We start from the raw sequence: 54,930 nt of genomic DNA, 5'->3' as shown, positions 1-54,930 counted from the left end.
TTCATGCCGTACCGCGCCGCCATGCCGGGCAGTCCGTCGGTGCGGGCGGCGAACTCGCTGTCCACGCAGAGGGTGACCGCGCGCGGGTTCCTCTTGAGCAGCGCCGCCATGTCGGAGAGCGTCCGGACGCCGTATTTGCGGGCGTTGGCGCGGTTGAGGGTGAAGGCGTAGGTGTTGTTGAGGCGGGCGGGCGGCAGCCAGACGAGATCGTTGGCGCGGTCGGCGTCGCGGACCGCGACCCACTGCCGGTGCGGGTCGGTGATCGGCTTCTCGTGGCCGAGGTAGGTGATCCAGCCGGTGCCGGTGTACTCGTACATGCCGTCGGCGGTGCCGGAGTGGACCGCCTCGCGGGCGCCGATGCTGCCCTGGATGTTGGTCTTGTCGATGACGGTGGCACCGGCCGCCTCGAAGACCAGACCCATGATCTGGCCCAGGATGATGTTCTCGGTGAACTCCTTGGAGGTCACGGTCAGCTGGGCGCCCTTGAGGGGCTGACCGCGGCCGAGGGTGCCGGGGCGGACGTTGTCGGTCATCGGGCTGCCGCTGACCAGCCCGCACCCCGCGAGGAGGACGGCGACGGCGGCCAGGGCGGCGGCGCGGACGGTACGGCGCGGGCGGCGGCGGGCGCGGCGGCCGGGGCTCGGGGCCATCAGTGCGATACCTCCAGACCGTGCGGCCGCAGCAGCACTTCGGCGAGCGAGGCCAGCCAGTCGACCAGCAGCGCGAGCGCCACGGTGAGGACGGAGCCGAGGATCAGCACCGGCATCCGCTGGGTGATGATGCCCGCCGCGATGAGGTCGCCCAGACCACCGCCGCCGCCGAACGTGGCGAGCGTGGCGGTGCCGACGTTCAGTACCAGCGCGGTCCGTACCCCGGCGAGGATCAGCGGGACGGCCAGCGGCAGCTCGACGCGGGTGAGGACGCCCGCCGGGGACATGCCGATGCCGCGGGCCGCCTCCGTCAGCGTCGGGTCGATGGCGCGCAGCCCGGCGATGGTGTTGGCGAGCACCGGCAGCACCGCGTAGATCACCATGCCGATGACCGCCGCCTTCGCGCCGATGCCCAGCCAGATGACGAGCAGCACCAGCAGGCCCAGGGCGGGCACCGCCTGGCCGAGGTTGGCGACGGCGACCGCGAACGGCGTCGCCCGGCGGAGCCTGGCGCGGGTCAGCGCGACGCCCAGCGGGATCGCGATGATCAGGACGAAGAAGGTGGAGACGGCGGTCAGTTGGATGTGCTGGCGCACCGCGAGGCCGACCTTGCCGTTGTCGACCGCCTGGTGGGCGATGGAGTCGAGGCGGGCGCCGCGGAACCACAGCCAGGTGCCGAGCAGCGCGGCGGCCAGGAAGAGCGGCATGGTCAGCGCCCGCTGCCAGCTGATCCGGCGCAGCCCCCGGGGCGGCGCGGCGGCTCCGGGCGGTGCCGCCGCGCCGTGCTCCCGCTCGTGGACCTCGTCCCGGAACGCCAGACCGTGCACCTCGTGTTCGCCCGGCGGCCGCTCGTCCCGGGGGGCGCGGCGCTCCTCGCGGGGGCTCATGCCGGGGCCCCGGCGCCGCCTTCGCCCAGCCCCTCCTGGGCCGCGCGGGTGCGGCGGGCCCGTGCCTCCTCCAGCTGGTGGCGGTGTTCGACGGCCTCCAGGCGGTCGGCCTCCAGCAGTTCGTGGACGTTGTTCATCAGCGTCTCCATGTCGACGACGCCGATGTACTCGCCGCGCCGCCCGGTGACCGCGACCCGCCCGGCGTTGTCGGTGAGGACCGCCTCCAGCGCGTCGCGCAGTGTCGCGTCGCGGGTGACGGTGTCGTGCACCAGCGTCCCGGCGCGCGCCAGGGTGCCCTTCGCGCGCATCAGGTCGCCGCGGCGCAGCCATTTGTACGGGCGGCGGTGGCGGTCGAGGAGCAGCACCTCGTTGGTGTCGCCGTCGCGCAGCAGGTCGAAGATGGACTGGAGCGGGTCGTCGACGCCCGCGGTGGCGAAGTCGACGACGCCGACGTCGCGTACCCGGGTGAGGTTGAGGCGTTTGAGGGCGGCACCGGCGCCGACGAAGCCGGAGACGAAGTCGTCGGTGGGGTTGGTGAGGATCGCCTCGGGGGTGTCGAACTGCGCGATGTGCGAGCGCTCGCGGAGCACCGCGATCCGGTCGCCGAGCTTGATCGCCTCGTCGAAGTCGTGGGTGACGAAGACGATCGTCTTGTGCAGCTCGTGCTGGAGCCGGATCAGCTCGTCCTGGAGGTGGTCGCGGGTGATCGGGTCGACGGCGCCGAACGGCTCGTCCATCAGCAGCACCGGCGGATCGGCGGCGAGCGCCCGGGCGACGCCGACGCGCTGCTGCTGCCCGCCGGAGAGCTGGCGCGGATACCGCCCGTGGAACTCCCCGGGATCGAGCCCGACCAGATCCAGCATCTCCTCGACCCGGTGTGTGATCCTCGCCTTGGACCAGCCGGTCATCTTCGGTACGAGGGCGATGTTCTGGGCGACGGTCATGTGCGGGAAGAGGCCCGAGGACTGGATGGCGTAGCCGACGGTGCGGCGCAGCTTGACCGGGTCCATGCCGGTGACATCGCGGTCGCCGATGCGTATCCGGCCGGACGTCGGCTCGATCAGCCGGTTGATCATCTTCAGCGTGGTGGACTTCCCGCAGCCCGACGGGCCGACGAAGACGACCAGTTCACCGGCGTTGATCTCCATCGTGACGTCGTCCACCGCGGGCGCCGGACTGCCCGGGTAGTGCTTGGTCAGCTTCTCCAGCCGGATCCCGGCGCCGGAGGTGGCGGTGCGCGCGGCGGTTCCCGCGGCGGTGGGCACGGACGTCTCAGGCACGGATCCCCCTGGGAATGGTCAGCCGTCCGATGAGGACGTACGCGGCGTCGAAGAGGAGGGCGAGGACGACGATCCCGAGCGTGCCGGAGAGCACCTGGTTGAGGGCGTTGGCGCTGCCCAGCGAGGCGATGCCGCGGAAGATCTCGTTGCCGAGCCCCGGACCGGACGCGAAGGCGGCGATGGCGGCGATGCCCATCAGCATCTGGGTGGCGACGCGGATGCCGGTGAGGATCGGCGGCCAGGCCAGCGGCAGTTCGACGCGGAGCAGCTGGGCGGTGCGGGACATCCCGATGCCGCGCGCCGCGTCCACCAGCGTGGCGTCCACCCCGCGCAGCCCGACGATGGCGTTGCGGACGACGGGCAGCAGCCCGTACAGCGTCAGGGCGATGACGGTCGGGGCGACGCCGAGGCCGACGACCGGGATGAGCAGGCCGATCAGGGCCAGCGAGGGGACCGTGAGGATCGTCGAGGTGGCGGTGGTCGCGAGGTTGCCCGCCCACTCGGTGCGGTAGGTCGCGACGCCCAGCGCGACGCCCAGGACGGTGGCGGCGACCATGCACTGGAAGACCGCGCTGGCGTGCTGTGCCGCATCGGTCAGCAGCTGGGCGTGGCGGCTGCCGACGTACTCCCAGAAGCTCACTGGCACCCTCCTCCGTCAGTCCTCCGATGCCTGTTGCACCAGAGGGATGATGCGCAGCGGAACCGGATTTTCCATCACGATTGCCGTAGAGGCCCGCACGATGCCATCAAAACCGACCACTCGGTCGATCACACGTTGGAGATCGGCGTTGGAGCGCGCGACGAGCCTGCAGAGCATGTCCCCATGTCCGGTCGTTGTATGCAGCTCCAACACTTCAGGAACGGTCGTCAAGTGAGCACGTACGACCGCGCCTTGACCTTGTTTGATCTCCAATGTGGCAAATGCGGTCACCGGATAGCCGAGCGCCGCCGGATCCACCTCCGGGCCGAAACCCCTGATCACTCCATTCGACTGAAGCCGGTCCAGCCGCGCCTGCACGGTGCCGCGGGCCACGCCGAGCCGCCGCGACGCCTCCAGCACCCCGATCCGCGGCTCCCGCGCCAACAGCGTGATCAGCCGCCCGTCCAAATGATCGATCGCCACTGCGGATCCCTCCGGAAACGATGGTCATCCTGTACAGATAGCCCGGCTTCACCACCCGACCGCTAGGCATAGTGCCCAGCAGATGCGCGAACTATTGCGCACCTTGTGGATCGGGGGGAATCTGCGGCCATGGCAGACACGATGCACACTCAGCCCACCCCCGGCACGGCCCGACAGGCGGACCCCTTCCCGGTCAAGGGGATGGACGCGGTCGTCTTCGCCGTCGGCAACGCCAAGCAGGCCGCGCACTACTACGCCACCGCCTTCGGCATGACCCGCGTCGCCTACTCCGGACCGGAGAACGGCAGCCGCGAGACCGCCAGCTACGTGCTCGAATCCGGCGGCGCCCGGTTCGTCTTCACCTCCGTGATCAAGCCGGTCTCCGACTGGGGCCGCTTCCTCGCCGACCATGTCGCCGCCCACGGCGACGGCGTCGTCGACCTCGCCGTCGAGGTCCCCGACGCCCGCGCCGCCTACGCCTACGCCACCGCCCACGGCGCCACCGGCATCGAGGAGCCCTACGAGACCCGGGACGAGCACGGCACCGTCGTCCGCGCCGCCATCGCCACCTACGGCGAGACCCGGCACACCCTCGTCGAGCGCCGCGACTACACCGGCCCGTACCTGCCGGGCTATGTCGCCGCCGAGCCGCTCGTCGCCACCGGACCGCGCCGCTTCCAGGCCATCGACCACTGCGTCGGCAACGTCGAACTCGGCAAAATGAACGAGTGGGTGGCGTTCTACAACAACGTCATGGGCTTCACCAACATGAAGGAGTTCGTCGGCGACGACATCGCCACCGAGTACTCCGCGCTGATGTCGAAGGTCGTCGCGGACGGCACCCGCAAGGTGAAGTTCCCGCTCAACGAGCCCGCCATCGCCAAGAAGAAGTCCCAGATCGACGAGTACCTGGAGTTCTACGGCGGCCCCGGCGTGCAGCACATCGCGCTCGCCACCAACGACATCGTCGCCACCGTCCGCGCCATGCGCGAGGCCGGGGTGGAGTTCCTGGACACCCCCGACTCGTACTACGACACCCTCGGCGAGTGGGCCGGTGAGACCCGGGTGCCCGTCGAGACGCTGCGCGAGCTGAAGATCCTCGTCGACCGGGACGAGGACGGCTATCTGCTCCAGATCTTCACCAAGCCGGTCCAGGACAAGCCGACCGTCTTCTTCGAGATGATCGAACGGCACGGCTCGATGGGCTTCGGCAAGGGCAACTTCAAGGCCCTCTTCGAGGCGATCGAGCGCGAGCAGGAGCGCCGCGGCAACCTCTGACCGGCAGCCGGTGGCACCACCCGCCACCGGCCCGCCCACCGCGGCGCCGACCGGAGCTTCCCCGCGCCGTACCGGCCCGCGCCCGGCCCGCCGCCCCGCCCCGCCCGCCCGGCGGGAGCGGGGCGCCGGGCCGCCGCCGCATGCCCGCGGCGGCCCGTCACAGCCGCCCCACGGATGGCCGGGTTCCGCCCCCGTCACGATCTTCCGTACGGGCGCCACGGATGCGACGCTGACGCCATGGACCTTCTCGCACAGCTGCGCGCCGGGCTTCCCGACGAAGCGATCCTCACCGACCCGGACGTCACCGGTGCCTACGCCCGTGACATGGCGGGCTTCTGCGACGCCGGGAGCCCCGCGGCGGTCGTCCTGCCGCGCACCGTCGAAGAGGTCCAGCACGTCATGCGCACCGCCACCGCGCTGCGCGTCCCGGTCGTCCCGCAGGGCGCCCGCACCGGTCTGTCCGGCGCGGCCAACGCCACCGACGGCTGCCTCGTGCTCTCGCTGGTCAAGATGGACCGCATCCTGGAGATCAACCCCGTCGACCGCACCGCCGTCGTCGAGCCGGGCGTCGTCAACGCCACCCTCTCCCGCGCGGTCAACGAGCACGGGCTGTACTACCCGCCGGACCCCTCCAGCTGGGAGGAGTGCTCCATCGGCGGCAACATCGGCACCGCCTCCGGCGGTCTGTGCTGCGTGAAGTACGGCGTCACCGCCGAGTACGTCCTCGGCCTCGACGTCGTCCTCGCCGACGGCCGCCTGCTGTCCACCGGCCGCCGCACCGCCAAGGGCGTCGCCGGGTACGACCTCACCCGCCTGATCGTCGGCTCCGAGGGCACCCTCGGCATCGTCGTCCGCGCCGTCCTCGCCCTGAAGCCGCAGCCGCCCCGGCAGCTCGCGCTCGCCGCGGAGTTCCCGTCCACCGCCGCCGCCTGCGAGGCGGTCTGCGCGATCATGGCCCAGGGGCACACCCCGTCGCTGCTGGAGCTGATGGACCGCACCTGCGTCCGCGCCGTCAACGACTACGCGCGGATGGGCCTGCCCGACACCACCGAGGCGCTGCTGCTCGCCGCCTTCGACACCCCCGACCCGGCCGCCGACCTCGCCGCCCTCGGCGCGCTGTGCACCGCCGCGGGCGCCACCGAGGTCGTGCCCGCCGACACCGAGGCCGAGTCCGAGATGCTGCTCCAGGCCCGCCGGGTCACCCTGCACGCCCTGGAACGCGTCCGCTCGTCCACCATGATCGACGACGTCTGTGTGCCCCGCTCCCAACTGGCCGCGATGCTCGACGGCACCGCCGCCATCGCCGAGAAGTACGACCTGACCATCGGCGTCTGCGCGCACGCCGGGGACGGCAACACCCACCCCACCGTCTGCTTCGACCCCGCCGACGCCGACGAGTCCCGCCGGGCCCGCGCCTCCTTCGACGAGATCATGGCCCTCGGCCTGGAGCTGGGCGGCACGATCACCGGCGAACACGGCGTCGGCGTCCTGAAGAAGGAGTGGCTCGCCCGCGAACTGGGCCCCGTCGGCCTGGAGTTGCAGCGCTCCATCAAGCAGGTCTTCGACCCGCTGGGCCTCCTCAACCCCGGCAAGCTCTTCTGACCGTACCGACCACCGCCCCGCCGCGCCGGATGCGGGCCCGCCCCGCCGGACGCACGATGGGGGGTGTCCGCCGCCCACCGGGCGGAGGTGACCGCACCGGCCGGGAAGCGCCCGGCCGCCGCGCCACTCAGGGAGCGAGCAGCCGATGTCAGCGAGCGGAGCGACCCGGACCGACGAGACGTACGACGTGATCGTGGTGGGCGCCGGGCCCACCGGCGAGAACGTCGCCGACCGGGCGCACGCCGCCGGGCTGAGCGCCGTCATCGTCGAGAGCGAACGCGTCGGCGGCGAATGTTCCTACTGGGCCTGTATGCCGAGCAAGGCGCTGCTGCGCCCGGTCACCGCCCGCTCCGAGGCCCGCCGGGTCCCCGGCATCGAGGACGCGGTCGCGGGCCCCCTCGACACCGCCGCCGTCCTCGCCCACCGCGACGCCTTCGCCTCCCACTGGAAGGACGACGGCCAGGTGCGGTGGCTGGAGTCGGTCGGCGTCCCGCTCGTGCGCGGCCAGGGCCGTCTGGCCGGGCCGCGGACGGTCGTCGTGGACGGCGGACGGACGCTGCACGCCCGGCACGCCGTCGCCCTCTGCACCGGCAGCCGCGCCGTGCTGCCGCCGATCCCCGGGCTCGCCGACGCCGCGCCCTGGACCAGCCGCGAGGCCACCAGCGCCGCGTCCGTACCGGGCAGGCTGGTCATCGTCGGCGGGGGCGTCGTCGGCGTCGAGATGGCCACCGCCTGGCGGGCCCTGGGCGCCTCGGTCACCCTGCTCGTCCGCGGCGAGGGGCTGCTGCCCCGGATGGAGCCGTTCGCCGGGCAACTGGTCGCCGAATCGCTCGCCGAGGCGGGCGTGCTGCTGCGCACCGGCACCGGAGTCACCCGGGTACGCCGGGAGGCGCCGGGCGGACCGGTCACCGTGGAGCTGGACACCGGCGGCGAGATCGTCGCCGACGAGCTGCTGATCGCCACCGGCCGCGCCCCGCGCACCGACGACCTCGGCCTGGAGACCGTCGGCCTCACCCCGGGCGACTGGCTGACCGTCGACGACACCTGCCGCGTCACCGACCTCCCCGACAACGACTGGCTCTACGGCGTCGGCGACGTCAACCACCGCGCCCTCCTCACCCACCAGGGCAAGTACCAGGCCCGGATCGCCGGTGCCGCGCTCGTCGCCCGGGCGCAGGGGGTGCCGCTCCTGGAGACCGACCGCTGGGGCGCGCACGCCGCCACCGCCGACCACGCCGCCGTCCCGCAGGTCGTCTTCAGCGACCCCGAGGCCGCGGCCGTCGGCCTCTCCCTGGCCGAGGCGGAGCGCGCCGGGCACCGGGTCCGCGCCGTCGACGCGGACCTCGGCGCCGTCGCGGGCGCCGCCCTCTACGCCGACGGCTACCGCGGGCACGCCCGGATGGTCGTCGACCTGGACCGCGAAACCGTCCTCGGGGTCACCTTCGTCGGCCCCGGGGTCGGGGAACTGCTGCACTCGGCGACCCTCGCGGTGGCCGCCGAGATCCCCCTCGAACGCCTCTGGCACGCCGTCCCCGCCTACCCGACGATCAGCGAGGTCTGGCTGCGGCTGCTGGAGGCGTACCGCGGCTGACCCGGCGGGCCGGGGGAGCGGTGTGCGGGGTGCCGGGCGGGGGACCCACGGTCCGGCGCCCGGCACGGGGTCGGGCACGGCTCACGCACCCGCGTCCGGGGTCTCGTCCGACGGCCACGGCTCCCCGGCCCACGGCGCGTCGCCGGTCGCCATCGCCAGCAGCTCGCTCAGTCCTTTGTCCATGCCCAGGTGCTCCTGCTCCGAGCCCGGGGGGACGACGCGCAGGGTGCGCTCCAGCCACGCCGACACGGCGGCTGCGGGCGCCTCCAGGAGCGCGTCCCCGTCCGGCGAGCTGAGCGCCATGCAGACCAGGCTGCGGCCGTCCACCTTCGTCGGCCAGACCCGTACGTCACCGTGACCGCAGGGCCGGAACACGCCCTCGACCAGCAGCTCGCGCGCGAACGTCCAGTTGACGGGCGCGTCCGAGCCGATGTGGAAGGTGATGTGGACCGCGTACGGGTCGTCGGTGCGGTAGGCCAGCCGGGCCGGCACCGGAACGCTCTGCTCCGGCGAGATGACCAGACCCAGTTCCAACTCTCGCTCCACCACGCTGTGCATGGGATTTTCCACCTCTCCGCTTCGCTGTACGGGCCCCGTTGTGTTCCGCCCGCACTGGGATAGAGAGCGGGGGGCCACGGATCCTTACGCGACTTCGAGAATTTTTTTCGCGGACTTTTCCGCGGACTCCTTCCAGGTGGTTCCGGACGGGTGAACGGGAGGTGCGGAACGGGGCGGACGGGACCCCCGCAGACTCCGCCGGACGCCGGGGCGCACGGGTTCGTCCGTGATTGTCCGGGGCGGAACGTCCCGGGCCCGAGTACGAGGGAGCGGTTTCCCGGACGACGCGCGCTCTGCCGCCCCGTGGTTCTTCGTTAACCTCCTCCGTGGACGATCGACGCCGGGCACGGTGCCCCCGCGGCAACCGGGGCGCGGCGGACGGTCGGGCCGAGGACCCCGGTGCGGCGTCCGGCGCGCGCGGCGCGGCCGGGACCGACCGGCGGGCGACGGCACACAGAGCACAGGCGTGGGACGCGAGGGGAGTTGGGGACAGTGGCGGAATCCCCCGGTAGTGGTGGCAACGTACCCGTTGGGGGGTATTACCCGGACCCGTCCATCCCCGGCTACATCCGGTACTGGGACGGAACCGCGTGGGTGCCGGGCACCAGCCGCCCGGCCCCGGCCGAGGGCGAGGCGATGCCCGCACCGCCGCCGGGCGCCGCACCCGCCCCCGCGCCCGCCCCGGCGTCCGCGCCACCCGCCGCCCCGGCGGAGGAGACCGGCCCGGTCTTCCTCGACGAGGGCACCGGCGGCGCCGCGCCCGCCTCCGCCTGGCGCGCCGACGCGGCCCGGCAGGGCGGCACCGGCGCCGCCGGACCCGTCTCGTGGGGCTCGCCCGACGCGGCGTCCGGCCGTCCGTCCGGTACGGCGGAGACCGGGGGAGCCGTCCCGGCGCCCCGGACGCAGGACGGCGACGGGGCCGGGCCGCAGCCGGAGCCGGAGCCGGAGGAGCCGTCGCGCCCCGACGGCACGGTCACCATGCGTGCGGTCCGCCCGCCCGCCCGCGACCGGGGCACCACCACGATCCGCGCGGTCCGCCCGGGCGACGGCCCGGCGCCCAAGGACGGCGGCACGATGGCGATCCGGCTGCCGCAGCGGCCCGGCCCCGCGGCGGGCCCGGGCGCTCCGGCCGGTCAGGGCGGTCAGGCCGGTCAGGGCGGGGCCCCCGCTCCCGCCGCCGGTCCGGCTCCGGCCGCTCCCGTCGTGGGTCAGGGCGGCCCCGCCGGGGCGGCGCCGAGCGGGCCGCAGTCGATGCCCGGGGCAGGCGCGAGCGGTCCGGCGTACCCGCCGCATCCGCAGCACCCGCACCCCCGGCAGGCCCCGTTCAACCCGCCGCAGGTGCCGACCGCGCCCGGCCCGGTGCCGCCGCAGGGCGGCCCGCAGCCGCAGCCCGGTCCGGGCGCCGGTGGCGGCTTCCCGTTCCCGGGTGGTGCGGGTCCGGCGGGCGGACCGGGCGAGGACGACGGTGTCCTCCCGTGGAAGCCGCCGACCGCCGATCCGTTCGCCGTGGAGCAGGCCCACCCGGCGGCGCTCGGCCGCAGGCTCGCCGCCCGGCTGATCGATCTGGCCCTCCTCGCGGTGCTGACGGTCCTCGTCGCGCTGCCGCTGTGGGGCGGCGCCGTGGACCACATCGACGCGAAGATCGCGGCGGCCAAGGAGTCCGGCCGCCAGGTGACGGTCTATCTGCTCGACGGCGGCACCGCCCCGCTCTTCCTCGCGGTGCTGGCGGCGGTGGTGGTCGGCGGCGGGCTGATCGAGCTGCTGCCGACCCTCAAGTGGGGCCGCAGCCTGGGCAAGAAGGTGTGCGGGGTGCGGGTCGTGGACATCGAGAGCCATGACACCCCCGAGCTGATGTCCCTGGTCAAGCGCTGGCTGGTCTTCGGCGTCCTCGGCTTCCTGGTCGTCGGCGTGCTCGACGCGGCCTGGTGCCTCTTCGACAAGCCGTGGCGCCAGTGCTGGCACGACAAGGTGGCCCGGACGTTCGTCGCCGCCGACTGACCCGCCGCGCGGCGCCCGGCCCGGGCGCGCGTCCCTTCGGCCCCCGGCCTCCCGCCGGGGGCCGTCGCCGTCCCCGGGCCGGGCGCGCCCGGCGCGTGTCCCCCGAACGGACCTCGCCGGATGCGGCCGTGGCCCGTAGGGGGTCGACTCGGGCCATGAGCAGTGAGCAGCCCGGGCCCGGATCCGGTGAACCGCCGGAGGACGACCCGTTCCTGAAGAAGCCGCAGGAGCCGCCGTCGGGCGGTGGCCCCGGTCCGGGCTGGGGCGGCCCGGAATCCGGCGGCTCCGCGGGCGGCCCGCCCCCGGGAGGCCCCCCGCCCGGCGGCCCGCCCCCGGGCGGTCCGTACGGCCACGACCCTTACGGGGGCGCCCCGCACGGCGGTGACCCCTACGGGGGCGGTGGCCGGTACGCCGACAACCCGTACGGCGGCGGGTACGGTGCCGCCGATCCGCTGGCCGGGATGCCGCCGCTCGCCGGGCGCGGGCGGCGGCTGGTGGCGCGGATCATCGACGCGATCATCATCGGCGTACCGATGTCGCTGATCATGGGCAGCATCGTCGGCTGGGTCGACTACACCAGCACCAGCAACGCCGAGACCAGCAAGCAGGCGACGGTCTCGGGCGTGACGATGCTGGTGTACCTGGTCTACGAGGGGCTGATGCTGACGCACCGGGGGCAGACCGTCGGCAAGATGGCGATGAAGATCCGGGTCGCGATGTTGTCCAACGGTTCGGTGCCGACGACCCAGGCGGGGTGGCTGCGGGCGGCGGTCTACACGCTGCCGGAGATCGTGCCGTGCTGCGGCTTCGTCTTCTGGCTGATCAACGTCCTGTGGTGTACGTGGGACAAGCCGTACCAGCAGTGTCTGCACGACAAGGCGGCCAAGACGGTGGTGGTGTCGGCCGCCTGACGAAGCATCAGCTACGCGCGCCCCGGTGGCGGCCGACGGCCCGCCGGGGCGCCGTCGCGTCCGGTGACCGCCGCACGCCGACCGGATAACGTACGTCGCTGTCGTGTTCAAGTCAAGATCTGTCTTTTCCGGCGCCGCTCCGGTCAAATTCCCTTCAAGATGCCCGCGCGAAGGGGAGGAAAGCGCCAAGTGAGAGAGCGAAGAAGGGTGTTCGGACCGGCCGTCCTGGCCACGGCGATTGCCGCGATCGGGGCGGCCTCGTTGTCGTCGGGGGCGGCCGTCGCCGCCCCCGACCCCCACCCGGCCGTCGCCCAACGGCACGACCCCGCCCCCGAGCGGAGCACCGACCACGACCTCAAGGGCCCCTTCAGCGAGCGCCAGTCCGCGCGCCGCCAGGAGGCCGTCAAGCAGGTCCTCGACGGCGACGCCAAGCCGACCCGTAAGGGCGCATCCCAGGTCGTCAAGCTCGGGAAGAGCAAGTACGTCGAGCTGGCCCGCGAGAAGACCGACAAGATCTTCACGATCCTGGTGGACTTCGGCGACAAGGTCGACGACACCACGATGTACGACCCGGACGGCGACGGCCCCCTGCCGCCCGTGAAGAAGTACGGCGGCACCGCGGGCCCCGCGCACAACACCATCGCGCGGCCGGACCGCAAGGACGACAACAGCACCGCCTGGCAGCCGGACTTCAACCGCCAGCACTTCCAGGACCTCTACTTCTCGCACGACAAGAAGAAGCAGTCGCTGGCCAAGTACTACGAGAAGCAGTCCTCCGGCCGCTACTCCGTCGACGGCGAGGTCACCGACTGGGTCAAGGTCGACTGGAACGAGGCCCGCTACGGCTCCAACTACTGCGGCGACACCAACTGCGCCAACGCCTGGGACCTGGTCCGCGACGGCGTCAACAAGTGGGTCGAACTGCAGAAGGCCGCCGGTCGCAGCACCGCGCAGATCAAGGTCGACCTCGCCCAGTACGACCAGTGGGACCGCTACGACCACGACGGCGACGGCAACTTCAACGAGCCCGACGGCTACATCGACCACTTCCAGATCGTGCACGCCGGTGAGGACGAGTCGGCCGGCGGCGGCGCACAGAAGACCGACGCCATCTGGGCGCACCGCTGGTACGCGTACGGCACCGACGCCGGCAAGACCGGACCGGCCGACAACAAGGCCGGTGGCACGCAGATCGGCGACACCGGCATCTGGGTCGGCGACTACACCATGCAGCCGGAGAACGGCGGCCTCGGCGTCTTCGCCCACGAGTACGGCCACGACCTCGGACTGCCCGACGAGTACGACACCACCGGCAGCGGTGAGTCCTCCGTCGACTTCTGGTCGCTGATGTCGTCCGGCTCCTGGCTGGGCACCGGCAAGGACGCGATCGGCGACCTGCCGGGCGACATGAGCGCCTGGGACAAGCTCCAGCTGGGCTGGCTCAACTACGGCAAGGCGAAGGCGGCGACGGCCTCCACCCACAAGCTGGGCGTCGCCGAGTACAACACCAAGGACAAGCAGGCGCTCGTCGTCGACCTGCCCGCCAAGACGGTGAAGACCGAGATCGTGCCGCCCGCCGAAGGCTCCCACCAGTGGTGGAGCGACATGGGCAACGACCTCAAGAACACCCTCACCCGCCAGGTCGACCTCACCGGTGCCACCGAGGCACAGCTCGCCCTCAAGGGCTGGTGGGACATCGAGGAGAACTACGACTTCCTCTACGCCGAGGTCTCGACCGACGGCGGCGCCGACTGGACCGCGCTCGACGGCACCGCCGACGGCAGGGCCATCCCCCGCGACGGCGGCGACAAGCCGGGCCTGACCGGCACCTCCGGCGCCTACCGCGACCTGGTCTTCCCGCTCGACGCCTACGCCGGGAAGAAGATCGACCTGCGGTTCCGCTACCAGACCGACGGCGGACTGGCCCTCAAGGGCTTCGCCGCCGACGCGCTCTCCGTCACCGCCGACGGCAAGCCGGTCTTCACCGACGACGCCGAGAGCGGCGACAACGGCTGGAGTGCCAAGGGCTTCTCCCGCATCGGCGCGTCCTTCACCAAGGACTACCCGCAGTACTACCTCGCCGAGAACCGCCAGTACGTCTCGTACGACAAGACGCTGAAGACCGGCCCGTACAACTTCGGCTGGACCACCGACCGGCCCGGCTGGGTGGAGCACTTCCCGTTCCAGAACGGCGTGCTGATCTGGCTGTGGGACACCTCGCAGGCGGACAACAACGTCGGCGAGCACCCGGGTCACGGCCAGATCCTGCCGGTCGACGCCCACCCGAAGGCCGAGAAGTGGGCCGACGGCAAGCTGATGCGCAACCGCTTCCAGACGTACGACGCGACCTTCACCGCACAGCCCACGGACGCCGTCCGGCTGCACAAGGACGGCAGGGCCGTGAAGATCGCCTCGAAGAAGGGCGTCACCCTCTTCGACGACCACAGCGGCGTCTACTACGACAAGGCGAACCCGACCGGCGGGGTGCTCGTTCCTGACACCAACACCCGGATCAAGATCACCAAGGAGGCCAAGGACGGCTCCACGGTGACACTCCAGGTGTCCCCCGCCACAAAGAAGTAAGAAGACCGCAGGTCAGAACATGATCGGCCGTTGCCCCCTGGCGGGCAGCGGCCGATCGCGTTTAGATGCGTCCTACGACTTCTTGTTGACGCCCAGCCTCACGGGGGAGAAATGCAGATGTCCCAAGGCGGCTTCATCCGGCTTCCCGGCGGAAGCGTGGTGGTCGCCCTGGCGCTGCCCAGACCCGGGGGCGACGGCCGCCGGGTGCGTGTCCTCGTCCACGCCGCCAACCGCCAGCGCGCCCTGACCAGGCTGCGCAACCTCGGGCTCCGCGCCGTCTACCTGCGCGGCAACATGCGCCCGCCCACCCCGGACGAGGTGACCGCCGTCCTGCACCACCCCGACGGCGTCGTCTGGCGCCAGACCCTGGACGACGACACCGAGTCCTGGCACCCGATACGCGCCCTGCTCCGCCCGGCACAGGCCGCCTGACCCGCGCCGCGGCCGGTCCGCCGCGGGCGCCGGGCCCGCCCGTCAGCCCTCGGCCAGCACCGGTGTGCCGGTCAGCTCCGCGCCCGCCGCCCGCAGCTGGGCCAGCGCCCGCTCGGTGGTCGGGGCGGCGACCGCCGCGGTCAGATCGAGCAGCACCCGGGTGCGCAGCCCGGCGCGGAGCGCATCGAGCGCGGTGGCCCGGACACAGTGGTCGGTGGCGATCCCGACCACGTCCACCTCGGTGACGTCATGGGCGCGCAGCCAGTCGGCCAGCGCGGTACCCCGGTCGTCCGCCCCCTCGAAACCGCTGTACGCGGCCTCGTACGCGCCCTTGTCGAAGACGGCGTCGACGGCGCCGGAGGAGACGGCGGGGGCGAAGTTGGGGTGGAAGCCGCTGCCCTCGGACCCGGCCACACAGTGCACCGGCCAGGAGTCCACGAAGTCCGGGTGGTCGGAGAAGTGCGCACCGGGGTCGATGTGGAAGTCGCGGGTGGCCACCACATGCCGGTAGGTGTCCCCGGCGCGGCCCACGAGGTCGGTGATGGCGGCGGCGACGTCCCCGCCGCCCCGCACCGCGACGGTGCCGCCCTCGCAGAAGTCGTTCTGTACGTCGACGACGATCAGTGCCCGGTACATGGTCGGTGCCTTTCCGACGGAGAGAGTGACGGCCGGAACGGCCGGGGCTGCGGTGAGGCGTGGGGTCGCCGCAGGGCCGAGCGTAGCCACGCCCCGGCCACCCGGGGAGGGGTCGTGCGCCACCCGGGTGGCGGACCGCGACGGGCGTCCGCCGCGGCCGTGGCTCAGCGGTACTCGGTGGGCAGCACCGGCTCGCCGCGGGAGAGCTGGGTCGCCGAGAGCGGCAGCCCCGCACGGGCGGCGATGTGCCGGTCCCGGGCGGCGTCCAGCGGCTCGCGGGCGACCACCTTGCCGCCGGTGACCAGCGGTACCAGCAGCTGGTGGTCGGCCAGCTCCGCGGGGACCTCGCCGGTGCCGACGACCTCCGCCTCGGCGACGCCGTTCTCGTCCGGCCGCCGCGCGGCCCACTTGCGCCCGCCGACCGACGACTTCCCGCCCAGCGACTTCTTCGCGACCGGCCGCAGCGGCGCGTCCGGGTCGTCGCTGGTCGCCCGGGCGACCAGCTTGTAGACCATCGAGCACGTCGGATGCCCGCTGCCGGTCACCAGCTGGGTGCCGACGCCGTACGCGTCGACGGGCGCGGCGGCGAGCGAGGCGATGGCGTACTCGTCCAGATCGCTGGTCACCACGATCTTGGTGTTGACCGCGCCCAGCTCGTCCAGCTGCTGGCGCACCCGGTGGGCGACGAGGAGGAGATCGCCGGAGTCGATGCGGACGGCGCCCAGCTCCGGGCCCGCCACCTCGACGGCCAGCCGTACCGCCTCGGTCACGTCGAAGGTGTCGACCAGCAGCGTGGTGCCGCGGCCGAGCGTGTCGACCTGGGCGGTGAACGCGTCCCGCTCGGTGTCGTGCAGCAGCGTGAAGGCGTGGGCGCTCGTACCGACGGTCGGAATGTTGTAGCGGAACCCGGCGGCCAGGTCGGAGGTGGTGTGGAAGCCGCCGACGTAGGCGGAGCGGGCGGCGGCGACCGCGGCCAGCTCGTGGGTGCGGCGGGCGCCCATCTCCATCAGCGGGCGGTCCCCGGCGGCCACCGACATCCGGGACGCCGCGGCGGCCACCGCGGAGTCGTGGTTGAGGATGGAGAGGATCACCGTCTCCAGGAGCACCGCCTCGGCGAAGGTGCCCTCGACCCGCATGACCGGGGAGCCGGGGAAGTAGACCTCGCCCTCCGGGTAGCCCCAGATGTCGCCGCGGAAGCGGTAGTCGGCCAGCCACTCCAGCGTCGGCTCGTCCAGGATGCCGCGCTCGCGCAGGAAGCCCAGGATGGTCCCGTCGAAGCGGAAGTTCTCCACCGCGTCCAGCACCCGGCCGGTACCGGCGACCACGCCGTAGCGGCGGCCCTCGGGCAGGCGCCGGGTGAAGACCTCGAAGACCGAGCGCCGGTCGGCGTTCCCGGACCGCAACGCGGCCTGCAGCATGGTGAGTTCGTACTGGTCGGTGAAGAGCGCCGTCGACGGCACCGCCACCGGCAGCCCCAGGTCTGCTGTGTTCATGCGGATGATGCTACCCCCATTACTCGTCAGATTGACGATTTCTGGTGGCCGGGTCCGTGATGCCGCTCACGGCGGGCGCCGCGCCCCGCTGCGGGCGCCGTCGCCGCGCTGCCCGCCGGGGCCCACGGGCGGGTGTCCGGCGCCCGCCGCGGACCCCCGTCCGACTCACCCGCCCAGGGGCGTTTGTGCACGGCCCGGCCCCGGGTGGCAGCATGGGGCGTGTGAGTGTCCCAGTGGAGATCGAGCGCCCCGAGTCGAGCGAGGCACCCTACGCGGTGCCGGAACCCGACGTCCCCTGGGTCACGGTCGTCCACAACGACCCCGTCAACCTCATGAGCTACGTCGCCTACGTCTTCCAGTCCTACTTCGGCTACAGCAAGGACAAGGCACACCAGCTCATGCTCGACGTCCACCACAAGGGCCGCGCGGTGGTCTCCAGCGGCAGCCGTGAGGAAATGGAGCGCGACGTGCAGGCCATGCACGGCTACGGCCTGTGGGCGACCCTTCAGCAGGACCGCTGATGGCCGGCCACTTCGAGCCCCAGCCCGGTGGCGGCGCCGCCGTCACCCTCGACGAGGTCGAGATCTCCATCCTGCGCAGCCTCGCCGTCCAGCTCCTGGAGCTGGTCGGTCCCGGCGACGACAGCGGTGACGCCGCGGACGACCTGCTCGCCTCCGTCTTCCGCGACGGCCCGAGCGAACCGCCCGCCGACCCCGTCCTCGCCCGCCTCTTCCCGGACGCCTACGGCGGTCCGGACCGGGTGCCGGACGACGACGTACGCGCCGCCTCCGCGGAGTTCCGCCGCTACACCGAGAACGATCTGCGCGCCCGCAAACGCGACGACGCGCTCGCGCTGATCCGCTCCCTGGACGCGCTGCACCCCGAACCGGAGACCGGCGCCGTGCTGCGGCTCGCCCCCGAGGAGTGCCGCCGCTGGCTCGGTGCGCTCAACGACCTCCGGCTCGCCATCGGCACCCGCCTGGAGGTCACCGACGAGGACGACGGCGGGGAACTGCTGCGCCTTCCGGAGTCCGACCCCCGTAAGCCCATGGTGCTGGCCTACCTCTGGCTCGGCGGTCTCCAGGAAACGCTCGTCGAATCGCTCATGTCCTGAGTCCTGGTTACCATTCCTCAGGCGTTCGCTCAGAGAATGCTCAAATCCGGATAACGATCCCATCTCGCACGCGTGCGCCTTGCCGATTGTTTAGGACTTTGTCCTAATTTTCGCGCGACCTTGCCTTACCACGTCCCTGGTCGCCCTCCGAGGCGCCGTGATAGATGTTCACGACCTGCCGTGAGCGACGCCACCCCTGTCGCTGCGGGAGCGCTGAGCCGGCCACCGCCGGCGTGCAGGAACTCCATCCGGGGGGATCGGAACCCGATCCGGACAGACCGGGTCGGTATGGAGAAAGGCGCACCACTCATGACCTCTGTGCAGGTCGATCAAGAACACGACGGCAATGAGGCCGCTGGGAAAGGCCCGGAAGAGGGCTACCAGCGGGGTCTGGGAAACCGCCAGATCCAGATGATCGCCATTGGTGGCGCCATCGGTACCGGCCTGTTCCTCGGGGCGGGCAAGGCGATATCCAAGGCGGGGCCCAGCATCATCCTGGCCTACGCGATCGTCGGACTCGTCATCTTCTTCATCATGCGGGCGCTGGGCGAACTGCTCATGTACCGCCCGGTCTCCGGCTCCTTCTCGGAGTACGGACGCGAATTTCTCGGCCCCTTCATCGGCTTTGTGACCGGCTGGACCTACTGGCTTTTCTGGGTCGTGACCGGAATCACGGAAGTCACCGCCGCAGCCACCTACATCCACTACTGGAACCACGACATACCCCAATGGGTGTCGTCGCTCTTCTTCACCGTCGCACTCTTCGGGATCAACCTGATCTCGGTAAAGATCTTCGGTGAGCTGGAATTCTGGTTCTCGATGGTCAAGGTCACCGCGATCATCGGCATGATCCTCATCGGTCTCGGCGTCATCATTCTCGGTTTCTCGGACGCCGGTAAGACCGCTTCCTTCAGTCACCTCTGGGCCGACGGCGGATTCTTCCCGCGCGGTATCGGCGGCACGCTGATGACCCTTCAGATCGTGATGTTCGCGTTCCTCGCCGTCGAACTCGTCGGCGTCACCGCGGGCGAGGCGAAGGACCCGAAGAAGGTTCTGCCGAAGGCCATCAACACCGTGCCGTGGCGTATCGGCCTCTTCTACATCGGTGCGCTCATCATCATCCTGTCGGTCGTCAGCTGGACGGTCTTCGAGCCCGGCGTCAGCCCGTTCGTCCGCGCCTTCCAGGAGATCGGTCTGCCCGCGGGCGCCGGAATCGTCAACTTCGTCGTGCTGACCGCCGCTCTCTCGTCCGCCAACTCCGGGATGTACTCCACCGGCCGGATGCTCCGCGACCTCGCGGTCAACGGCCAGGGACCGAAGCTCTTCACGCATCTGAGCAAAAACGGTTTGCCCACCTGGGGCACTGGCGTCTCCGTCGCGATGATGCTGGTCGGCGTCTGGATCAACTACCAGTGGCCCGGCGACGCGTTCAACTACGTCGTGTCCTTCGCCACGATCTCCGGCATGTGGGCCTGGATCGTCATCCTCATCTCGCAGCTGCGCTACCGGGCCAAGGCCGACCGCGGTGAACTGCCGCAGTCGGAGTTCAAGGCGCCCGGCGCCCCGTACACCTCGATCTTCGCCCTCGCCTTCATCGGCATGGTCATCGTGCTGATGGGTGTCGACCCGGACGCCCGTATCTCGCTGTACGCGGCGCCGATCTGGGCCGTCATCCTGGGCGTCGGCTATCTGTCCATCAAGCGCCGCTCGGCCGAGGTCTTCGCGGCCCGCGCCACCGTTCCGGCTCCGGCCACCGGGGAGCAGCCCGGCACGGACGCCAAGGACTGACCGGCCTCACCTCCGGCGACGGGCCCGTATCCACCGCATCCACGCGGTGGGCACGGGCCCGTCGCCGTGTGCGCGGCCCCTGCCCGCACCCGCTCCCGGCCGCCGCGACGGCCCTCCTATCCTTGCCGCATGCTGACCCTGACCCAGGACCTCCACGACCGGATCGTCGCGCACGCCCGCCAGGACCACCCGGACGAGGCGTGCGGCGTCGTCGCGGGACCGGCCGGCAGCGACCGCCCCGAGCGGTTCATCCCGATGCTCAACGCCGCCCGCTCGCCCACGTTCTACGAGTTCGACTCCGCCGACCTCCTCGCCCTCTACCGCGAGATGGACGACCGCGACGAGGAGCCGGTGATCGTCTACCACTCGCACACCGCCACCGAGGCGTACCCCTCCCGCACCGACGTCGGCTACGCGGGCGAGCCCGGCGCGCACTACGTCCTCGTCTCCACCGCCGACACCGACGACGCGGGCCCCTTCCAGTTCCGCTCGTTCCGCATCGTGGACGGCGAGATCACCGAGGAGGAGGTCCGGATCGTCGAGGCGTACGCCTGACGGACCGGCCCCGGGCGGTCCGCCCGGGAGTGCTCCGCGGTGCCGGTCCGCCCGCCGTGACCTGGGACGACCCGCCGCCCCGGGCGGACCGGCGCCCACCGCGTCCCACCTGATGTACACATCCGTCCGCATCCTGGGACGAGGTATCAAAACCCGGACCGGGAATCGATACGATGACCGCATGGTTGACCACGACGTGAGCGAGCAGAGGAGGGCCATGCACCGGCAGGCTCCGCTCGTCACGCGTCGCTCCGCCTCCGCCCTGCTGGGCGCGTTCGGCTGCGGAGCCGCCCGGCTGCACATCGATCTGTGCCGCCTCACCAGCGCCTTGTGTCCGGGCCGCGCCGCGGCCTGACCCGGGCCCGCACCACCCGCCACACCCGCACCGCCGCACGCCGTGCACACGGGCCGCAGAGCCCCCCGCCCCCGCACTCCGACAGGAGCACTCTCATGGCCATCGAGGTCCGAATCCCGACCATCCTGCGCACCTACACCGACGGCGCGAAGGCCGTCCAGGGCAGCGGGAGCACCCTCGCCGACCTCTTCGACGACCTGGAGAGCCGCCACGCGGGCATCAAGGAGCGCCTGGTCGACGGCGAGCAGCTGCGCCGCTTCGTCAACGTCTACCTCAACGACGAGGACGTCCGCTTCCTGGACGGCATCACCACCAAGCTGACCGACGGCGACCACATCACCATCCTCCCCGCCGTCGCCGGTGGCTCCCCCGCCGCGGACCGCCCGGCGGACCTGGCCTGACATGCGGTACGACTCCCCGCTGGCGGCGGTCGGGAACACCCCGCTCGTCCGCCTGCCGCGCCTCTCGCCCGCAGCCGACGTCAGCATCTGGGCCAAGCTGGAGGACCGTAACCCCACCGGCTCCGTCAAGGACCGCCCCGCGCTCCACATGATCGAGCAGGCGGAGAAGGACGGCCGGCTCACCCCCGGCTGCACGATCCTGGAGCCGACCAGCGGCAACACCGGTATCTCGCTCGCCATGGCGGCCAAGCTCAAGGGCTACCGCATCGTCTGCGTGATGCCCGAGAACACCTCGTCCGAGCGGCGCGAACTCCTCGCGATGTGGGGCGCCGAGATCATCTCCTCGCCCGCGGCGGGCGGCTCCAACACCGCCGTGAAGGTCGCCAAGGAGCTAGCCGCCGAGCACCCGGACTGGGTGATGCTCTACCAGTACGGCAACCCCGACAACGCCGGTGCGCACTACGCCACCACCGGCCCCGAGATCCTCGCCGACCTCCCGTCCGTCACCCACTTCGTCGCGGGTCTGGGCACCACCGGCACCCTCATGGGCGTCGGCCGCTATCTGCGCGAGCGGGTCCCCGGCGTGCAGATCGTCGCCGCCGAACCGCGCTACGACGACGTGGTCTACGGTCTGCGCAACCTCGACGAGGGCTTCATCCCGGAGCTGTACGACGAGTCCGTGCTCACCACGCGCTTCTCCGTCGGCTCGCAGGACGCCGTCGCCCGCACCCGCGAACTCCTCGCCGAGGAGGGCATCTTCGCCGGGATCTCCACCGGCGCCGCCCTGCACGCCGCGCTCGGCGTCGCCCGTAAGGCGGTACGCGCCGGGGAGAGCGCCGACATCGTCTTCGTCGTCGCCGACGGCGGCTGGAAGTACCTCTCCACCGGCGTCTACACCGCCGAGTCCACCGAGGCGGCCATCGCCACCCTGCACGGCCAGCTCTGGGCCTGAGCCCGGAGCACCCGACGGCGGGCGGTCCCCGAGGGGCCGCCCGCCGCCGTACGTCCTCGACCGGACCCCGCCTCGGCCGGATCCCGTGACCGGATGCCGCCTCAGCCGTCGCCCCGCGGCCCGTCCGGACCGTCGTCGTCCCGGACAGCCGTACGATCCCTGTCGCCGGGCGCCGGGTCCGGCGGCGCGGGCTTCCCGGAGCCGGGGGCGGCGCCCGTACCGTCCGCCGGGCGTCCGGCCGATCCCGTCCGGCGACCGCGCCGCCGCGGCGGCCGACGGCTCCGCCCCCGGCCGTCGACCACCGCTGCGACCAGCGCCAACGCGGCCACCGCCAGCAGCGCGGGCCACCACGAGCCGTCCATCGCCGTCTCCCCTCGCCGCCGCGGGTCCGCCGTCCGTCCGCTGCGACGGTACCGGCGCCGGGCCCGCACGGCACGGCGGAGCGGCCCCTCGCACGGCCCACCCGGACTGGTGATTCCGCCCACAGCTCGCCCCGCCACAGGAGCGGCGCCACCCCGTGCGCCTTACCCTCGTGGGCACCGCACCGCGCGACCGGACCCGCCGGGGCACCCGTACGGACCGGCCACCTGCCGGACGCCACCGCCCGGCACGGTCCGCCGCTCCGCCGTTCCCGCACAGGAGGTTCACGCCCGCATGAAGCTCACTGTCGTCGGATGCTCCGGGTCGTTCCCCTCCGCGGATTCGGCCTGTTCGAGCTACCTCTTGGAGGCCGACGGCTTCAGGCTGCTCCTCGACATGGGCAACGGCGCCCTCGGCGAGCTGCAGCGCCACTGCGGTCTCTACGACCTCGACGCCGTCCTCCTGTCCCACCTCCACGCCGACCACTGCATCGACCTCTGCGGCTACTTCGTCGTCCGCTACTACCGCCCGGACGGCGGCCGCTGCGCGCCGATGCCGGTGTACGGCCCGGGGGGCACCGAGCAGCATCTGACCGCCGCCCACGGGGATCTGCCGTACGACGGCGCGATGGGCGAGGTCTTCGACTTCCGGACGCTGACGCCGGGGACGTTCTCCCTCGGCCCGTTCACCGTCCGCGCGGACCTCGTCCGCCACCCCGTCGAGGCGTTCGGCTTCCGCATCGAGCACGGCGGCCGGTCGCTGACGTACTCCGGGGACACCGGGCCCTGCGCGGCCCTCGACGAGCTGGCCGAGGGCACCGACCTCTTCCTCTGCGAGGCGTCCTTCACGCACGGCAAGGAGGACATCCCCGATCTGCACCTCAACGGCCGCGAGGCCGGGGAGGCCGCCGCGCGCGCCCGGGCCGGACGGCTGATCCTCACCCACATCCCGCCGTGGACCGACCCGGACATCACCCTGCGCGATGCGCAGAAGGTCTACGACGGCCCGGTCGAGACGGCCCGCGCGGGCACGGTCCACGAGATCTGACCGGTCCGCGGGGCCGGGCCCGTCCCCGACGCGGCCCGGCCCCGGACACGGAAAAGCGGCGGCCCCGGGATCTCTCCCGGGGCCGCCGCCTTTTGGAGGATGCGGGACGCCGCTACTTCGTCAGCGTCGCCTTCTCGCCACCGGACGGGCCGTCGGCCTTGCCGCCGGACTTCGCCGTAGCCTTCGCCGCGGCCTTGTCCCCGGCCTTGTCCGCGCCCTTCTCCGTCTCCGGCACCTCGTCCTCGGGCTCACGGCCCGGCGTCGGCAGATTGAACTTGACGATCGCGAAGCGGAAGAGCACGTAGTAGACGACCGCGAAGCAGAGGCCGACCAGCGCCAGCAGCCAGGGCTTGGTGGCGATGCCGAGGTTGAGGACGTAGTCGATCGCACCGGCCGAGAAGCCGAAGCCGTCCTTCATCCCCAGCGCCCAGGTCAGGGCCAGCGACACACCCGTCAGCACCGCGTGGATCGCGTAGAGCACCGGCGCGATGAACATGAAGGTGAACTCGATCGGCTCGGTGACGCCGGTGACGAAGGCGGTCAGCGCGAGCGAGAACATCATGCCGCCGACGACCTTGCGGCGCTCCGGGCGGGCGCAGTGCACGATCGCCAGGCAGGCGGCGGGCAGCGCGAACATCATGATCGGGAAGAAGCCGGTGGTGAACTGCCCCGCCGTCGGGTCACCGGCGAGGAAGCGGGCGATGTCGCCGTGCTTGCCGTCGAAGTCACCGGCCTGGAACCACGGGAACGAGTTGAGCAGGTGGTGCATGCCGACGGGGATCAGCGCACGGTTGGCGACACCGAAGACACCGGCGCCGACCGCGCCCGAACCGACCAGCCACTCACCGAAGTTGTGCAGCCCGGTGCCGAGCACCGGCCAGATGTAGCCGAAGACGATGCCGATGACCAGGCCCGCGAAGGACGACAGGATCGGCACCAGCCGACGGCCGCTGAAGAAGCCCAGCCAGTCGGGGAGCTTCTTGCGGCTGTAGCGCTGGTAGAGGAGGGCGACCACGATGCCGATCACCACACCGCCGAGCACGCCCGCGTTCACCGGCGGCGCGACCTCGGCTATCTTCCCGTCGACCACCTGCTGCACCTTGGGCAGGCTGTCGTCCGTGAAGGTGCCCAGCACCTTGCTGAAGACGAGGTAGCCGACGACGGCGGCGAGCGCGGTCGAACCGTCGGCCTTCTTCGCGAAGCCGATGGCGATACCGACCGCGAAGAGCAGCGGCATGTTGTCGAGCAGCGCCCCGCCGCCCGCCGCCATGAACTCGGCGAGCTTGTTCAGGAACGCGGGGAAGTTGTCCCGGCCGAGCATGTCGGGCTGGCCGAGGCGGACCATGAGCGCTGCGGCGGGCAGCGTGGCGATCGGCAGCATGAGGCTGCGGCCGATGCGCTGGCCGACGGCCATCGCCGCGGAGCCGCGGCTCTTCTTTTCCGGTGCCGCCGAGGCAGTGGCCGAACTCATCGGATTCCTCCAGGTGCGGCGGGCACTCAGGGGTGCGGCCCGCTTGTTGTCTACACCACTCAGTGGTTTAGACCATTCTTAGCACGTGGCCCCGGCCGAAAGGAATCCATTCTTCCCAGTGGTGTGGACCACATGCGGACCGGGGTCGGAGAAGGGCCCCCAGGACGTCGGAGGAATGGCCGCCACCACGAAGAGAAGCGCAGGTCAGACCGGCTTTCCGCCCCCGTCCCCCGAGGGTGCCGCCCGCCCTCGCCCCGCCAACGGTACGGCCCCGCACCCACCGGACGGCCACCCCGGAACCCGCCGTACCGCCACCGCTACTTCACGTTCTCCCGCTCCAATTCCTCCGCCACTTCCACCGGCTCCCGCCCCGGGGTCGCCAGATCGAATTTCGTGATCACGAACCGGAACAGCGCGTAGTAGACCACCGCGAAGCACAGCCCGATCGGAATGAGCAGCCACGGTTTCGTCGCCAGCCCCCAGTTGATGACGTAGTCGATCAACCCCGCCGAGAAACTGAAACTGTCGTGCACCCCGAGCGCCCAGCACACCGCCAGCGACACCCCCGTCAGCACCGCGTGGATCGCGTACAGCACCGGCGCGATGAAGACGAAGGAGTACTCGATCGGCTCGGTGACCCCGGTGACGAACGAGGTCAGCGCCACCGACAGCATCAGCCCGCCCACCTCCTTACGGCGCCCCGGACGCGCGCAGTGCGTGATCGCCAGCGCCGCCGCGGGCAGCGCGAACATCATGATCGGGAAGAACCCCGTGGTGAACTGCCCCGCCGTCGGATCGCCCGCCAGGAAACGGTTGATGTCCCCGTGCACCACCGTGCCGTCCGGCTTGGTGAAGTCCCCGAACTGGAACCAGACGAAGGTGTTCAGGAACTGGTGCAACCCCACCACCAGCAACGCCCGGTTCGCCGTCCCGAAGATCCCCGAGCCGAGCCAGTCCAGATCCGTCAGCCACTTGCTGAACGACGTCAGTGCCGCGCCCACCGGCGGCCACACGAACAGACAGACCACCGCGAACGCCAGCCCCACGAACGCCATCACGATCGGCACCAGCCGCCGCCCGTTGAAGAACCCCAGCCAGTCCACCAGCTTCACCCGGTGCAGCCGCTGCCAGCACCACGCCGCCGCGAACCCCATCACGATGCCGCCGAACACCCCCGGATTCTGGAACGTCGCGGGCGCCGCCTTCCCCGCCCCCGTCACACACACCCCGCCCCACGGACCCGCCTGCGCGAACGTCTGCCCCGACGGGCACGCCTCCGGGAACTGGTGCAGCACCGCGAAGTAGACGAGGAACCCCACCACCGCGGCGAGCGCCGTCGACCCGTCCGCCTTCTTCGCCATCCCGATCGCCACACCCACGCAGAACAGCAGCGGCAGCCCCAACCCCGAATCCAGCAGCGCGCCCCCCGCCCCCGCGAAGACCTTCGCCACCGACTCCCAGCCCAGCCCGTCCGCGCCGAACACGTCCGGCTGCCCCAGCCGGTTCAGGATGCCCGCCGCGGGCAGCACCGCGATCGGCAGCTGCAGGCTGCGCCCCATCTTCTGCATCCCCTGGAAGAGATGCGCGCCCCGCCTCGTACGGGGTGCCGCCGCCGCGCCAGAACTCATCCGCCACCTCCGGCAACCGCCCGCCGACGCCGTGCCCGGTGGGTACCGCATACTGATGGTGTAGACCACTTGGGGTGCGGCCCCCGGGCCCCCGGTACGCGTTCCGGGTGATCGCTATCCTTCGCCAGACAGCGGACAAACGCCCGTAAAGCTGGGCTGAACGTGCGTTACGGTTCGTCAACCGCAGGGCACGACCGCACCCCGCACCACCGCCCGGCACCCGCGCCGGCGGCCGAGACAAGCAGGAGTGGACATGGCATCCAAGGCCGAGAAGATCGTCGCCGGGCTCGGCGGACTCGACAACATCGAAGAGGTCGAGGGCTGCATCACCCGCCTGCGCACCGAGGTCAACGACGCCTCCCTGGTCGACGAGGCCGCCCTCAAGGCCGCCGGCGCCCACGGCGTCGTCAAGATGGGTACCGCCATCCAGGTGGTCATCGGCACCGACGCGGACCCGATCGCGGCGGAGATCGAGGACATGATGTAGGCGAACCTGTTCGCTCCCCGGGCCCCGGCCACCGTGCATCGCGTACGGTCCGGGGCCCGCGGCGTTTCCGCCCGCCCCCCGCCGCCCGGACCGACCCCCACCCCGTTCCCGCTAGGCTCTACGCCATGTCTCGCATCGACGGCCGCACCCCCGAACAGCTCCGCCCCGTCGCCCTGGAACGCGGCTGGAGCAAGCACGCCGAAGGCTCCGTTCTCGTCTCCTTCGGCGACACCAAGGTCTTCTGCACCGCCTCCGTCACCGAGGGCGTGCCCCGCTGGCGCAAGGGCACCGGCGAGGGCTGGGTCACCGCCGAGTACGCGATGCTGCCCCGCTCCACCAACACCCGCGGTGACCGCGAGGCGGTCCGCGGCAAGATCGGCGGCCGCACCCACGAGATCAGCCGTCTCATCGGCCGCTCGCTCCGCGCCGTCATCGACTTCAAGGCCCTCGGCGAGAACACCGTCGTCCTCGACTGCGACGTCCTCCAGGCCGACGGCGGCACCCGTACCGCCGCCATCACCGGCGCCTACGTCGCCCTCGCCGACGCGGTCGCCTGGGCCCAGCAGAAGAAGATCATCAAGCACGGCCGCAAGCCGCTGACCGGCACCGTCTCCGCCGTCTCCGTCGGCATCGTCGACTCCACCCCGCTCCTCGACCTCTGCTACGAGGAGGACGTCCGCGCCGAGACCGACATGAACGTCGTCTGCACCGGCGACGGGCGCTTCGTCGAGGTCCAGGGCACCGCCGAGGCCGAGCCCTTCGACCGCACCGAGCTGAACGCCCTCCTCGACCTCGCCGTCGCCGGTTGCGCCGACCTCGAAGCCGCCCAGCGCGAGGCCCTCGCCCGCACGCTCTGAGGCCCCGGCCTCTGGGTCCGGGGGCCCGGCCCTGGCCCCCGGCCTCTGGCTCCCGGGACCCGGCTCTTGGCTTCCGGCCCCTGGCCCCGGCTCCCGGGACCCGGCTCTTGGCTTCCGGCCCCGGCCCTGGCCCCCGGCCTCCGGCTCCCGGGACCCGGCTCTTGGCTTCCGGCCCCTGGCCCCGGCTCCCGGGGCCCAGCCCCCGGCTCCCGGTCGAGGCCCGCCCCACCCGCACCGTCCGACCGCGTCCCCACCGGGGGCGCGGTCGGCGCCGTTACGGGCGGGGGCGGGGCCGGGGCCGCCCCCCACAACGGCGGCAACCAAATCCCCCCGCCCCGCGTTTCTCCCCCTGTCTGCTTTACCTGTTCATGACGTGGGGGAGAACCGTTCCATGACCTTGCACACCCGCGGCACCCGCCCGCGCCGACGTCCCGCCGCCACCGCCGTCGCGGCCCTCGCCGCCGCGGCGCTCGCGATACCCGCGCTCACCGGCTGCGGCGCCGTCGACAAGGCGATGGACTGCGCCCACACCGCCACCGCCGTCGTGAACGGAGTCGACAAGCTCCAGAAGACCGCCCAGGACGCCACCGACCACCCCGAGCGGACCGAGAAAGCCCTCGACGGACTCGACCGCGACCTCAAGGGCATCGGCGACGCCACCGGCGACCCGGACCTCACCAAGGCGCTGAAGAGCATGAACGACGGCATCGACAACGCCCGCCGGTCGCTCCGCGACGGCAAGGACCCCGACCTCCGGCCGCTCGCCGACGCGGCCGGCGAACTGACCAAGGTCTGCACCCCGGGATAATCACTCCCCATGCAGCACTCAACCGAGCCGCGGCCGGACGCACCCCGCCGCCTCATCCTCGCCACCCGTAACGCCGGTAAGGTCACCGAACTCCGCGCGATCCTCACCGCCGCCGGTCTCGACGTCGAACTCGTCGGCGCCGACGCCTACCCGGAGATCCCCGACGTCAAGGAAACCGGCACCACCTTCGCCGAGAACGCCCTGCTCAAGGCGCACGCCCTGGCCCGCGCCACCGGCCACCCGGCCGTCGCCGACGACTCCGGCCTCTGCGTCGAGGTCCTCGGCGGTGCGCCGGGCATCTTCTCCGCCCGCTGGTCCGGCCGCCACGGCGACGACCGCGCCAACCTCGATCTGCTCCTCGCCCAGCTCTCCGACATCGACGAGCCGCACCGCGCCGCCCACTTCGCCTGCGCGGCGGCCCTCGCCCTCCCCGACGGCACCGAACGCGTCGTCGAGGGCACCCTCCCGGGCACCCTGCGCCACACCCCGTCCGGCACCGGCGGCTTCGGCTACGACCCGATCCTCCAGCCCCTCGGCGACACCCGCACCTGCGCCGAGCTGACCCCCGACGAGAAGAACGCCATCAGCCACCGCGGCAAGGCCTTCCGCGCCCTGACACCGGTGGTGCGGGAGCTGCTGGGCTGAACGGGTGAGCCCGTACGGAACGAGGCCCCGACCACGTACTCGTGGTCGGGGCCTCGGTGGATCCGGTACGGCCGGAGGGACTCGAACCCTCACGCCCGGAGGCACTGGTACCTAAAACCAGCCTGGCTACCTGTTACAGCACGGCCGCGCGTTCCCGGCCATAGTACTGGCTGCCTCGAAGGCGGCAGTAGGTCAGCGGGGGAGCGGCTGGCTTTCGCGCCAAGCCCCCCGATCGACGGGGGATTTGGCGCTGCGGCGGGCTTCCGGGACGTCCCTCAGAACTTCGGTTCCTGGTTCTGGGAGGTGATCATTTCTACCGCCTCCTCCTTGGTGGCTACCGAGGGCGGGGAGCCGGCCAGGGGCTGCTGGGCGGTTTCCTTCATGCAGGCGACGGCGATGACGCCGACGAGGGCGGCGCCCATCGTGTAGTAGGCGGGGACCATGACGTTGCCGTGGAAGGCGTCCATCAGGGCGGTGATCACCAGGGGGGTGGTGCCGCCGAAGACCGAGACGGCGAGGTTGTAGCCGATGGAGAGCGAGCCGTAGCGGACGCTGGTGGGGAAGAGGGCCGGGAGGGCGGCGGACATGGTGCCCAGGAGGCAGACGAGGGAGAGGCCCAGGAGGGCCATACCGGCGATGACGGCGGCCAGCGAGCCCTGCTTGACCAGGAGGAAAGCGGGGATGGCGGTGATGAAGAAGCCGAGCATGCCGCTCATCAGGAGCGGTTTGCGGCCGTAGTGGTCGTTGAGCTTGCCGACGGTGGTGATGATCAGCATCAGCGCGATCATGGTGGCCAGCAGGATCAGCAGGCCGTGCGACTCCTTGTAGTGCAGGGTGTCGGTGAGGTACGTCGGCATGTACGAGAGCAGCATGTAGTCGGCGATGTTGTACGCGCCGACGAGGGCGATGCAGAGGATCAGCGTGGGCCACTGCTGGGCGAAGATCTCGCCGATCTTCTTCTTGGGGGCGTTCTCGGAGAGGTGCGCGAACTCCGCCTCCGCCTCGGCGGGCGAGCCGGTCGCGGAGTGCGTCTGGGCCGCCTCCAGCTTCTGGAAGGCGGGCGTCTCGTCGAGGCGTAGCCGCAGGTAGAGACCGACCAGACCGAGCGGTCCGGCGACCAGGAACGGGATGCGCCAGGCCCAGTGGAGCATGGCGTCCGCGCCGACGGTGGTGTTGAGGATCAGCACGATCCCGGCGGCGCCGGTGTAGCCGATCAGGGTGCCCATCTCCAGGAAGCTGCCGTAGTAGCCGCGCTTCTTGTCGGGGGCGTACTCGGCGATGAAGGTGGAGGCGCCGCCGTACTCGCCGCCCGTGGAGAAGCCCTGGACCAGCCGGAAGAGGATGAGCAGGGCCGGGGACCAGAAGCCGATCGCGTCGTAGGAGGGGATCAGGCCGATGCAGAAGGTGCCCGCGGCCATCATGATCATGGTGAGGGCGAGGACCTTCTTGCGGCCGACCCGGTCGCCGAGCGGGCCGAAGAAGGCGCCGCCGAGGGGGCGGACGAGGAACGCCACGGCGAAGGTGGCGAACGAGGACAGCAGGCTGACGGTGCCGTTGCCGTTGGGGAAGAAGACCTGGCCGATGGTGACCGCGAGATAGCTGTAGATCCCGAAGTCGAACCACTCCATGGCGTTACCGAGGGCGGCCGCCTTCACGGCACGCCGGACCACGCGCTCGTCGGTGATGGTGATGTCGGTGCGCCGCAGTTTGGGATTCCTGCGCCGGGCTATGGCACGGAAGAGCGCGCGGTGGCGCTTGAGGGCCTCCGGGTCGTGTTCGGAGGCGGGGTCTGCTTCGGTGCTGCCGGTCGGCACGAGGCGGTCCTCTCGTTCAGAGCGCGAAGTGCGCGGGGATACGACGGGTGCGCCTGCGCAGTCGAGCGCGGATCAAACCACCATGGCTCCGGAAGGGGACGTACGTCACCCGGGCTGAGCCGTCCGAGGAAGCCATGGTGGCCTGCGGTTTCGCGGACCGCGAGCGGGGGCGCTCCGGGCCAGGTCGGAGGGGCGTTGTTACAGAACTGGTACGCAGCCGCGCGGTCATCGCCGTGTGCGGGCAATCAGCCCGTGCGGGGGGCCGGGCAGGGTGGGTCGGTGCCGTTGCCATGTGTCCGCGAAGCCGCCGTTCGCCGGGCCCCTCGTGGGGAGTGGTGGCGTCGGGTGTGCCGGCGGGGTGCGGGGCCGCGGCCCCGGAAGGAGAGGGCGATGGGCGACCGCGTAGGGGCGCGCCGGGTGGGGTGGCGTACCGCTGTGCCGGTGGGCGCCGTGCTCACGGTGCTGCTCGCGGCCGGGGTGTGGGGTGTGCAGGCGGGGCGGCACGCGTCGGCGGTGGATGTGGCGCCGCAGACGTCGGCGGCGCGGCAGCGTCCGGCGCCGGGGGCGGCGCCGGAGCGGGCGACGGCGTCGGGGCTGCCCGGGGTGCGGGACTGCGGTTTCGGTGAGCCGGAGGTCGAGCCGCAGGTGATCACGTTGACCTGTGCGGACTCGGGGATGGTGGCGACCGGGATCACCTGGGAGCGGTACGGCCGGACGTCGGCGGAGGGCCGGGGTGTGGTGCAGGTGGAGAAGGCGGCGGCGGGGACGGCGGGGGACGCGGTGTTCCCGGCGCGGTTCCGGCTGTACGGGGTGCGGACGGTCGAGGGGGGCCGGGCGTTCACCGGTCTGGAAGTGACGTACGACGGCTCGACGCCGATGGGGGACACGACGGAGATGTACAGCCTCGCGTGATGGGGATCAGGGGCCGGATCGCGCTGGCCATCTCGGGTATGACGGCGCTCGCCGTGGTGGTGCTGGGTGTCGCGGTGCACCACATCGCCGATGCCGGGCGGGAGCGTGCGGCGCGGGCGTACCAGGACGTCCGGCTGAGTTCGGCGGTGCAGATATACGAGCGGGACGGGACGCTGGCGATGGGGGCGCAGCTGGACGACGCCGCGTTGCCCGCGCCGTTGCGGGAGGCGGTGTTCGCGGGGCGGTCGGGGACGTATCTGAGCGGTGGGGACGATCCGCGGGTGTGGGCGGCGACGGGGGTCGACGACGGGACGGGCGGGGCGCGGTGGGGGCGGTCGCTGTCGGTGTCGGCGGCGTATCCGCAGGACGATCCGGCGCGGGTGGCGTTGGACCGGGCGCTGCTGATCGCGGGTGCGGGCACGGTCGTGTTGATGGCGGTGGTGTCGTGGTTCGTGGCGCAGCGGCTGTCGCGGCGGCTGCGGTTGAGTGCGGCGGCGGCGCGGCGGATAGCGGCGGGTGCGGGGCCGGAGCTGGAGTGGGACGGGTTGGCGAGCGCGGGGCGGGACGAGGTGGCCGAGTTGGGCCGGAGTGTGCATCACATGGCGACGTCGCTGGCGGCGCAGGCGCAGGCGGAGCGGGAGTTCACCGCGGATGTGGCGCACGAGTTGCGGACGCCGGTGGCGGGGTTGGTGGCGGCGGCGGAGCTGTTGCCGCAGCCGCGGGCGGTGGAGCTGGTGCGGGACCGGGCGCAGGCGATGCGGCGGCTGGTGGAGGACCTGCTGGAGGTGTCGCGGTTGGACGCCGGGGTGGAGCGGGCGGATCTGGACGCCTGTGATCTGCCGTCGCTGGTGCGGGGGATCGTGCGGCGGGCGGCGGGGCAGCGTGGGGTGGACGAGGTGTCGGTGACGGTCGAGGGGGAGCCGCGGATCGTGGAGACGGACCGGCGCCGGGTGGAGCGGGTGCTGGTGAATCTGCTGGCCAACGCGGAGCGGCACGGGAAGCCGCCGATCGAGGTGGTGGTGGCGGGCAACCGCATCGTGGTGCGGGATCACGGGCCGGGGTATCCGGCGGATCTGTGTGCCGAGGGGCCGCGGCGGTTCCGTACGGCGGCGCCGGAGCGGGGGACCGGGCACGGTCTGGGGCTGACGATCGCGGTGGGTCAGGCCGGGGTGCTGGGGGCGCGGCTGGACTTCGGTGTGGCGGAGGGCGGTGGCGCCCGGGCGGTGCTGGAGCTGCCGGACCGGGTGGCGGTGGCGGAGTGACGCGGGGGCGGTCCGGCGGACCGCCCCCGGCTGGTGCGGCGGCGGGTCAGGCCGTCGGTGCCAGCTTCAGGTCCTTGATGATCTTGGCGACATGGCCGGTGGCCTTCACGTTGTAGAGGGCGCGTTCGACCTTGCCGTCCTCGTCGACGATGACGGTGGAGCGGATCACGCCGGTGACGACCTTGCCGTACAGCTTCTTCTCGCCGAAGGCGCCGTAGGACTCCAGGACCTTCTTGTCGGGGTCGCCGAGGAGGGTCACCTTCAGCTCCTCCTTCTCGCGGAACTTCGCGAGCTTCTCCGGCTTGTCGGGGGAGATGCCGATGACGTCGTAGCCGTGACCGGCGAGGAAGTCGAGGTTGTCGGTGAAGTCGCACGCCTGCTTGGTGCAGCCGGGGGTGAGGGCGGCCGGGTAGAAGTAGACGATGACCTTGCGGCCCTTGTGGTCGGCGAGCGAGATCTCGTTTCCGTCCGCGTCGGGCAGGGTGAAGGCGGGGGCGGTGTCGCCGGGCTGCAGTCGCTCGCTCATGGCTCTCCTTCGAAGGTTCCGTACGCCCCGAGATTACGGCGTCGGGTGTACCGCGCGGCGGCGCCGGGGGTGCGGGGCCGCGCGTTACAGGGGGTGCTGTGGGGCGCGGCGGGGCGTGAGCTGACAGACTGTGTGCACGAATCGGTACGCATGTGGTGGCCGGTTCCGTACGGAGCCTCGTGCCCGGCCCCGTACGCATCGGCCCGAGACGATGGAGGCGGCGCGGTGTCGGAAGCCAGGACCCCTGCGCAGATCGAGGCGGACATCGTCCGCAGACGGCAGGATCTCGCCGTGATGCTCGACGAGATCGGTGTGCGGCTGCACCCGAAGACGATCATCGGTGAGGCGAAGGCGAAGACCGTCGAGGCGGTGGACCGCACGGCCGGTCGCGCCTATGTGGCGGCCAACCGCGTGGTGTCGGACGTCCGCGCCCAGCTGGTGTCGGAGGACGGTGCGCCGCGGCTGGAGCGGATCGTGCCGGTGGCGATGGTCGGCGTCGGCATCGTGGGCCTGCTGGTGGCCCGCTCCCGCAAGCACCGCGACTAGCGCCCCGGCGGTGCCCGGCGGTCGGGCGGCGGCCGGGGTGCGGGTACGGTCGTGCCGTGAGCCCGAATAACGTCAAGGACACCCACGACAAGCTGCCGATCCGGATGCTGCACGACCGGGTGCTGGTGCGGACGGACATCCCCGAGGGCGAGCGTCGCTCGACCGGGGGCATCGTCATCCCGGCGACCGCCGCCGTGGGCCGCCGCCTGGCCTGGGCCGAGGTCGTCGCCGTGGGGCAGAGCGTACGGACCGTGGAGACCGGCGACCGGGTGCTCTACGACCCGGAGGACCGCGCCGAGGTCGAGGTGCGCGGGGTGGCGTACGTGCTGATGCGGGAGAAGGATCTGCACGCGGTGGCCGCGGAGCGGCTGGAGGGCGCGGACGACGCGACGGGGCTGTATCTGTAGGACGCGCAGACATCTCCGGGGGCGGTAGGACGTCTCCGGGACCGGCAGGGCGTTTCCGGGGTCGGTAGGACGTCTCCGGGGCCCGTCGCCGAGGGGCGCGGGTTCGCGGGGGTACGGGCGGTGACCGAGGTCACCGCCCGTTTCGTATGCGGTGTTGCTAGCGTCGGGGGTACCCGACGAGACGCGCCGTACCGGGCAGGAAAAGACGACGCACCCCTGTTGAGACGTTTTCACGGAGGTGCCGTCATGGCATGGATCCTGCTCGCGGTCGCCGGTCTGCTGGAGGTCGGCTGGTCGATCGGGATGAAGTTCACCGACGGGTTCACGCGGCTGTGGCCGAGTGTGTTCACCGGCGCGGGGATCGTGGCGAGCATGCTGATGCTGTCGGTCGCCGCGCGGACGTTGCCGATCGGTACGGCGTACGGCGTGTGGGTCGGGATCGGCGCCGCCGGTGCGGCGGTGGTCGGGATGCTGGTGCTGGGTGAGCCGGTGACCGCCGCCCGGATCTTCTTCATCTGTCTGCTGCTGGTCGCGGTGGTGGGGCTGAAGGCGACGTCGGGGCATTAGCGAGGGGTGCCCGTTCAGTCGCCGAAGCTGCCCTCGTCCGAGCCGCCCTGGTCGCCGCCGCCTCCTCCTCCGCCGCCGTTCTCCCCGGCGCCGCCGCCCTGGCCGGGCCCGCCGGGCGGCGGGCCCGCGGTGGGGCGGCCACCGGGCCGGTTCGGGCGCTGCGGGCCGCCGGTCGGGGCGGTGCCGCCCGGGGCGGGGGCGGAGCCGGACGGTGACGGGGAGGCGCCGGAGGCCGAGGGGTTGGGGGAGGCGGAGGACTGGGCGCCGGGCTCCAGTTTCAGGTCGAAGGTGCGGACCGGTTTTCCACGTAGCGCGGCGGCGGTGTAGTCGGCCCAGATCTGGGCGGGGAAGCCGCCGCCGTTGACGCGGGGCAGTCCGGCGGCGCCGTAGAGCGGTTCCTGTGCGGCGGTCTTCGGGTTCTGGCCGAGGACGGCGACGACGGTGGCGAGTTCGGGGGTGTATCCGGCGAACCAGGCGGCCTTGTCGTCCTCGGCGGTGCCGGTCTTGCCGGCGGCGGGCCGTCCGGCGCCCTGGGCGGCGGTGGCGGTGCCGCCCTCGACGACGTTGCGGAGCATGGAGGTCGTGGTGTCGGCGGCCGAGCGGCCCACGGCGGTGGTCTCGGGGCGGTGTGGCAGGGTCAGCTCCCGGCCGTCCTTGGTGACCTTGTCGACGAGGGTGTACGGGCGGAGCCGTCCGTGGTGGGCGAGGGTGGCGTAGACCTGCGCCATGTCGAGGACGCTGGGGGTGGCGGTGCCCAGCGAGATGGCGCCCTGGGCGGAGGCGAGTCCGGGCGCGTCCTCGGGGACGCCGAGGGCGACGGCGGTGTCCTTGACCTTGGCGGGTCCGACGTCGATACCCATCTGGGCGAAGACCGCGTTGACGGACTTGTCCATGGCGGCGGTGACGGTGATCTGCCCGTAGGAGCGGTTGTCCTCGTTGGCGGGGGCGAAGCCGGTGGCGTGGCCGCGCTGGACGGTCATGCGTTTGTTGGTGCCGTCGTAGGGGGTGTTGGGGGTGATGCGGGCGCCGCTCTGGGTGACCGAGCGGTTCTGCACGGCGGAGGCGAAGACCAGCGGCTTGAAGACGGAGCCGACCTGGTAGTCGCGGCGGGTGGCGCTGTTGACGTACTGCTTGGCGTAGTCGGTGCCGCCGTAGAGGGCGACGACGCGGCCGGTCGCCGGGTCGATGGAGGCGCCTCCGGCGCGGACGTAGGCGTCGACGGGGCGGGTGTCGCTGAGCCGTCCGGTCAGTTTGGCCTTGACGGCGTGGCCGAGGGCGTCCTGGCGGTGGCGTTCGAGGGTGGTGGTGATGCGGTAGCCGCCGGAGCGCAGGGTGTCCTCGTCGACGAGGTGATGGTCGGTCAGGTAGTCGGTGACGGCCTTGACGACGTAGCCGCGCTGGCCGGTGAGTCCGGCGGGGGTGGTGGTGGAGAGCGGGTCGGGGAAGGTCATGGCGTCGCGGTCGGCGGCGCTGAGCCAGTGCTCCTTGACCATGCCGTTCAGGACGTACTTCCAGCGGGCCAGCACGCGGGCGCGGTTCTCGGGGTGGGCGGTGACGTCGTACGCGCTGGGGGCGTTGAGGAGGGCCGCGAGGTAGGCGCCCTGGCCGGTGCTGAGCTGGTCGACGTTCTTGCCGTAGTACGCCTGGGAGGCGGCCTGGATGCCGTAGGCGTTGCGGCCGTAGTAGCTGGTGTTGAGGTAGCCCTCCAGAATCTTGTCCTTGCTCTCCTCGCGGTCCAGCTTGATGGCGATGAAGAACTCCTTGGCCTTGCGGGTGAGGGTCTGTTCCTGGCCGAGGTAGTAGTTCTTGACGTACTGCTGGGTGATGGTCGAGCCGGACTGTTTGCCCTTGCCGGTGGCGGTGTTCCAGGCGGCGCGGAGCATGGCGGCGGGGTCGACGGCCGATTCGGTGTGGAAGTCGCGGTCCTCGGCGGCGAGGACGGCCCGCTGGATGCGTCTGGGGATCTGGGAGAGGGCGACGTTCTCGCGGTTGATGTCGCCGTCGCGGGCCAGTTCGGAGCCGTCGGCGTAGAGGTAGACGTTGCTCTGGGCGCGGGCGGCGCTGTTGGCCGCCGGGATGTCGACGAGCAGGTATCCGGCGACGAGGGCGCCCCCGACGAGCAGCACGAGCAGGGCGCCGGTGCCGAGGAGCATCCGCCAGGTGGGGAAGAGGCGGCGCCAACCGGTGCGTCGGCGGCGCCGGGCGGCGCCCTTTCCCGTGGCTGCCGGGGTGGCGGGGCGGGGCCCCCACTGCCGGGGGCCGCCGTTCTCCGGGCCGTGCGGCTCTTCGCTCATGTCTGGTGGGACTCCTCTGCCGCCGCCGGGCGGATGCCGCGGCGGGCCGGTACCGGACGGGATGCGCGGTGGGATTAGTGATTCTTATCCCGATATGTACTGTCGCATCATCTGATCCGTTCTCCGGGTACGGCACACACCGGTGACCTCCTCACGCGCGGCCGGATGGCGCCCCGGTCTCACCCCGGCGGGTGATAAATGCGTGGTGCGCGTGGCGGGCGTCCCGTTAGGGTCGGGTGGTTTGCCGCCGGACCGTCCCGGCGGCCGCCCGGGGCCGGGCCGCCGTCCGCCCCCCCGCTCCCCGTCCGCCCTCCGCACCCGCCCGGCCGCCGCCTCCCGCGCGCCCGCCCGGCACCGCCACCCGGCCCGGCGTTCTCCGGCCGGGCAGCCCCGTACGCCCGGTGAGACGGGCACCCGTGCGCCCGGCCCACCGGGCGCCGCCCGTCCGCGCCGCCCGGCGCCGGACGGACCATCTCCGCGCCGTACGGCGCCGAACAGGAAAGGGGATTCGGGTCGATGCTGTACGCGGCCGTGGCGACCGGAAGTTTCCGGCGCTACGCCACCTACCGGGTCGCCACCGCGGCCGGGGTCTTCACCAACACCGTCTTCGGCTTCATCGTCGCCTACTCCTACATCGCCCTCTGGGACCAGCGGCCCCATCTGGGCGGCTACGACCTCCCGCAGGCGATGACCTTCGCCTGGACCGGGCAGGCGCTGCTCGCCGCCACCTCGCTGATGAGCGGCGGCGGCATCGCCGAACTCCAGGACCGCATCCGCACCGGCGACATCGCGATCGACCTGCACCGCCCGGCCGACCTCCAGCTGTGGTGGCTCGCCGCCGACCTCGGGCGGGCGGTCCTCCAGCTGATCGGGCGCGGCGTCGTCCCGCTCTCCGTCGGCGCCCTCTTCTTCGAACTCGCGCTGCCCGACCACCCGCTGACCTGGCTGCTCTTCCTGACCTCGGCGCTGCTGGCCGTCGTCGTCAGCTTCGGGCTGCGGTATCTGGTGGCGCTCGCCTCGTTCTGGCTGATGGACGGCGCCGGGCTGGCGATGATCGCCGGGCTGGCGGGGACGTTCTTCTCCGGCATGGTGCTCCCGCTGCCGGTCTTCCCCGACGCCCTCGCGCACACCGCGCAGCTGCTGCCCTGGGCCTCGCTCCTCCAGGTCCCCGCCGACATCCTGCTCGGCGCCCGCACCGGCGCCGACGCGCTGCGCGGGCTGCTGCTCCAGGCGGGCTGGGCGGTGGCGCTGCTCGCCCTCGGACGCCTGGTCCAGTCGTACGCCACCAGGAAGGTGGTGGTGAACGGTGGCTGACGGAGTGCTGGAGACGGCCGCGCCGCGTACGGAGCGGGCGGCGGACGCCGGGGGCCGGTGGGCGGTCGTGGTGCACGGGCTGCGCACGTACCGGCTGCTGGTGTGGATGTGGATCCGCGCGACGCTCGCCTACCGGGCGTCGTTCGCGATGACGGTGGTCGGCAACTTCGCCGCCACCGCGCTGGACTTCGTCGCGCTGCTGCTGATGTTCTCCCGCGTCGACGTCCTCGGCGGCTTCACACTGCCCGAGGTCGCGCTGCTCTACGGGCTGGCGGGCACCTCGATGAACCTCGCGGACCTGCTGATGGGCAGCATGGACCGGCTCGGCAGCCGGATCCGGGACGGTTCGCTGGACACCCTGCTGCTGCGTCCGGTGCCGGTCTTCGCGCAGTTGGCGGCCGACCGGTTCGCGCTGCGGCGGCTGGGCGGGATCACCCAGGCGGTGCTGGTGCTGGGGTGGGCGCTGGCCCATGTCGACGTGGCGTGGTCGGTGGGCCGGGTGCTGATGGTGCCGGTGATGGTGCTGACCGGTACGGCGATCTTCGCGGCGGTCTTCACGGCGGGCGCCGCCTTCCAGTTCTGGGCGCAGGACGCCGCCGAGGTGCAGAACTCCTTCACCTACGGCGGCAAGGCGATGCTCCAGTACCCGCCGACGGTCTTCGCCCAGGATCTGGTGCGCGGCGTCGTCTTCGTCGTCCCGCTGGCCTTCGTGAACTGGGTGCCCGCCCTCTGGCTGCTGGGCCGCCCCGAGCCGCTGGGTCTGCCGCCGTGGGTGGCGTTCCTGGGCCCGGTGGTCGCGGCCCTGCTCTGCGCGGTCGGCGGCCTCCTGTGGCGCCGCGCGCTCGCCGCGTACCGCAGCACCGGCAGCTGATGTGCGACAACGAAACGACAGGAAAAGGGAGTTGTGGTGGACGCGCTGATCGAGGTGGCCGGGGTCGAGAAGGTGTTCTCGGTACGCCGCAAGGCGGGGCGGCTGCGCCGGGTCCGCGAGGAGGTGCGGGCCGTCTCCGGGCTCGACTTCACCGTCGCCCGCGGTGAGATGGTCGGCTACATCGGTCCGAACGGCGCCGGGAAGTCCACCACCATCAAGATGCTCACCGGCATCCTGGTGCCCAGCGCCGGGCGGCTGCGGGTCGCCGGTATCGACCCGTTCGCCCGCTCCGGCACCGGCGGCGCCGCCGGTGGCCGCCTCCGGCTGGCCCGCCGGATCGGCGTCGTCTTCGGCCAGCGCACCACCCTCTGGTGGGATCTGCCGCTGAAGGACTCCTACGAGCTGGTCCGCCGGATGTACCGCGTCCCGGACGCCACCTACCGCGCCAACCTGGAGCGCTGTGTGGAGCTGCTGGACCTCGCGCCGCTGCTGGACGTCCCGGTACGGCAGCTCTCGCTGGGTCAGCGGATGCGCGGTGACATCGCGGCGGCGCTGCTGCACGATCCCGAGGTGCTCTACCTCGACGAGCCGACGATCGGTCTGGACGTCGTCAGCAAGGCGAAGGTCCGCTCCTTCCTGCGCGAGGTGAACGCGGAGCGCGGCACCACCGTCCTGCTGACCACCCACGACCTCACCGACATCGAGCAGCTCTGCCATCGGGTGATGGTCATCGACCACGGGCGGCTGGTCTACGACGGTGATCTCACCGGGCTGCTCGCGGCGGGCGAGGGCGAGCGGATGCTCGTCGTCGATCTGGACCGTGAACTCCCGCCGATCGACGGCGTCCCCGGTGCCCGCACCGTCAAGGTCGCCGGTCCCCGCCAGTGGCTCGCCTTCCCCGCCGAGGCGAGCGCCGCCCCGCTGGTCGCCGCGGTCGCCGAACGCTATCCGCTGGTCGACCTCTCGATCCGCGAACCGGACATCGAGGACGTCATCGCCCGGCTGTACGCGGGCGGCACGGCGACCCCGGTGGCGGGCGCCTGACCACCGGGCCCGCCGCGGGGAGGCGGCGGGCCCGCACCCCGGGACCGCCGCCTGGCCCACCTGCTATCGCCACGGGTCCTCGGCGAGGATGTACAGCGGGTGGCTGAGCCCGCCGACGCGGTGCCGGAACGGCTCCGGTCGCGTCCGCTCGTCACCACCCGGCGGCTGACCTGGCCAGATGCTCAACGTGTACGTACGGTCGGCGTCCGGAACGGTGACGAACAGCGCATGCCCCCGCTTGATGTGCTCCCGCGCCGCCCGCTCCTCACCCGCATCCCACGCCCACGCCCGCACCCGCGCGGCCTGATCCGGCGCCTCCACCGCCCCCCGCGTCAACCACCCCCACGGCGACCGCACCGACTCCGGCCGCCCCCGCTCCGCCAACCGCAGAGCCTGGCCCCGCAACCACCGGACGGCCAGCACCGGCGAGACCGTCCACAGCGCGCCGACGGTGTACGTGGCACCCTCCCCGTACGCGGACACCCGCCCGGAGAGGCGCACTTCCGCGAGATAGCCGGTCACAGGATCTCCCCCCGACTGCGCGCGTTGACCAGCGTGATCCCCGCGATCAGCCGCTCGGCATGAGACGGACGGCGGATGTGCGCGGCATCAACCACCCACTCCACGCCACCGGTCAGCGACCGCAGCGACCACGCCCCGGCCAACTCCCCCTTGGCAACACCGAGACAGCGACGCTCGGCATCGGCGACCAGCTCGCCGGGCTGAGGACGGTAAGGGACCTGATCGCGCTCCCCGGACTTACGTTCGACTGCCACGATCGTTCCTCTCTGTAGCCATTCCACTACCGGGAGATGCAGCGTGGCCTACGTTGAGAGGGCCGTTCAACGTGTGTCAGGGGGAGGAAAAGTTGGTGATCGAGTCGTGAATCGCAAGGAGTTGGACCCGGACAGCTCGCCGGAGGCGGCGTTCGGGGCGCGTCTGCGCACGTCACGGGAGGAACGCGGCTGGAAGCAGGAAGAGTTGGCCGAACGGATGGGGTACTCCGGCACCCACATCTCGGCCGTGGAAACTGGTCGCAAACGTCCTACTCTTCCGCTCGCCCGGCGAGCGGACGTAGCGCTGAGCACCGGAGAAGAATTCGAACGCGCGTGGCGGAAGCTCCAGCACTCGGGCCTGCTGGAGGGCTTCCCGCAGTTCGTCGAGTACGAGGCTCAGGCGGCGGAGATCCGCCTTTACGAGGTCGGGGTGATACCGGGACTCGTTCAGACGCCTGAGTACGCAACGGCCCTACTGGAGAGCGTGGTGAAACGCGGGGCGATCACCGAGGAGCAGGCGGCGGAGCGAATCACGCTCATCGAGGAGAGGCAGGCCACCCTCGCCCGGACGCCCGCGCCGCTGGTCTTCGTGATGATGGACGAGAGCTGTCTCCTGCGGCCAGTCGGGGAACGAGGCGTCATGGAGGCTCAGTTGGAACGACTGATTGAGTTTTCCGAGCTACCGAACACTGTGCTGCAAGTTGCACCGTTCGCCATGGGAGCCCGGCGGCCGCTCAGTCTGCCTCTCTACCTGCTGACTCTGCCCGACCGTTCACTCGTGTCGTACGCGGAATCCGCCCACCAAGGGCACCTGGAGCGGGACATCACCTTCGTGCTGCCTCTGTTGACGTCCTACCATCAACTACAGGCCCAAGCGCCCTCCCAGGCGGAATCCGTGGCCATGATCAAGCAGTTGCGAAAGGGCTCCCCATGACGACCGAATCCCCCCGATGGTTCAAGTCCTCGTACAGCGAGAACGGCGGCGCCTGCATCGAGATCGCCGCTAACCTCGTCGCCTCGCGCGGCGTGGTCCCCGTCCGCGACTCGAAGGACCCGCAGGGCCCGGCGCTGAGCGTGCCCGCGACCGCCTTCGCGTCCTTCGTGGCGGGCGTGAAGGCGGACGAGTTCCGCGCCTGAGCCGGACCGCGTACGACGAAAAGCCCCGCCCGCCTCTCGACCGGAGGCGGGCGGGGCTTGTTTCGCCATCTCGCGGGCGGCGCCGCCGGGCTTCTACCCTCGGACCGATCCATGAGCGTGCCGACAAGGCTGCGAAAGGGAGTGCCGTCATGACCGAGCCCCTGCAATGGTTCAAGTCCTCGTACAGCGACAACGGTGGCCAGTGCGTCGAGGTGGCCGCCGAGCGCTGGTTCAAGTCCTCGTACAGCAACAACGGCGGTCAGTGCATCGAGATCTCTGCCGACCGTTGGTTCAAGTCCACCCACAGCAACAACGGCGGTGCCTGCGTCGAGGTGACCGCCGTCCTCGTCGCCTCGCACGGCGTCGTTCCCGTCCGGGACTCCAAGGACCCGGACGGCCCGCGGCTGAGCGTGCCCGCGACCGCGTTCGCGTCCTTCGTCGCGGGCGTCAAGGGGGACGCGTTCCGCGCCTGAGCGGGACCGGTGTGCGCGGGGCGGACGAAATAGGGGTCGGCCGGTGCAACGTGCCGTCGTTGCCCGGCCTCTCTCCGGGTGTCAGCAGTTCTTCGTCGCAAGGATGCTCATGAACCACCGATACGTCTCCGGCGCCGCCTCCCTCGCCTCCGCCGCCGCCCTCGTCGCCGTCGCGTCCGGTGCCGCCGTGGCCGCCCCGCAGACGGCGGCGCGCGGTACGTCCTGGGTGCCGTGCCACGCGCCCACCGGCTACCGGCACTTCTTCGACCTGCACTCCGCCAAGAAGACCGGCGGCAAGGTCGTCGTGCGGGTCACCCCGGAGACCTGCAAGGTCAACACCGCCAACGACGAGGACGTCGTCTACACGCCGAGCGGGGCGGCCCGGTCGCTCGGCTTCGCGCGGGGCGCCACCGTCACGGTCTACGAGGGCAACACCACCAAGAAGGTCACCCCGGAGTGGCTGACGAGCCACCAGCTCGGCAACACCCCGCACTTCGCCTACCGCGTCGACGGCAAGGGCCTGATCACCGCCCTGGAGGAGATCTACCACCCGTAGGGACGTCCCCGTATCCGGCGGGCGGCGCCGCACCGCGGAGCCGGGGCCGTCCGCCGCAGCCGCTCCCGAGGGACCGCGTCCGGTGTCCGGAGCCGCACACCCGGGCGGGACCGGGTCGCCATACTCGGCGTATGGGGAAGAACTACGAGCGGATAGACGGCAGGCTGCGCGCGTTCATCGAGGCGCAGCACCTCTTCTTCACCGGGACGGCGCCGCTGAGCGGCGACGGCACCGTCAACCTTTCACCCAAGGGCCTGAAGGGCTCGTTCGCCGTGATCGACGGACTCACCGTGGCCTACCTCGATTTCGCCGGCAGCACCGCCGAGACGATCGCGCACCTCCGGGAGAACGGCCGCATCACCCTGATGTGGTGCGCGTTCGACGGCCCGCCCACCATCGTGCGCGTACACGGTCGCGGGGAGCCGGTCTTCCGCGACGACGCGCGGTGGGACGGGTTGATGGAGCACTTCCCGGACATCGATCCGACCCGGCACGGACTGCGCGCGATCATCGTCGTGACCGCCGAGCGGATCCGCGACAGCTGCGGATTCGGCGTCCCCTTCATGGCCTACGAGGGGGACCGCCCGCTGCACGGCTCGCGCTTCGCGCGCGAGAGCGATGAGTCGCTCGACGCGTACTTCCGGAAGAATCCGCACATCGCGACCAGCCTGGACGGCCTGCCGGGGCTGCCCCTGCCGCTGCCGCCGCTGCCGCCGACCGGGTGACCCACCAGGGGCGGGGCGGGCCGGTACCCCGCCCCGCGCCTCACAGCGACGCCGGGGCCGCCCGCCGCAGCTGGTCCAGGTTGATCGCGTCGGCCATCGCGCGGTAGCCCTCGTCGCTGGGGTGGAGATGGTCGCCGGAGTCGTACGAGGGGCGGAGGCGCTCGGGGGACCAGGGGTCGCGGAGGGCCTTGTCGAAGTCGACGACCTCGTCGAAGACGGCGCCGGAGCGGATGGTGGCGTTCACCTTGCGGCGGACGTCGTCGAGCTTGGTGGTGTAGCCGCGGTGGCCGCTGAACGGGGTGAGCGTGCCGCCGGTCACCCGCAGCCCGCGGGCGTGCGCGTCCCGGACGACCTGGCGCATCCCGGCGAGGATCTTCTCCGGGTCGTACTGGCGGGGCGTCTTGAGCAGGTCGTTGATGCCGATCTCGACGACGACCGCCTTCACCCCGCTGTGCGAGAACGCGTCCCGGTCGAGGCGGGAGAGGACGCTGGGGCCGTTGTTGGGGGAGAAGCGGGAGCCGTTGACCAGCAGGCGGTTGCCGCTGATGCCCTGGTTGAGGACGCCGTAGCGGGGCGCGCCCGGCTCGGTGCGCAGCCGGGTGGCGAGGAAGTCCGTCCAGCGGTGGTTGGCGCCCGCGGTGGAGGTGATGCCGTCGGTGATCGAGTCGCCGATGACCACCACCGCGCCGTGCGCCTCGGTGCTCCACACGTCGACACCGGTCAGATACCGCCAGTACGGGCTCTGCTCGGTGTACGCCGCGCCCGTCGTGTCCTCCGTACGGTCACCGCGCGCCAGATACGACGTCTGGCGGGCGTACGGGTGGTACGTGGCGGGGCCGGACGGCGACGGGGAGTACGTGGTGACCAGCAGGTCGGCGTCCTGCGGGACGGCGAGCCGGACCGGGTCGCTGGTGACCGCGCCGCCCGCCGGGATGGTCACCGCCGCACGGCCGCCGAACGCCAGACGGCGCATGGTGCCGACCGCCGCCGTCGGGTCGCTGGGCGCCGAGGCGAGCGCCAGGGAGGCGTGGCTGACCGGGAGCGGGCGGGTGCCGTAGAGGTTGGAGAGCTGGATCCGGGCGCTGGAGCCGCCGACGCTGGTGTGCACGACGTTCCGGATCGACATGCCCGCGTAGCCGTCCAGGGTGCCCGGCTCGGCGGCGGCTGCCGCGGCGGACCAGGTGCCGACCCACTGGCCGGAGACGGCGGGCGCCGCCGGGTCGCGGGGCCGGTGGGTGGCGTCGTTGCCCCAGGAGCCGCCGGTGCCGCCGAAGCCGACGAAGATCGCGGTCGAGACGAGCACCACCACGGCCGCCAGACCGGCGAGCAGGGCGTAGCCCACACTTTTGTTCATGCGGGGCGGATCTCCTGGGACGGCGGAGCCGCGGGCTCCGGGCGGGCAGGGGCGGCCGGGCGCCTCGGCTGCCGCCGCCTTCCGCGGCTCGGAGGGCGGCGGACCTGGGGGTCCGGCGATCAGCGGCACCGTTGCGGTCCGATCGGTCCCGCCATGATCCCACGGCGGATCCGGGGGGCGCCCGGCGCCCTTTGCGCGCCCCCCAGGGCACCGACGCGTGGGACTCGTGGTTCGTTCCACCGGTGGGTCACAGTTGACCCACGCGGCCTCCCGCGGCCGGTACCCGGCGCGGCGCGGCCGGACCGTGGTGCGCCGCACCGCGGGATTCGGGAACGGTGGAGTGGATGGAACGCACGCAGACGACGTCGGCGCCGCACGCGGCCCTGCCGGTCGGCACCGGCCCGCAGACCGCCGCCGACCGGGACAGACGCCGGGCCGTCCGGCGGATGAAGACGATCGCCACCGGCCTGCTGCTGGCGGTCGCGCTGATCTACGTCCTCGCCAGGTGGGCGGGGGCGTCCGGGGCCGGGGGCTGGGCCGGATATGTGGCCGCGGCGGCCGAGGCGGGCATGGTCGGTGCGCTGGCCGACTGGTTCGCGGTCACCGCGCTCTTCAAACGCCCCATGGGGCTGCCCATCCCGCACACCGCCATCATCCCCACCAAGAAGGACCAACTGGGGCAGAGCCTCGGGGAGTTCGTCGGGGAGAACTTCCTCTCCGACGAGGTGGTGCGCCGCCGGTTGCGCTCCGTCGGCGTCGGGCGGCGGCTCGGCGGCTGGCTGGCGGAGCCCCGTAACGCCGACCGGGTGACCGCCGAGCTGTCCACGGCGCTGCGCGGCGCGCTGACCGTGCTGCGCGACGCGGACGTCCAGGCGGTCGTGGGGGAGGCGATCACCCGGCGGGCCGACGCGCAGGAGATCGCGCCGGGGCTCGGCTCGATGCTCGGCAAGATCGTCGCGGACGGCGGCCACCGCCGGGTGGTGGACCTGGTCTGCGCCCGCGCCCACGACTGGCTGGTCACCCACGGCGACTCGGTGATGAGCGCGGTCTCCGGCGGGGCGCCCGGCTGGACGCCGCGGTTCGTCGACCGGAGGGTGGGCGACCGGGTCTACAAGGAGCTGCTGCGCTTCGTCACCGAGATGCGCGACATGCCCGAGCACCCGGCGCGCGGCGCCCTCGACCGCTTCCTCACCGACTTCGCCACCGATCTGCGCACCGACCCGGACACCCGGGCGCGCGTCGAACGCCTCAAGTCGGAGGTGCTGGGCCGCGGCGAGGTGCAGGACCTCATCGCCTCCGCCTGGAACGCGGTCCGCGCGATGATCGTCGCGGCGGCGGAGGACGAGAACAGCGAACTGCGGCAGCGGGCCCGCGCCGCCCTGCTCTCCCTCGGACAGCGCCTCGCCCGTGACGAGCGGCTCCAGGGCAAGGTCGACGGCTGGCTGGAGGGCGCCGCGGTCTACGTCGTGACGACCTATCAGCACGAGATCACCGCCCTGATCACCGACACCGTCGCCTCCTGGGACGCCGAACAGACCTCCCGGAAGATCGAGGCACACATCGGGCGTGACCTGCAGTTCATCCGGATCAACGGCACGGTGGTCGGCGCGCTGGCCGGGCTGGGCATCTACGCGGTCTCGCAGGCGTTCGGCTGGTGAGGCGTCCGGTGCCAGGGGCGCGGCGCCCGGCCCGGTCCGGACCGCCCGGCCGCGCCCCTGGTGACCTCCGCCCGTAGCGTCTACGGTGCCCGCGTGCAGGGGTCCTGGGAGCGGGCGGTTGCGGTGCGCGGGCGGCGGCGGGCGCCGGGCCGGGCGGTGCGGGCGCTCGCCGAGACGGCGGTCACCTGCGGGGCGGTCCTGCTGCTGCTCGTCGTCCACCAGCTGTGGTGGACCAACCGCCAGGCCCACGACGCCGCACAGGACCGCGTCGGACAGCTGGAACGCCGGTGGGCCCGCCCGCAGCCCCCGCCCGCCGCGCCACCCGCGCCCACCGGGACCGCCGCCGGGCCCGCGCCGACGGCGGGCCCGGCCCCGCGTCCCCGCGCCCCGGCCGTCCGGCCCGCGCCGCCGCGTCCGGCCACCGACGGGTACGCCGTCCTGCACATCCCCCGCCTCGGGCTCGACGTACCGGTCGCCGAGGGCGTCGGCCGGACCGCGGTCCTCGACAAGGGGTACGTGGGGCACTACCCGGGCACCGCGCAGCCCGGCGCCGAGGGCAACGCCGCGCTGGCCGGGCACCGCAACACCCACGGCGAGCCGTTCCGCCGCCTCGACCGGCTGCGGGTCGGCGACACCGTCCGTATCGACACCGCCGACGCCGTCCTCGGCTATGTCGTCCGCGCCGTGCTGCCCCACACCACCCCGGGCGACACCGGCGTCCTCGCGCCGGTCCCGCGCAGCACCGTCCACCCCGCGTACGGGTTCACCGCCCCGGGCTCCTATCTCACCCTGACGACCTGCACCCCGGAGTTCACCTCCACGTACCGGCTGATCGTCTGGGCGGAGCTGCGGAGCACGACTCCGCGCTGACCGGACCCTGCCGCCGGGGGCGGGCCACCCCTTAAGCTCTCGCCCCGTGCGAAATCAGACACCCGGCGGCGCGCCCCCGGGCTCCCGCAAGCGCCCGGCGCTGCTGTGGCTGCTGCTGCCCTACGTCCTCTTCCTCGCCGTGTTGCCGCTGGTCAACCGGCTCACACCGACCGTGTTCGGGCTGCCGTTCCTCTTCTTCTGGATGCTGCTGGCGACCGTGGCGACACCGGGCGCGGTGTGGCTGGCGCGCCGCGGTGACCTGCGGCGGGGGCGGCGATGAAGGCGACCGTCGCCACCTCCGTCTTCGCCGTCTTCATGGCGCTGACCCTCGCGCTGGGCCTGCTGGCGGTCCGCGCCCGCCGCGGCGGACGCCGGGAGCGCGGGCTCGCCGAGTGGTCGGTCGGCGGCCGCAGCCTGGGCACCGTCTTCATCTGGGTGCTGATGGCCGGTGAGAGCTACACCAGCTTCAGCTATCTCGGCGCCGCCGGGTGGGGCTACCGCTTCGGCGCCCCGGTCCTCTACGTCATCGCCTACATGTCCTGCGGCTACGCCCTGGGCTATGTCGTCGGCCCGATGCTCTGGGCGTACGCGCGCCGCCACGGGCTGGTCGGCATCACCGACATCGTCGCGCACCGCTACGGACGCCCCTGGCTGGGCACCGCCGTCGCTCTCTTCGCCACCGTCTGTCTGCTGCCGTACATCCAGCTCCAGATCACCGGCATGGGCGTCGTCGTCTCGACGATCTCCTACGGCGCGATCAGCCTCAACTGGGCGTACTTCCTCGGCTTCGCGCTGACCACCACCTTCGTCGTGGTCAGCGGGCTGCGCGGCAGCGCCTGGGTCTCCGTCCTCAAGGACGTGCTGGTCATCGCCACCCTCGGCTTCCTCGTCGTCTATGTGCCGCTGCACTACTTCGACGGCTACGGCGCCTTCCTCGACCGGGTGGTCGCCGAGAAACCGCAGTGGCTGACGTTCCCCGGGCACGAGTCCGGCGGTCTGGGCCAGGGCTGGTTCATCTCGACCACCGTCGTCAACTCGCTGACCGTGGTGATCTTCCCGACGACGGTCGCCGGATACCTCGGCGCCCGCAGCGCCGACACCCTGCGCCGCAACGCCGTCTATCTGCCCGCGTACAACGTGCTGCTGTTCGTGCCGGTGGCGCTCGGCATGGCGGCGCTCTTCGTGGTGCCGGGGCTGACCGGCACCCAGTCCGACCTGGCGCTGTTCAAGCTGGTCACGGACTCCCTCCCGGCGTGGGCGGTCGGGGTGATCGGGGTGGCCGCGGCGCTCTCCTCGATCGTCCCGATGGCGGTGTTCATGCTGGTCATCGGCACGATGTGGGGCCGCAGCGTGTTCGGCGCCCGGTCCGGGGCGGGCGCCGGTCCGGGGGAGCCGGTCGACGGTGCGGCCGGGCAGCGGCAGAAACGCTGGTCGCAGCTTGTCGTGGTCGCCGCCGGAACCCTCGCGCTGCTGCTGACCTACTTCGCCCCGCAGACCCTCGTCCGGCTCTCCCTCATCTCGTACGAGGGGATGGCCCAACTGGTGCCGATGCTGCTGCTGGGGTTGGTGTGGCGGCGCTTCACCTGGCAGGCGGCGGTCGCCGGGGCGGTGGCCGGGATCGCCCTCGTCTGCGCGGCGGTCTTCAGCGGCCACGACCCGCTGTGGGGCGTCAACGCGGGGCTGCTCGCGCTGGCCCTGAACGTCGCGGTCGCCCTCGCCGTCACCCGCTTCGGACCGCGCGCACGCGACGCCCGGCCGGACACGGAGGTGCTGGCCGTGGACGACGAGTTCCCGCGGCTGACCGAGGGGGACCGGGCCGTCGCGGTGGGCGCGGCGGACAGCGCGAACTGACCGGAGCGGTGGGCGGAGCAGGCGTTTTGCCCACCCGCTCCCGGAACCGCGCGCACCGTGGTTACCCTTGACGCCACGACAGGCCCCGCCCCGTACGGGCGCGGGCCGCGCCGGGTCCGCCCGGCGCACCGACCGCCGTGAGGAGGCGCCCGATGTCCCGCATCGCCGAACTCTGGCGGCTCCACACCTCGGCCCTGGCGCTCCTCCTCGTCGGTCTGCTGCTGGCCGAGAGCGGACCGGCGACGGCGCTCACCGCCGCCGCGACCACCGGCGCCATGCTGCTGCTGTGCCGGGCGTTCCTGCTCGGACTCCTCGCCGGGGCCGCCCGACCGATGCCGCCGGGCCGGGTCCGTACCGCGATCCGGGACCGTGAACGGCGCACCGCCTTCCTGCCGCAACGCGATCCGGACGCCGCGGGCCGTCCGCGGCCCCGGGCACCCGGCCGCGCCCTCCCGACGGCCGCGTAGACGCACCGCGGGCCAGCCGCCCGCACCCGCCCGCCGGGCCCCGTATCCGGGAGCCCGCAGCGGCGCCGTACCCAGGGCCCGCCCCCGTCACGGGGGAGCCCGCCGGGGCCCCGCACCGCGGAGGTCCGGGCGCCCACCACACCGCACCGCCCGGCCCCACGGGACCCAGGGCGGCCGGTCCGGTGGTCCGGTCACGGCATCCGCGTCCCGCACGGCCCGTCACGCCGCTTCCTCATCCCGGCACGACGAGACCCGTGGAGGGCTCATCCATGTCCGTTTTCGGTCCGCTCGGCGATCTGCTGGCGCACGGCGCGCAGGCGATCGAACCGCTCTTCGGCGCCTCGGCCACCGCCGCCGCCATCGTCCTGTGCACGCTGGCGGTCCGCGCCGCGCTGCACCCGCTGGCCCGCGCCGCCGCCCGCGGCGAGAAGGCCCGCACCGCGCTCGCCCCGCAGCTCACCGCGCTCCAGCGGAAGCACAAGGGCGACCCGGAGAAGCTCCGCCGGGCCACCACCGAGCTGTACGCCACCACCGGCGCCTCCCCGCTCGCCGGATGCCTGCCCTCGCTGCTCCAGCTGCCCGTCTTCTTCGTGATGTACCACCTCTTCTCCACCGGCGGCTCCGGGCTGCTCGGCCACACCCTCCTCGGTGCGCCGCTCGGCGGGCACTGGGCGCAGGCGCTGGCCGACGGCGGCCCGTTCGGCCCGCACGGGCTGGTCTACCTGGGGCTGTTCGCGCTGGTCACCGCCGTCGCCACCTGGAACCTGCGGCGGGCACGGGCCGCCGCGGCCCGGCGACCGGCGGGCGAGACGCCCGCGATGCCGGGCGCCGCGGGCCTGACCAAGGTGCTCCCGCTGCTCTCGTACGCCACGCTGATCACCGTCGCCGTGGTGCCGCTCGCCGCCGCGCTCTACGTCGTCACCACCACCGCGTGGACCGCCGTGGAACGCGCCCTGCTCCACCGGGACCGGCCCGCCGAGGCGTCCGGTAAGGGCCGGGACGGTGCCGCGCGGGCGGCGGCGGTGGCGGTCCGGAGCTGAGCGGGGCGGCCGGAAATCTTCGCCCCGGGGTACCGGAGCGGGGGTTTTGGGCCCCGCGTCCCAGCCCGTGGACGGGGGTCTTGCGGAGTGGGCGGGGTTCCTGCACGATCGCCCGACTGCCCGATGGCCGTCCCCATCGGCCGGCCCGGGAGGACCCTTCCGGGCCGACCTTCGACCACGGGAGTGACCGATGAAGCTGCTGCGTGTCGGAACCACAGGGGCGGAACGCCCGGCGCTGCGCGACGCCGACGGAACGCTGCGCGACCTGTCCGGGCTGGTGCCGGACATCGACGGGACGCTGCTCGCGGACGACGCCGCGCTGGCCCGTATCCGTACGGCCGCGGACGCGGGTGAGCTGCCCGTCCTCGACGCGGTGGGGCTGCGTACCGGCCCGCCCGTCGCCCGGATCGGCAAGGTCGTGTGCATCGGGCTGAACTACCACGACCACGCCCGGGAGACCGGCGCCGCCGTCCCCGCGGAGCCGATCGTCTTCCTCAAGGCGCCGGACACGGTCGTCGGGCCCGACGACACGGTGCTGGTGCCGCGCGGCGCCGAGAAGACCGACTGGGAGGTCGAACTCGCCGTCGTCATCGGCCGCACCGCCCGCTACCTCCCGGACGACGACGCGGCGCGCGCCGCCGTCGCCGGGTACACCGTCGCCCACGACGTCTCCGAACGCGCCTTCCAGATCGAGCGGGGCGGCCAGTGGGACAAGGGCAAGAACTGCGAGACCTTCAACCCGCTGGGCCCCTGGCTGGTCACCGCCGACGAGGTGCCCGACCCGCAGGCGCTCGGGCTGCGGCTGTGGGTCAACGGTGAGCTGCGGCAGCGCGGTACCACCGCCGAGCAGATCTTCCCGGTGGCCGAGGTGGTCCGGTACGTCAGCCACTTCATGACGCTGTACCCGGGCGACGTCATCAACACCGGCACCCCGGCGGGCGTGGCGATGGGGCAGCCGGAGCCCAAGCCGTATCTGCGCGCGGGCGATGTGGTCGAGCTGGAGATCGACGGTCTGGGCCGCCAGCGCCAGCAGCTCAAGGACGCCTGACGGGCCACCGGGTGACATCCGCTCATATGACGGTGCGTCGGCCGACGAGGTGACACCTCGCGGACCGGTGCCCGGGCGCGTCGCTACGGCAGATGGCTCCCCGGTGGCCCATCTGCCGGTCGGTTTTCCGGCGACGCGCCCGGGCGCTCCCCGGTGCGCGCGGGCGCCCTCCGCATAGTGCCCGGCATGCCAGGAAAGCAGAAAAGATGGTGGAGAGCGGCGCTGGCCGCCCTGGTCGGTACGGCGCTCGCCGCACTGCTGGGGCTCGGCGCCGCCGTGGTGTTCGCCAACCCCCTGCCGGGCGGCCTCGGCCCCTGCCTGGGCAGCGACTGCCCCGGCTCCTACGAAGATCCGAACAACGGACCCATCGCGGGCCGTGACGAGAACATCAACATCTACGTCGGCGGCAACTACCACGTCGGCGGCGCGGCGGCCGAGGCCGAAGGGAAGATCGTCACCCTCGGCAACTTCGCCATGAACAAGACCAACGGCTCGGGCGTCTACAACGTCGGTGTGGTCGGCGTCGGTTCGCGGGTCCCGCCGCCCGACGGCTCGGACTTCCTGACCGTCGGCCACGACGTCACGGTCGCCCCCGGCCAGCGCCTCCTCGCCGAGGAGGGCGCCGTCTCCGGGGTGGTCAAGTACGGCGGGACGCTCAGCGGCACCGTCCTGCCCAGCGCCGTCCACGACCCGGCGGCGGCCGACCCGTACCGCAATCTGCGGCCCCAGCTGACCGAGTCCAGCTCCTGCTACGCCTACGTCGACGGGGCGTCGCGCCCCGCGACCGGCACCGCCGTCAACGAGGGCTACCAGACGCGCTTCCGCGGCGACGGGACCTCCCGGCTCCAGGTCTTCAACGTCGACTTCGACATCGCGTCGGCCAACGGCGGCGACCAGGGCATCGTCTTCGAGAACATCCCCGACGGTGCGACCGTCCTGGTCAACATGCTCGGCACCAGCCGCACCATCAGCACCTACATCGGCCACGACCTCCAGCCCCGCGGGATCCGCCAGCGGCTGCTGTGGAACTTCCCGGACGCGACCTCGGTGCACTTCCGGGGCAGCGCGCAGTTCCAGGGCGCCGTCCTGGTCGGCCGCCCGTCGAGCCTGACGACGGTCACCGTGCCCGGGATGAACGGCCGCTTCTTCACCGCGGGCTCCCTGGACCACCGCGGCACCAGCGGCTCGGAGTTCCACAACTACCCGTTCACCGGCGATCTGCCGGACTGCGCGGTGACCCCGTCGCCGACGCCGTCGCCCACGACGCCGACCCCGACGCCTACGGAGCCGACCCCGACGCCGACGGGTCCGACGGTCACTCCGACCGTGCCGACGCCGACACCGACGGGTCCGACGGTCACCCCGACCGTGCCGACCCCGACGCCGACCCGGCCGACTCCCACCCCGACGGGGCCCACGGCGACCCCGACCCGTCCGACCCCGACCCCGACGGGGCCGACCGCGACGCCGACGCGTCCGACCCCGTCACCGACCCGGCCGACGGTCCGCCCCACGGAGCCGACGGAGCGTCCGACCGGGCCGACCGTCCGTCCCACGGAGCCGACCGGCCGTCCGACGCACCCCACCGGGCGTCCCACCGAGCCCACCGGCTACCCCACCGAGCCGACGGAGTGGCCGACCGAGCCCACCGGCCACCCGACCGAGCCCACCTGGCACCCCACGCACCCCACCGGCCACCCGAGCGCCTCGTGGAGTGACGGGGGCTGGGGCGACGGCGGCTCCGACGGGGGCGGCCACGGCCACGGGCACGGCGGTCACGGTCACGGCCCCGGCGGCGGTGACGGTGACGGCGGCCACGGCCACGGCCACGGCCACGGTCACGGGAACGACGACGAACTGGCCGCCAGCGGTGCGCTCAGCAACCCCTGGCTGATCAGCTCCGCCATCGGCGCGCTGGTCATCGGCGC

57 protein-coding genes, 1 tRNA gene and 1 riboswitch (2 of these 59 cut by a window edge) are annotated in these 54,930 nt (G+C 72.4%); of the genes, 40 read left to right on the top strand and 18 right to left on the bottom strand.

Translation table 11 applies throughout. The annotated features are described in order from the left end of the window. The 5 genes in view from IF23_RS0113845 to IF23_RS0113825 are tightly spaced (at most 15 nt apart) and all read right to left on the bottom strand, a layout consistent with a single transcriptional unit that may run on beyond the window. Positions 1–650, bottom strand: partial view of a glycine betaine ABC transporter substrate-binding protein gene (locus tag IF23_RS0113845; RefSeq protein WP_030283395.1) — the 5' portion only. 358 nt of this gene lie to the left of the window's left edge; only the first 650 of its 1,008 coding nucleotides appear in the window; its start codon is at positions 648–650; its stop codon lies beyond the left edge, outside the window. Then, positions 650–1,537, bottom strand: a complete 888-nt coding sequence (locus IF23_RS0113840) for an ABC transporter permease (RefSeq protein ID WP_030283393.1) — start codon at positions 1,535–1,537, stop codon at positions 650–652. Before IF23_RS0113840 ends, IF23_RS0113845 begins: the two co-directional genes overlap by 1 nt. Continuing rightward, on the bottom strand, positions 1,534–2,817 hold the full coding sequence (locus tag IF23_RS0113835) for a betaine/proline/choline family ABC transporter ATP-binding protein (protein WP_078653965.1): 1,284 nt from the start codon (positions 2,815–2,817) through the stop codon (positions 1,534–1,536). The genes IF23_RS0113840 and IF23_RS0113835 overlap by 4 nt, the downstream gene beginning before the upstream one ends. Continuing rightward, positions 2,810–3,457 carry an ABC transporter permease gene (locus IF23_RS0113830; RefSeq protein WP_030283390.1) on the bottom strand — a complete coding sequence of 216 codons (648 nt, stop codon included), beginning with the start codon at positions 3,455–3,457 and terminating at the stop codon, positions 2,810–2,812. Before IF23_RS0113830 ends, IF23_RS0113835 begins: the two co-directional genes overlap by 8 nt. Positions 3,458–3,472: 15 nt before the next feature. Then, positions 3,473–3,940 (bottom strand): Lrp/AsnC family transcriptional regulator, encoded by a 468-nt coding sequence (locus IF23_RS0113825; RefSeq protein ID WP_030283388.1) that lies wholly within the window; start codon positions 3,938–3,940, stop codon positions 3,473–3,475. 129 nt (positions 3,941–4,069) lie between these two features. On the opposite strand from IF23_RS0113825, the gene hppD reads away from it, so the two are divergent. The 3 genes from hppD (at position 4,070) to IF23_RS0113810 (ending at position 8,411) form a co-directional block, all read left to right on the top strand. Continuing rightward, on the top strand, positions 4,070–5,218 hold the full coding sequence (gene hppD / locus IF23_RS0113820; protein WP_051739558.1) for a 4-hydroxyphenylpyruvate dioxygenase: 1,149 nt from the start codon (positions 4,070–4,072) through the stop codon (positions 5,216–5,218). Positions 5,219–5,455: 237 nt separating this feature from the next. After that, positions 5,456–6,820, top strand: a complete 1,365-nt coding sequence (locus tag IF23_RS0113815; RefSeq protein WP_030283385.1) for an FAD-binding oxidoreductase — start codon at positions 5,456–5,458, stop codon at positions 6,818–6,820. Between the two features lie 145 nt (positions 6,821–6,965). Then, on the top strand, positions 6,966–8,411 hold the full coding sequence (locus tag IF23_RS0113810; RefSeq protein ID WP_030283383.1) for a dihydrolipoyl dehydrogenase family protein: 1,446 nt from the start codon (positions 6,966–6,968) through the stop codon (positions 8,409–8,411). 81 nt (positions 8,412–8,492) lie between these two features. On the opposite strand, the gene IF23_RS0113805 is transcribed toward IF23_RS0113810, so the two are convergent. After that, entirely contained in the window at positions 8,493–8,969 is a 477-nt protein-coding gene (locus IF23_RS0113805) for an SsgA family sporulation/cell division regulator (protein ID WP_030283382.1), read from the bottom strand. A 492-nt stretch (positions 8,970–9,461) separates the two neighbouring features. Here IF23_RS0113805 and IF23_RS0113800 point away from each other — a divergent pair, with 492 nt between their 5' ends. The 4 genes from IF23_RS0113800 to IF23_RS0113785 all read left to right on the top strand — a co-directional run bounded on the left by IF23_RS0113800 (position 9,462) and on the right by IF23_RS0113785 (position 14,893). After that, positions 9,462–10,967, top strand: a complete 1,506-nt coding sequence (locus tag IF23_RS0113800; protein WP_078653964.1) for an RDD family protein — start codon at positions 9,462–9,464, stop codon at positions 10,965–10,967. A gap of 155 nt (positions 10,968–11,122) precedes the next feature. After that, positions 11,123–11,878, top strand: a complete 756-nt coding sequence (locus IF23_RS0113795; protein WP_030283379.1) for an RDD family protein — start codon at positions 11,123–11,125, stop codon at positions 11,876–11,878. A 189-nt stretch (positions 11,879–12,067) separates the two neighbouring features. Beyond that, positions 12,068–14,461 carry an immune inhibitor A domain-containing protein gene (locus IF23_RS0113790; RefSeq protein WP_030283377.1) on the top strand — a complete coding sequence of 798 codons (2,394 nt, stop codon included), beginning with the start codon at positions 12,068–12,070 and terminating at the stop codon, positions 14,459–14,461. Positions 14,462–14,578: 117 nt separating this feature from the next. Next, the gene (locus IF23_RS0113785; RefSeq protein WP_030283375.1) at positions 14,579–14,893 is read left to right on the top strand and encodes a hypothetical protein; all 315 of its coding nucleotides are present in this window, start codon (positions 14,579–14,581) and stop codon (positions 14,891–14,893) included. Between the two features lie 42 nt (positions 14,894–14,935). On the opposite strand, the gene IF23_RS0113780 is transcribed toward IF23_RS0113785, so the two are convergent. Both IF23_RS0113780 and IF23_RS0113775 read right to left on the bottom strand, forming a co-directional pair. Beyond that, positions 14,936–15,529 carry an isochorismatase family protein gene (locus IF23_RS0113780; RefSeq protein ID WP_030283373.1) on the bottom strand — a complete coding sequence of 198 codons (594 nt, stop codon included), beginning with the start codon at positions 15,527–15,529 and terminating at the stop codon, positions 14,936–14,938. Positions 15,530–15,693: 164 nt separating this feature from the next. Then, positions 15,694–17,022 (bottom strand): nicotinate phosphoribosyltransferase, encoded by a 1,329-nt coding sequence (locus tag IF23_RS0113775; protein ID WP_030283371.1) that lies wholly within the window; start codon positions 17,020–17,022, stop codon positions 15,694–15,696. A 212-nt stretch (positions 17,023–17,234) separates the two neighbouring features. Here IF23_RS0113775 and clpS point away from each other — a divergent pair, with 212 nt between their 5' ends. The 7 genes from clpS to IF23_RS0113740 all read left to right on the top strand — a co-directional run bounded on the left by clpS (position 17,235) and on the right by IF23_RS0113740 (position 22,187). Next, positions 17,235–17,543, top strand: coding sequence for an ATP-dependent Clp protease adapter ClpS (gene clpS, locus IF23_RS0113770; RefSeq protein WP_030283369.1), 309 nt, complete (start codon positions 17,235–17,237; stop codon positions 17,541–17,543). Beyond that, complete coding sequence (locus IF23_RS0113765; RefSeq protein ID WP_030283367.1) at positions 17,543–18,136, top strand: DUF2017 domain-containing protein; 594 nt, start codon at positions 17,543–17,545, stop codon at positions 18,134–18,136. Before clpS ends, IF23_RS0113765 begins: the two co-directional genes overlap by 1 nt. Before the next feature lie 309 nt (positions 18,137–18,445). Then, a complete protein-coding gene (locus tag IF23_RS0113760; protein ID WP_030283365.1) occupies positions 18,446–19,924 on the top strand; it encodes an amino acid permease in 1,479 nt (492 codons plus the stop codon). 129 nt (positions 19,925–20,053) lie between these two features. Next, positions 20,054–20,479 (top strand): M67 family metallopeptidase, encoded by a 426-nt coding sequence (locus IF23_RS0113755; protein WP_030283363.1) that lies wholly within the window; start codon positions 20,054–20,056, stop codon positions 20,477–20,479. Positions 20,480–20,660: 181 nt separating this feature from the next. Beyond that, on the top strand, positions 20,661–20,834 hold the full coding sequence (locus tag IF23_RS34420) for a putative leader peptide (RefSeq protein WP_169750003.1): 174 nt from the start codon (positions 20,661–20,663) through the stop codon (positions 20,832–20,834). A gap of 95 nt (positions 20,835–20,929) precedes the next feature. Next, on the top strand, positions 20,930–21,235 hold the full coding sequence (locus IF23_RS0113745) for a MoaD/ThiS family protein (protein ID WP_030283361.1): 306 nt from the start codon (positions 20,930–20,932) through the stop codon (positions 21,233–21,235). A 1-nt stretch (position 21,236) separates the two neighbouring features. Beyond that, positions 21,237–22,187 carry a PLP-dependent cysteine synthase family protein gene (locus tag IF23_RS0113740; RefSeq protein WP_030283360.1) on the top strand — a complete coding sequence of 317 codons (951 nt, stop codon included), beginning with the start codon at positions 21,237–21,239 and terminating at the stop codon, positions 22,185–22,187. A gap of 101 nt (positions 22,188–22,288) precedes the next feature. Here the strand turns inward: IF23_RS0113740 and IF23_RS35595 are convergent, their stop codons facing one another. Further along, positions 22,289–22,549, bottom strand: a complete 261-nt coding sequence (locus IF23_RS35595; RefSeq protein ID WP_051739557.1) for a hypothetical protein — start codon at positions 22,547–22,549, stop codon at positions 22,289–22,291. Positions 22,550–22,841: 292 nt separating this feature from the next. Between IF23_RS35595 and IF23_RS0113730 the strand changes: the two genes are divergently transcribed. Continuing rightward, positions 22,842–23,594, top strand: a complete 753-nt coding sequence (locus tag IF23_RS0113730; protein ID WP_030283358.1) for an MBL fold metallo-hydrolase — start codon at positions 22,842–22,844, stop codon at positions 23,592–23,594. Positions 23,595–23,706: 112 nt separating this feature from the next. On the opposite strand, the gene IF23_RS0113725 is transcribed toward IF23_RS0113730, so the two are convergent. Then, positions 23,707–25,065, bottom strand: coding sequence for a PTS transporter subunit EIIC (locus IF23_RS0113725; protein ID WP_078653962.1), 1,359 nt, complete (start codon positions 25,063–25,065; stop codon positions 23,707–23,709). Positions 25,066–25,382: 317 nt separating this feature from the next. After that, a complete protein-coding gene (locus IF23_RS0113720; protein WP_030283353.1) occupies positions 25,383–26,693 on the bottom strand; it encodes a PTS transporter subunit EIIC in 1,311 nt (436 codons plus the stop codon). A 253-nt stretch (positions 26,694–26,946) separates the two neighbouring features. Here IF23_RS0113720 and IF23_RS0113715 point away from each other — a divergent pair, with 253 nt between their 5' ends. From IF23_RS0113715 to rdgB, 4 genes are all read left to right on the top strand, one after another. Continuing rightward, the gene (locus tag IF23_RS0113715; protein ID WP_018542266.1) at positions 26,947–27,180 is read left to right on the top strand and encodes a PTS sugar transporter subunit IIB; all 234 of its coding nucleotides are present in this window, start codon (positions 26,947–26,949) and stop codon (positions 27,178–27,180) included. A gap of 125 nt (positions 27,181–27,305) precedes the next feature. Then, a complete protein-coding gene (gene rph / locus IF23_RS0113710; RefSeq protein ID WP_030283351.1) occupies positions 27,306–28,037 on the top strand; it encodes a ribonuclease PH in 732 nt (243 codons plus the stop codon). A gap of 391 nt (positions 28,038–28,428) precedes the next feature. Next, positions 28,429–28,845: a hypothetical protein gene (locus IF23_RS0113705; protein ID WP_030283349.1), complete on the top strand. Its 417-nt coding sequence runs from the start codon at positions 28,429–28,431 to the stop codon at positions 28,843–28,845. Positions 28,846–28,854: 9 nt separating this feature from the next. Continuing rightward, positions 28,855–29,490: an RdgB/HAM1 family non-canonical purine NTP pyrophosphatase gene (rdgB, locus tag IF23_RS0113700; RefSeq protein WP_051739556.1), complete on the top strand. Its 636-nt coding sequence runs from the start codon at positions 28,855–28,857 to the stop codon at positions 29,488–29,490. 66 nt (positions 29,491–29,556) lie between these two features. Here rdgB and IF23_RS0113695 read toward each other — a convergent pair. Further along, positions 29,557–29,638 (bottom strand) — tRNA-Leu (locus tag IF23_RS0113695). 127 nt (positions 29,639–29,765) lie between these two features. Beyond that, positions 29,766–31,304 (bottom strand): MFS transporter, encoded by a 1,539-nt coding sequence (locus IF23_RS0113690; RefSeq protein WP_030283347.1) that lies wholly within the window; start codon positions 31,302–31,304, stop codon positions 29,766–29,768. 390 nt (positions 31,305–31,694) lie between these two features. On the opposite strand from IF23_RS0113690, the gene IF23_RS35385 reads away from it, so the two are divergent. Beyond that, positions 31,695–32,216: a hypothetical protein gene (locus tag IF23_RS35385; RefSeq protein ID WP_030283345.1), complete on the top strand. Its 522-nt coding sequence runs from the start codon at positions 31,695–31,697 to the stop codon at positions 32,214–32,216. Beyond that, positions 32,216–33,478: a sensor histidine kinase gene (locus tag IF23_RS0113680; RefSeq protein ID WP_030283343.1), complete on the top strand. Its 1,263-nt coding sequence runs from the start codon at positions 32,216–32,218 to the stop codon at positions 33,476–33,478. The genes IF23_RS35385 and IF23_RS0113680 overlap by 1 nt, the downstream gene beginning before the upstream one ends. 46 nt (positions 33,479–33,524) lie before the next feature. On the opposite strand, the gene bcp is transcribed toward IF23_RS0113680, so the two are convergent. Further along, positions 33,525–34,004 carry a thioredoxin-dependent thiol peroxidase gene (gene bcp, locus IF23_RS0113675; protein ID WP_030283341.1) on the bottom strand — a complete coding sequence of 160 codons (480 nt, stop codon included), beginning with the start codon at positions 34,002–34,004 and terminating at the stop codon, positions 33,525–33,527. Positions 34,005–34,229: 225 nt separating this feature from the next. Between bcp and IF23_RS0113670 the strand changes: the two genes are divergently transcribed. The 3 genes from IF23_RS0113670 to IF23_RS0113660 all read left to right on the top strand — a co-directional run bounded on the left by IF23_RS0113670 (position 34,230) and on the right by IF23_RS0113660 (position 35,524). Further along, a complete protein-coding gene (locus IF23_RS0113670) occupies positions 34,230–34,550 on the top strand; it encodes a DUF3618 domain-containing protein (RefSeq protein ID WP_030283340.1) in 321 nt (106 codons plus the stop codon). Between the two features lie 104 nt (positions 34,551–34,654). Beyond that, positions 34,655–34,957, top strand: a complete 303-nt coding sequence (locus IF23_RS0113665) for a GroES family chaperonin (RefSeq protein WP_051739562.1) — start codon at positions 34,655–34,657, stop codon at positions 34,955–34,957. 150 nt (positions 34,958–35,107) lie between these two features. Beyond that, positions 35,108–35,172, top strand: a riboswitch (guanidine-III (ykkC-III) riboswitch). A gap of 31 nt (positions 35,173–35,203) precedes the next feature. After that, positions 35,204–35,524 carry a DMT family transporter gene (locus IF23_RS0113660; RefSeq protein ID WP_030283336.1) on the top strand — a complete coding sequence of 107 codons (321 nt, stop codon included), beginning with the start codon at positions 35,204–35,206 and terminating at the stop codon, positions 35,522–35,524. Positions 35,525–35,538: 14 nt separating this feature from the next. Here IF23_RS0113660 and IF23_RS0113655 read toward each other — a convergent pair whose 3' ends face one another. Then, on the bottom strand, positions 35,539–37,818 hold the full coding sequence (locus IF23_RS0113655) for a transglycosylase domain-containing protein (protein ID WP_078653961.1): 2,280 nt from the start codon (positions 37,816–37,818) through the stop codon (positions 35,539–35,541). 516 nt (positions 37,819–38,334) lie between these two features. Between IF23_RS0113655 and IF23_RS0113650 the strand changes: the two genes are divergently transcribed. The 3 genes from IF23_RS0113650 to IF23_RS0113640 all read left to right on the top strand — a co-directional run bounded on the left by IF23_RS0113650 (position 38,335) and on the right by IF23_RS0113640 (position 41,047). Next, the gene (locus IF23_RS0113650; protein ID WP_030283332.1) at positions 38,335–39,132 is read left to right on the top strand and encodes an ABC transporter permease; all 798 of its coding nucleotides are present in this window, start codon (positions 38,335–38,337) and stop codon (positions 39,130–39,132) included. 106 nt (positions 39,133–39,238) lie between these two features. Continuing rightward, entirely contained in the window at positions 39,239–40,003 is a 765-nt protein-coding gene (locus tag IF23_RS0113645; RefSeq protein ID WP_107126934.1) for an ABC transporter permease, read from the top strand. Between the two features lie 45 nt (positions 40,004–40,048). Continuing rightward, positions 40,049–41,047 carry an ABC transporter ATP-binding protein gene (locus IF23_RS0113640; RefSeq protein ID WP_030283328.1) on the top strand — a complete coding sequence of 333 codons (999 nt, stop codon included), beginning with the start codon at positions 40,049–40,051 and terminating at the stop codon, positions 41,045–41,047. 63 nt (positions 41,048–41,110) lie between these two features. On the opposite strand, the gene IF23_RS34030 is transcribed toward IF23_RS0113640, so the two are convergent. After that, on the bottom strand, positions 41,111–41,569 hold the full coding sequence (locus tag IF23_RS34030; protein WP_030283326.1) for a hypothetical protein: 459 nt from the start codon (positions 41,567–41,569) through the stop codon (positions 41,111–41,113). Beyond that, on the bottom strand, positions 41,566–41,823 hold the full coding sequence (locus IF23_RS0113630) for a hypothetical protein (RefSeq protein WP_245654977.1): 258 nt from the start codon (positions 41,821–41,823) through the stop codon (positions 41,566–41,568). The genes IF23_RS34030 and IF23_RS0113630 overlap by 4 nt, the downstream gene beginning before the upstream one ends. Before the next feature lie 106 nt (positions 41,824–41,929). On the opposite strand from IF23_RS0113630, the gene IF23_RS0113625 reads away from it, so the two are divergent. The 5 genes from IF23_RS0113625 (at position 41,930) to IF23_RS0113605 (ending at position 44,714) form a co-directional block, all read left to right on the top strand. Further along, the gene (locus IF23_RS0113625; RefSeq protein WP_030283322.1) at positions 41,930–42,757 is read left to right on the top strand and encodes a helix-turn-helix domain-containing protein; all 828 of its coding nucleotides are present in this window, start codon (positions 41,930–41,932) and stop codon (positions 42,755–42,757) included. Further along, positions 42,754–42,960: a DUF397 domain-containing protein gene (locus IF23_RS0113620; protein ID WP_030283319.1), complete on the top strand. Its 207-nt coding sequence runs from the start codon at positions 42,754–42,756 to the stop codon at positions 42,958–42,960. Before IF23_RS0113625 ends, IF23_RS0113620 begins: the two co-directional genes overlap by 4 nt. Before the next feature lie 149 nt (positions 42,961–43,109). Then, entirely contained in the window at positions 43,110–43,433 is a 324-nt protein-coding gene (locus tag IF23_RS31180; protein WP_078653960.1) for a DUF397 domain-containing protein, read from the top strand. A gap of 109 nt (positions 43,434–43,542) precedes the next feature. Next, positions 43,543–43,989, top strand: coding sequence for a hypothetical protein (locus IF23_RS0113610; protein ID WP_030283315.1), 447 nt, complete (start codon positions 43,543–43,545; stop codon positions 43,987–43,989). Between the two features lie 131 nt (positions 43,990–44,120). After that, on the top strand, positions 44,121–44,714 hold the full coding sequence (locus IF23_RS0113605; protein ID WP_030283313.1) for a pyridoxamine 5'-phosphate oxidase family protein: 594 nt from the start codon (positions 44,121–44,123) through the stop codon (positions 44,712–44,714). Between the two features lie 40 nt (positions 44,715–44,754). On the opposite strand, the gene IF23_RS0113600 is transcribed toward IF23_RS0113605, so the two are convergent. Beyond that, positions 44,755–46,068, bottom strand: coding sequence for an SGNH/GDSL hydrolase family protein (locus IF23_RS0113600; RefSeq protein ID WP_030283312.1), 1,314 nt, complete (start codon positions 46,066–46,068; stop codon positions 44,755–44,757). Positions 46,069–46,412: 344 nt separating this feature from the next. Between IF23_RS0113600 and IF23_RS0113595 the strand changes: the two genes are divergently transcribed. From IF23_RS0113595 to IF23_RS0113560, 8 genes are all read left to right on the top strand, one after another. Further along, a complete protein-coding gene (locus tag IF23_RS0113595; RefSeq protein WP_030283311.1) occupies positions 46,413–47,726 on the top strand; it encodes a DUF445 domain-containing protein in 1,314 nt (437 codons plus the stop codon). Positions 47,727–47,819: 93 nt separating this feature from the next. Continuing rightward, positions 47,820–48,596, top strand: a complete 777-nt coding sequence (locus IF23_RS0113590) for a class E sortase (protein ID WP_425423837.1) — start codon at positions 47,820–47,822, stop codon at positions 48,594–48,596. Between the two features lie 46 nt (positions 48,597–48,642). Further along, positions 48,643–48,876, top strand: a complete 234-nt coding sequence (locus tag IF23_RS0113585; RefSeq protein WP_051739555.1) for a DUF3311 domain-containing protein — start codon at positions 48,643–48,645, stop codon at positions 48,874–48,876. Next, positions 48,873–50,447 (top strand): sodium:solute symporter family protein, encoded by a 1,575-nt coding sequence (locus IF23_RS0113580; protein WP_030283308.1) that lies wholly within the window; start codon positions 48,873–48,875, stop codon positions 50,445–50,447. Before IF23_RS0113585 ends, IF23_RS0113580 begins: the two co-directional genes overlap by 4 nt. Before the next feature lie 152 nt (positions 50,448–50,599). After that, positions 50,600–50,914: a DUF6412 domain-containing protein gene (locus IF23_RS0113575; RefSeq protein ID WP_030283307.1), complete on the top strand. Its 315-nt coding sequence runs from the start codon at positions 50,600–50,602 to the stop codon at positions 50,912–50,914. Positions 50,915–51,183: 269 nt separating this feature from the next. Further along, positions 51,184–51,954 carry a YidC/Oxa1 family membrane protein insertase gene (locus IF23_RS0113570; protein WP_051739554.1) on the top strand — a complete coding sequence of 257 codons (771 nt, stop codon included), beginning with the start codon at positions 51,184–51,186 and terminating at the stop codon, positions 51,952–51,954. A gap of 190 nt (positions 51,955–52,144) precedes the next feature. After that, positions 52,145–53,002 carry a fumarylacetoacetate hydrolase family protein gene (locus IF23_RS0113565; RefSeq protein ID WP_030283303.1) on the top strand — a complete coding sequence of 286 codons (858 nt, stop codon included), beginning with the start codon at positions 52,145–52,147 and terminating at the stop codon, positions 53,000–53,002. A gap of 186 nt (positions 53,003–53,188) precedes the next feature. After that, positions 53,189–54,930: the 5' portion of a choice-of-anchor A family protein gene (locus IF23_RS0113560; protein WP_051739553.1), read on the top strand. It continues 40 nt past the right edge of the window; the window shows 1,742 of its 1,782 coding nt (coding positions 1–1,742); the start codon lies at positions 53,189–53,191; its stop codon lies off the right edge, out of view.

The sequence above is a fragment of the Streptomyces catenulae genome (assembly GCF_000718015.1).
GTDB classification, from domain to species: Bacteria; Actinomycetota; Actinomycetes; order Streptomycetales; family Streptomycetaceae; genus Streptomyces; species Streptomyces catenulae.
The sequence above is the reverse complement of the archived record's forward strand: the minus strand, read 5'-3'. Positions and strand labels throughout refer to the sequence as shown.

Coding starts and splice junctions, on each gene's coding strand:
- IF23_RS0113840 (WP_030283393.1), bottom strand. CDS start 1,537: ATGAGCCCCCGCGAGGAGCGCCGCGCCCCCCGGGACGAGCGGCCGCCG.
- hppD (WP_051739558.1), top strand. CDS start 4,070: ATGGCAGACACGATGCACACTCAGCCCACCCCCGGCACGGCCCGACAG.
- IF23_RS0113815 (WP_030283385.1), top strand. CDS start 5,456: ATGGACCTTCTCGCACAGCTGCGCGCCGGGCTTCCCGACGAAGCGATC.
- IF23_RS0113810 (WP_030283383.1), top strand. CDS start 6,966: ATGTCAGCGAGCGGAGCGACCCGGACCGACGAGACGTACGACGTGATC.
- IF23_RS0113805 (WP_030283382.1), bottom strand. CDS start 8,969: ATGCACAGCGTGGTGGAGCGAGAGTTGGAACTGGGTCTGGTCATCTCG.
- IF23_RS0113795 (WP_030283379.1), top strand. CDS start 11,123: ATGAGCAGTGAGCAGCCCGGGCCCGGATCCGGTGAACCGCCGGAGGAC.
- IF23_RS0113785 (WP_030283375.1), top strand. CDS start 14,579: ATGTCCCAAGGCGGCTTCATCCGGCTTCCCGGCGGAAGCGTGGTGGTC.
- IF23_RS0113780 (WP_030283373.1), bottom strand. CDS start 15,529: ATGTACCGGGCACTGATCGTCGTCGACGTACAGAACGACTTCTGCGAG.
- IF23_RS0113775 (WP_030283371.1), bottom strand. CDS start 17,022: ATGAACACAGCAGACCTGGGGCTGCCGGTGGCGGTGCCGTCGACGGCG.
- clpS (WP_030283369.1), top strand. CDS start 17,235: ATGGGGCGTGTGAGTGTCCCAGTGGAGATCGAGCGCCCCGAGTCGAGC.
- IF23_RS0113765 (WP_030283367.1), top strand. CDS start 17,543: ATGGCCGGCCACTTCGAGCCCCAGCCCGGTGGCGGCGCCGCCGTCACC.
- IF23_RS0113760 (WP_030283365.1), top strand. CDS start 18,446: ATGACCTCTGTGCAGGTCGATCAAGAACACGACGGCAATGAGGCCGCT.
- IF23_RS0113755 (WP_030283363.1), top strand. CDS start 20,054: ATGCTGACCCTGACCCAGGACCTCCACGACCGGATCGTCGCGCACGCC.
- IF23_RS34420 (WP_169750003.1), top strand. CDS start 20,661: ATGGTTGACCACGACGTGAGCGAGCAGAGGAGGGCCATGCACCGGCAG.
- IF23_RS0113745 (WP_030283361.1), top strand. CDS start 20,930: ATGGCCATCGAGGTCCGAATCCCGACCATCCTGCGCACCTACACCGAC.
- IF23_RS0113740 (WP_030283360.1), top strand. CDS start 21,237: ATGCGGTACGACTCCCCGCTGGCGGCGGTCGGGAACACCCCGCTCGTC.
- IF23_RS35595 (WP_051739557.1), bottom strand. CDS start 22,549: ATGGACGGCTCGTGGTGGCCCGCGCTGCTGGCGGTGGCCGCGTTGGCG.
- IF23_RS0113730 (WP_030283358.1), top strand. CDS start 22,842: ATGAAGCTCACTGTCGTCGGATGCTCCGGGTCGTTCCCCTCCGCGGAT.
- IF23_RS0113725 (WP_078653962.1), bottom strand. CDS start 25,065: ATGAGTTCGGCCACTGCCTCGGCGGCACCGGAAAAGAAGAGCCGCGGC.
- IF23_RS0113720 (WP_030283353.1), bottom strand. CDS start 26,693: ATGAGTTCTGGCGCGGCGGCGGCACCCCGTACGAGGCGGGGCGCGCAT.
- IF23_RS0113715 (WP_018542266.1), top strand. CDS start 26,947: ATGGCATCCAAGGCCGAGAAGATCGTCGCCGGGCTCGGCGGACTCGAC.
- rph (WP_030283351.1), top strand. CDS start 27,306: ATGTCTCGCATCGACGGCCGCACCCCCGAACAGCTCCGCCCCGTCGCC.
- IF23_RS0113705 (WP_030283349.1), top strand. CDS start 28,429: ATGACCTTGCACACCCGCGGCACCCGCCCGCGCCGACGTCCCGCCGCC.
- rdgB (WP_051739556.1), top strand. CDS start 28,855: ATGCAGCACTCAACCGAGCCGCGGCCGGACGCACCCCGCCGCCTCATC.
- IF23_RS35385 (WP_030283345.1), top strand. CDS start 31,695: ATGGGCGACCGCGTAGGGGCGCGCCGGGTGGGGTGGCGTACCGCTGTG.
- IF23_RS0113680 (WP_030283343.1), top strand. CDS start 32,216: ATGGGGATCAGGGGCCGGATCGCGCTGGCCATCTCGGGTATGACGGCG.
- bcp (WP_030283341.1), bottom strand. CDS start 34,004: ATGAGCGAGCGACTGCAGCCCGGCGACACCGCCCCCGCCTTCACCCTG.
- IF23_RS0113665 (WP_051739562.1), top strand. CDS start 34,655: ATGCTGCACGACCGGGTGCTGGTGCGGACGGACATCCCCGAGGGCGAG.
- IF23_RS0113660 (WP_030283336.1), top strand. CDS start 35,204: ATGGCATGGATCCTGCTCGCGGTCGCCGGTCTGCTGGAGGTCGGCTGG.
- IF23_RS0113655 (WP_078653961.1), bottom strand. CDS start 37,818: ATGAGCGAAGAGCCGCACGGCCCGGAGAACGGCGGCCCCCGGCAGTGG.
- IF23_RS0113650 (WP_030283332.1), top strand. CDS start 38,335: ATGCTGTACGCGGCCGTGGCGACCGGAAGTTTCCGGCGCTACGCCACC.
- IF23_RS0113645 (WP_107126934.1), top strand. CDS start 39,239: ATGTGGATCCGCGCGACGCTCGCCTACCGGGCGTCGTTCGCGATGACG.
- IF23_RS0113620 (WP_030283319.1), top strand. CDS start 42,754: ATGACGACCGAATCCCCCCGATGGTTCAAGTCCTCGTACAGCGAGAAC.
- IF23_RS31180 (WP_078653960.1), top strand. CDS start 43,110: ATGACCGAGCCCCTGCAATGGTTCAAGTCCTCGTACAGCGACAACGGT.
- IF23_RS0113610 (WP_030283315.1), top strand. CDS start 43,543: ATGAACCACCGATACGTCTCCGGCGCCGCCTCCCTCGCCTCCGCCGCC.
- IF23_RS0113605 (WP_030283313.1), top strand. CDS start 44,121: ATGGGGAAGAACTACGAGCGGATAGACGGCAGGCTGCGCGCGTTCATC.
- IF23_RS0113600 (WP_030283312.1), bottom strand. CDS start 46,068: ATGAACAAAAGTGTGGGCTACGCCCTGCTCGCCGGTCTGGCGGCCGTG.
- IF23_RS0113595 (WP_030283311.1), top strand. CDS start 46,413: ATGGAACGCACGCAGACGACGTCGGCGCCGCACGCGGCCCTGCCGGTC.
- IF23_RS0113580 (WP_030283308.1), top strand. CDS start 48,873: ATGAAGGCGACCGTCGCCACCTCCGTCTTCGCCGTCTTCATGGCGCTG.
- IF23_RS0113575 (WP_030283307.1), top strand. CDS start 50,600: ATGTCCCGCATCGCCGAACTCTGGCGGCTCCACACCTCGGCCCTGGCG.
- IF23_RS0113570 (WP_051739554.1), top strand. CDS start 51,184: ATGTCCGTTTTCGGTCCGCTCGGCGATCTGCTGGCGCACGGCGCGCAG.
- IF23_RS0113565 (WP_030283303.1), top strand. CDS start 52,145: ATGAAGCTGCTGCGTGTCGGAACCACAGGGGCGGAACGCCCGGCGCTG.